This is a genomic window from Massilia sp. LjRoot122 (assembly GCF_964252725.1).
In the GTDB taxonomy this organism is placed as follows: domain Bacteria; phylum Pseudomonadota; class Gammaproteobacteria; order Burkholderiales; family Burkholderiaceae_D; genus Telluria.
This window is the reverse complement of the sequence record NZ_CAXUPB020000001.1, coordinates 5178534-5236204: the sequence shown is the minus strand read 5'-3', so window position 1 is coordinate 5236204 and position 57671 is coordinate 5178534. Positions and strand designations below refer to the sequence as shown.

At 65.5% G+C, this 57671-nt stretch carries 48 protein-coding genes (2 of these 48 cut by a window edge); 23 read left to right on the top strand and 25 right to left on the bottom strand.

Going from position 1 to position 57671, the window contains the following annotated elements; translation table 11 throughout:
• From ACSQ25_RS23095 to ACSQ25_RS23085, 3 genes are all read right to left on the bottom strand, one after another.
• Positions 1-2104 carry the 5' portion of an NADP-dependent malic enzyme gene (locus ACSQ25_RS23095; RefSeq protein WP_436107960.1) on the bottom strand. It extends 203 nt beyond the left edge of the window, so the window shows 2104 of its 2307 coding nt (coding positions 1-2104); it begins with the start codon at positions 2102-2104; its stop codon lies beyond the left edge, outside the window.
• A gap of 39 nt (positions 2105-2143) precedes the next feature.
• A complete protein-coding gene (gene dctA / locus ACSQ25_RS23090) occupies positions 2144-3496 on the bottom strand; it encodes a C4-dicarboxylate transporter DctA (protein ID WP_436107959.1) in 1353 nt (450 codons plus the stop codon).
• Between the two features lie 153 nt (positions 3497-3649).
• A complete protein-coding gene (locus tag ACSQ25_RS23085; RefSeq protein ID WP_436107958.1) occupies positions 3650-4816 on the bottom strand; it encodes a mandelate racemase/muconate lactonizing enzyme family protein in 1167 nt (388 codons plus the stop codon).
• 119 nt (positions 4817-4935) lie between these two features.
• On the opposite strand from ACSQ25_RS23085, the gene ACSQ25_RS23080 reads away from it, so the two are divergent.
• From ACSQ25_RS23080 to ACSQ25_RS23065, 4 genes are all read left to right on the top strand, one after another.
• A complete protein-coding gene (locus tag ACSQ25_RS23080) occupies positions 4936-5835 on the top strand; it encodes a LysR family transcriptional regulator (RefSeq protein WP_436107957.1) in 900 nt (299 codons plus the stop codon).
• Positions 5836-5907: 72 nt separating this feature from the next.
• Positions 5908-7548: a CehA/McbA family metallohydrolase gene (locus ACSQ25_RS23075; RefSeq protein WP_436107956.1), complete on the top strand. Its 1641-nt coding sequence runs from the start codon at positions 5908-5910 to the stop codon at positions 7546-7548.
• A 105-nt stretch (positions 7549-7653) separates the two neighbouring features.
• Positions 7654-9510 (top strand): M1 family metallopeptidase, encoded by a 1857-nt coding sequence (locus tag ACSQ25_RS23070; RefSeq protein ID WP_436107955.1) that lies wholly within the window; start codon positions 7654-7656, stop codon positions 9508-9510.
• 22 nt (positions 9511-9532) lie between these two features.
• Complete coding sequence (locus ACSQ25_RS23065; protein WP_436107954.1) at positions 9533-11134, top strand: serine hydrolase; 1602 nt, start codon at positions 9533-9535, stop codon at positions 11132-11134.
• Positions 11135-11183: 49 nt separating this feature from the next.
• On the opposite strand, the gene ACSQ25_RS23060 is transcribed toward ACSQ25_RS23065, so the two are convergent.
• The gene (locus tag ACSQ25_RS23060; RefSeq protein WP_436107953.1) at positions 11184-12755 is read right to left on the bottom strand and encodes a trypsin-like peptidase domain-containing protein; all 1572 of its coding nucleotides are present in this window, start codon (positions 12753-12755) and stop codon (positions 11184-11186) included.
• Between the two features lie 127 nt (positions 12756-12882).
• The gene (locus tag ACSQ25_RS23055; RefSeq protein ID WP_436107952.1) at positions 12883-13683 is read right to left on the bottom strand and encodes a class I SAM-dependent methyltransferase; all 801 of its coding nucleotides are present in this window, start codon (positions 13681-13683) and stop codon (positions 12883-12885) included.
• A 382-nt stretch (positions 13684-14065) separates the two neighbouring features.
• On the opposite strand from ACSQ25_RS23055, the gene ACSQ25_RS23050 reads away from it, so the two are divergent.
• The 11 genes from ACSQ25_RS23050 (at position 14066) to ACSQ25_RS23000 (ending at position 27420) form a co-directional block, all read left to right on the top strand.
• The gene (locus ACSQ25_RS23050) at positions 14066-15700 is read left to right on the top strand and encodes a TldD/PmbA family protein (RefSeq protein WP_436107951.1); all 1635 of its coding nucleotides are present in this window, start codon (positions 14066-14068) and stop codon (positions 15698-15700) included.
• A 13-nt stretch (positions 15701-15713) separates the two neighbouring features.
• Positions 15714-17048: a TldD/PmbA family protein gene (locus ACSQ25_RS23045; RefSeq protein WP_436107950.1), complete on the top strand. Its 1335-nt coding sequence runs from the start codon at positions 15714-15716 to the stop codon at positions 17046-17048.
• A 176-nt stretch (positions 17049-17224) separates the two neighbouring features.
• Positions 17225-18862: a TldD/PmbA family protein gene (locus tag ACSQ25_RS23040; RefSeq protein ID WP_436107949.1), complete on the top strand. Its 1638-nt coding sequence runs from the start codon at positions 17225-17227 to the stop codon at positions 18860-18862.
• 12 nt (positions 18863-18874) lie between these two features.
• The gene (locus ACSQ25_RS23035) at positions 18875-20212 is read left to right on the top strand and encodes a TldD/PmbA family protein (RefSeq protein WP_436107948.1); all 1338 of its coding nucleotides are present in this window, start codon (positions 18875-18877) and stop codon (positions 20210-20212) included.
• Positions 20213-20220: 8 nt separating this feature from the next.
• Positions 20221-20841, top strand: coding sequence for a DUF4159 domain-containing protein (locus ACSQ25_RS23030; protein WP_436107947.1), 621 nt, complete (start codon positions 20221-20223; stop codon positions 20839-20841).
• Between the two features lie 3 nt (positions 20842-20844).
• The gene (locus ACSQ25_RS23025) at positions 20845-21849 is read left to right on the top strand and encodes an AAA family ATPase (protein WP_436107946.1); all 1005 of its coding nucleotides are present in this window, start codon (positions 20845-20847) and stop codon (positions 21847-21849) included.
• 2 nt (positions 21850-21851) lie between these two features.
• Positions 21852-22742, top strand: coding sequence for a DUF58 domain-containing protein (locus ACSQ25_RS23020; RefSeq protein ID WP_436107945.1), 891 nt, complete (start codon positions 21852-21854; stop codon positions 22740-22742).
• Positions 22739-23710, top strand: coding sequence for a BatA domain-containing protein (locus tag ACSQ25_RS23015; protein WP_436107944.1), 972 nt, complete (start codon positions 22739-22741; stop codon positions 23708-23710). Before ACSQ25_RS23020 ends, ACSQ25_RS23015 begins: the two co-directional genes overlap by 4 nt.
• The gene (locus ACSQ25_RS23010; protein ID WP_436107943.1) at positions 23694-25679 is read left to right on the top strand and encodes a DUF4175 family protein; all 1986 of its coding nucleotides are present in this window, start codon (positions 23694-23696) and stop codon (positions 25677-25679) included. The genes ACSQ25_RS23015 and ACSQ25_RS23010 overlap by 17 nt, the downstream gene beginning before the upstream one ends.
• Positions 25676-27205, top strand: a complete 1530-nt coding sequence (locus ACSQ25_RS23005) for a hypothetical protein (protein ID WP_436107942.1) — start codon at positions 25676-25678, stop codon at positions 27203-27205. The genes ACSQ25_RS23010 and ACSQ25_RS23005 overlap by 4 nt, the downstream gene beginning before the upstream one ends.
• A gap of 41 nt (positions 27206-27246) precedes the next feature.
• Positions 27247-27420 carry a hypothetical protein gene (locus ACSQ25_RS23000; protein ID WP_436107941.1) on the top strand — a complete coding sequence of 58 codons (174 nt, stop codon included), beginning with the start codon at positions 27247-27249 and terminating at the stop codon, positions 27418-27420.
• 249 nt (positions 27421-27669) lie between these two features.
• Here the strand turns inward: ACSQ25_RS23000 and ACSQ25_RS22995 are convergent, their stop codons facing one another.
• Positions 27670-30099, bottom strand: a complete 2430-nt coding sequence (locus tag ACSQ25_RS22995) for a TonB-dependent receptor plug domain-containing protein (protein ID WP_436107940.1) — start codon at positions 30097-30099, stop codon at positions 27670-27672.
• Positions 30100-30356: 257 nt separating this feature from the next.
• Positions 30357-31808 carry a Gfo/Idh/MocA family oxidoreductase gene (locus ACSQ25_RS22990; RefSeq protein WP_436107939.1) on the bottom strand — a complete coding sequence of 484 codons (1452 nt, stop codon included), beginning with the start codon at positions 31806-31808 and terminating at the stop codon, positions 30357-30359.
• Between the two features lie 192 nt (positions 31809-32000).
• On the opposite strand from ACSQ25_RS22990, the gene ACSQ25_RS22985 reads away from it, so the two are divergent.
• Positions 32001-33239 carry an alpha/beta fold hydrolase gene (locus tag ACSQ25_RS22985; protein ID WP_436107938.1) on the top strand — a complete coding sequence of 413 codons (1239 nt, stop codon included), beginning with the start codon at positions 32001-32003 and terminating at the stop codon, positions 33237-33239.
• Between the two features lie 10 nt (positions 33240-33249).
• On the opposite strand, the gene ACSQ25_RS22980 is transcribed toward ACSQ25_RS22985, so the two are convergent.
• The 8 genes from ACSQ25_RS22980 to ACSQ25_RS22945 are packed head-to-tail and all read right to left on the bottom strand — an operon-like array spanning position 33250 to position 41983.
• Positions 33250-34026 (bottom strand): spermidine synthase, encoded by a 777-nt coding sequence (locus tag ACSQ25_RS22980; protein WP_436107937.1) that lies wholly within the window; start codon positions 34024-34026, stop codon positions 33250-33252.
• Positions 34027-34079: 53 nt separating this feature from the next.
• Positions 34080-34688: a glutathione S-transferase family protein gene (locus tag ACSQ25_RS22975; RefSeq protein ID WP_436107936.1), complete on the bottom strand. Its 609-nt coding sequence runs from the start codon at positions 34686-34688 to the stop codon at positions 34080-34082.
• 16 nt (positions 34689-34704) lie between these two features.
• Complete coding sequence (locus ACSQ25_RS22970; RefSeq protein WP_436107935.1) at positions 34705-36048, bottom strand: sensor histidine kinase; 1344 nt, start codon at positions 36046-36048, stop codon at positions 34705-34707.
• Positions 36045-37376, bottom strand: coding sequence for a sigma-54-dependent transcriptional regulator (locus tag ACSQ25_RS22965; RefSeq protein ID WP_436107934.1), 1332 nt, complete (start codon positions 37374-37376; stop codon positions 36045-36047). Before ACSQ25_RS22965 ends, ACSQ25_RS22970 begins: the two co-directional genes overlap by 4 nt.
• Before the next feature lie 30 nt (positions 37377-37406).
• Positions 37407-38639 (bottom strand): ABC transporter permease, encoded by a 1233-nt coding sequence (locus ACSQ25_RS22960; protein ID WP_436107933.1) that lies wholly within the window; start codon positions 38637-38639, stop codon positions 37407-37409.
• A gap of 15 nt (positions 38640-38654) precedes the next feature.
• Complete coding sequence (locus tag ACSQ25_RS22955; protein ID WP_436107932.1) at positions 38655-39965, bottom strand: ABC transporter permease; 1311 nt, start codon at positions 39963-39965, stop codon at positions 38655-38657.
• Between the two features lie 13 nt (positions 39966-39978).
• A complete protein-coding gene (locus tag ACSQ25_RS22950) occupies positions 39979-40689 on the bottom strand; it encodes an ABC transporter ATP-binding protein (protein WP_436107931.1) in 711 nt (236 codons plus the stop codon).
• A gap of 25 nt (positions 40690-40714) precedes the next feature.
• Positions 40715-41983, bottom strand: a complete 1269-nt coding sequence (locus ACSQ25_RS22945) for an efflux RND transporter periplasmic adaptor subunit (RefSeq protein ID WP_436107930.1) — start codon at positions 41981-41983, stop codon at positions 40715-40717.
• Positions 41984-42195: 212 nt separating this feature from the next.
• Here ACSQ25_RS22945 and ACSQ25_RS22940 point away from each other — a divergent pair, with 212 nt between their 5' ends.
• Complete coding sequence (locus ACSQ25_RS22940; RefSeq protein WP_436107929.1) at positions 42196-43830, top strand: MutS-related protein; 1635 nt, start codon at positions 42196-42198, stop codon at positions 43828-43830.
• Here the strand turns inward: ACSQ25_RS22940 and ACSQ25_RS22935 are convergent.
• From ACSQ25_RS22935 to ACSQ25_RS22900, 8 genes are read right to left on the bottom strand one after another with little or no spacing between them, the layout of a single operon-like run.
• Positions 43752-44036 carry a DUF971 domain-containing protein gene (locus ACSQ25_RS22935; RefSeq protein ID WP_436107928.1) on the bottom strand — a complete coding sequence of 95 codons (285 nt, stop codon included), beginning with the start codon at positions 44034-44036 and terminating at the stop codon, positions 43752-43754. The two genes, ACSQ25_RS22940 and ACSQ25_RS22935, sit on opposite strands and share 79 nt — an antisense overlap.
• The gene (locus ACSQ25_RS22930; RefSeq protein WP_436107927.1) at positions 44033-44995 is read right to left on the bottom strand and encodes a HEAT repeat domain-containing protein; all 963 of its coding nucleotides are present in this window, start codon (positions 44993-44995) and stop codon (positions 44033-44035) included. Before ACSQ25_RS22930 ends, ACSQ25_RS22935 begins: the two co-directional genes overlap by 4 nt.
• A gap of 9 nt (positions 44996-45004) precedes the next feature.
• Positions 45005-45874: an ABC transporter ATP-binding protein gene (locus ACSQ25_RS22925; RefSeq protein ID WP_436107926.1), complete on the bottom strand. Its 870-nt coding sequence runs from the start codon at positions 45872-45874 to the stop codon at positions 45005-45007.
• The gene (locus tag ACSQ25_RS22920; RefSeq protein WP_436107925.1) at positions 45871-46692 is read right to left on the bottom strand and encodes an ABC transporter permease; all 822 of its coding nucleotides are present in this window, start codon (positions 46690-46692) and stop codon (positions 45871-45873) included. Before ACSQ25_RS22920 ends, ACSQ25_RS22925 begins: the two co-directional genes overlap by 4 nt.
• Positions 46693-46698: 6 nt before the next feature.
• Complete coding sequence (locus ACSQ25_RS22915; protein WP_436107924.1) at positions 46699-48102, bottom strand: ABC transporter substrate-binding protein; 1404 nt, start codon at positions 48100-48102, stop codon at positions 46699-46701.
• Positions 48103-48118: 16 nt separating this feature from the next.
• A complete protein-coding gene (locus ACSQ25_RS22910; RefSeq protein ID WP_209589799.1) occupies positions 48119-48352 on the bottom strand; it encodes a 4Fe-4S dicluster domain-containing protein in 234 nt (77 codons plus the stop codon).
• Positions 48353-48360: 8 nt separating this feature from the next.
• Positions 48361-50094 carry a fumarate reductase/succinate dehydrogenase flavoprotein subunit gene (locus tag ACSQ25_RS22905; protein ID WP_436107923.1) on the bottom strand — a complete coding sequence of 578 codons (1734 nt, stop codon included), beginning with the start codon at positions 50092-50094 and terminating at the stop codon, positions 48361-48363.
• A gap of 1 nt (position 50095) precedes the next feature.
• A complete protein-coding gene (locus ACSQ25_RS22900; protein ID WP_436107922.1) occupies positions 50096-50857 on the bottom strand; it encodes a GntR family transcriptional regulator in 762 nt (253 codons plus the stop codon).
• A 475-nt stretch (positions 50858-51332) separates the two neighbouring features.
• Between ACSQ25_RS22900 and rpsL the strand changes: the two genes are divergently transcribed.
• From rpsL to rpsJ, 5 genes are all read left to right on the top strand, one after another.
• A complete protein-coding gene (rpsL, locus tag ACSQ25_RS22895; protein WP_036240557.1) occupies positions 51333-51716 on the top strand; it encodes a 30S ribosomal protein S12 in 384 nt (127 codons plus the stop codon).
• A 136-nt stretch (positions 51717-51852) separates the two neighbouring features.
• Positions 51853-52323, top strand: coding sequence for a 30S ribosomal protein S7 (gene rpsG / locus ACSQ25_RS22890; protein ID WP_091877420.1), 471 nt, complete (start codon positions 51853-51855; stop codon positions 52321-52323).
• A 117-nt stretch (positions 52324-52440) separates the two neighbouring features.
• The gene (gene fusA / locus ACSQ25_RS22885) at positions 52441-54546 is read left to right on the top strand and encodes an elongation factor G (protein WP_436107921.1); all 2106 of its coding nucleotides are present in this window, start codon (positions 52441-52443) and stop codon (positions 54544-54546) included.
• Between the two features lie 81 nt (positions 54547-54627).
• Complete coding sequence (gene tuf, locus ACSQ25_RS22880) at positions 54628-55818, top strand: elongation factor Tu (RefSeq protein ID WP_436107920.1); 1191 nt, start codon at positions 54628-54630, stop codon at positions 55816-55818.
• Between the two features lie 183 nt (positions 55819-56001).
• Entirely contained in the window at positions 56002-56313 is a 312-nt protein-coding gene (gene rpsJ / locus ACSQ25_RS22875; protein WP_197065334.1) for a 30S ribosomal protein S10, read from the top strand.
• 96 nt (positions 56314-56409) lie between these two features.
• Here rpsJ and ACSQ25_RS22870 read toward each other — a convergent pair whose 3' ends face one another.
• Positions 56410-56598 (bottom strand): hypothetical protein, encoded by a 189-nt coding sequence (locus ACSQ25_RS22870; protein ID WP_436107919.1) that lies wholly within the window; start codon positions 56596-56598, stop codon positions 56410-56412.
• Positions 56599-56743: 145 nt separating this feature from the next.
• On the opposite strand from ACSQ25_RS22870, the gene ACSQ25_RS22865 reads away from it, so the two are divergent.
• On the top strand, positions 56744-57640 hold the full coding sequence (locus ACSQ25_RS22865) for a hypothetical protein (RefSeq protein ID WP_436107918.1): 897 nt from the start codon (positions 56744-56746) through the stop codon (positions 57638-57640).
• Here ACSQ25_RS22865 and ACSQ25_RS22860 read toward each other — a convergent pair.
• Positions 57637-57671 carry the 3' portion of a TerD family protein gene (locus ACSQ25_RS22860; RefSeq protein ID WP_436107917.1) on the bottom strand. Its footprint extends 1186 nt past the window's final position, so 35 of the gene's 1221 nt are visible here — the last part of the coding sequence; its start codon lies beyond the right edge, outside the window; the stop codon is at positions 57637-57639. The two genes, ACSQ25_RS22865 and ACSQ25_RS22860, sit on opposite strands and share 4 nt — an antisense overlap.

Genomic DNA, 57671 nt, shown 5'->3' with positions numbered 1-57671 from the left:
GGATCAGCAGGTTCGCGTCGCCCTCCAGCGTCGACGAGGGCAAAAACTTCTGGCGCAGGCCGGCGTCGAGGGCCACATCGCCATGCATCTCGCCGTCCACGTCCAGCTCGGGCGCGCGCTGCTTCAAGATGGCCAGCACTTCACGCATTTTCCGGGCCGAAGGCGCATCGCTGGACCCGAAATTGGAGTGTGAAAGCAGTGCCAGCTTCGGGACAATGCCGAAGCGCCTTACTTCCGCAGCTGCCTGCAAGCTGATCTCGGCAAGCTCGGCTGCAGTCGGATCGATGTTCACGTGGGTATCCGCAATGAAGACCTGCCTGCCTGGCAGGATCAAGGCATTCATCGCCGCGTAGACGGTCGAGCCGTCCTTCTTCCCGATGACCTGATCGATGAAATGGAGATGGCGATGTGTCGTGCTGACCGTCCCGCACATCATGCCGTCGGCTTCCCCCTTGCGCACCATCATCGCCCCGATCAGCGTCGTACGCCGGCGCATTTCCAGTTTTGCCATCTGCTCGGTGACGCCACGCCGGGACATGAGATCCAGGTATTCCGTCCAGTAGTCCCGGTAGCGGGCATCGTGATCGGTATTCACCACCGTGAAGTCCTGATCGGCTTGCAGACGCAGGCCAAGCTTCGTAATGCGCTGCTCGATCACGGCCGGACGGCCAACCAGGATCGGCTGGGCAATGCCTTCGTCGACAACGATCTGGACAGCGCGCAGCACGCGTTCCTCTTCACCTTCGGCGAAGACGATCCGCTTCCTGTCGGGCGTGGCGGCGCGTGCGGCCTGGAATACCGGCCGCATCATGCTGCCGCTGTGATAGACGAACTGCTGCAGGTGCTGTGCATAGGCATCCAGGTCGTCCAGCGGGCGGGTCGCCACGCCGGAGTCCATCGCGGCCCTGGCGACCGCCGGTGCGATCTTGACGATCAGGCGGGGATCGAAGGGCGTCGGGATCAGGTAGTTGGGGCCGAACGAGAGATTGCTGGTGCCGTAGGCCGTTGCCACGACGTCGCTCTGCTCCTGCCGTGCGAGGTCCGCAATCGCATTGACCGCGGCGATTTCCATCTCGCGCGTGATCGTCGTCGCTCCCACATCGAGCGCGCCGCGGAAGATATAGGGAAAGCACAGGACATTGTTGACCTGGTTTGGATAGTCCGCGCGCCCGGTCGCCAGAATCGCGTCGGGACGCACTTCCAGGGCAAGTTGAGGCAGGATCTCGGGCGTGGGATTGGCGAGCGCCATGATCAGCGGCCGCCTTCCCATGCGCTTCACCATCTCGGGCTTTAGCACGTTCCCGGCCGAGAGCCCGAGGAAGATGTCGGCGCCCTCGATGACTTCACCCAGGCTGCGCGCGCTGGTAGCGCGGGCATAGCGCTCCTTCTTCGGATCCATCAGTTCGGTCCTGCCCTGGTAGACAACGCCGGCCAGGTCCGTCACATAGATGTTGCGCAGGTCCAGGCCCAGGTCGACCAGCAGGTCCAGGCACGCAAGCGCGGCAGCGCCGGCGCCGGATGCGACCAGCTTCACTTCGCTGATCGGCTTGCCGACGACCTTCAGTCCATTGATGATCGCCGCGGCCACCACGATGGCCGTGCCGTGCTGGTCGTCGTGGAATACCGGGATGTTCATGCGCGCCCGGCACTGGCTTTCGACCGCGAAGCAGTCCGGCGCCTTGATGTCTTCGAGGTTGATGCCCCCGAAGGTCGGCTCGAGCGCCGTGATGATGTCGACCAGTTTTTGCGGGTCCTTTTCGTTGAGCTCGATGTCAAAGACGTCGATACCCGCGAATTTCTTGAACAGTACCGCTTTCCCTTCCATCACCGGCTTGGCAGCCAGTGGGCCGATGTCGCCGAGACCCAGTACCGCCGTTCCATTGGTAACGACCCCGACCAGGTTGCCGCGCGCAGTATAGCGTGCCGCGGCAACCGGATCGGCCACGATCTCCTCGCAGGGGAATGCGACACCTGGCGAATACGCCAGGGACAAGTCCCGTTGGTTGATCATCTGCTTGGTCGGAACGGTGGCAAGCTTGCCCGGCTTGGGGAACTCGTGATAGTCGAGTGCTGCCTGACGCAGCAAAGATGCTTCGGATGTCATGATCGATCTCGTGTGTGTTGGGTATGGCAGCGCATCGCGCTATGCGTGGCGCTTGCTCAGCACGCCTACTGGAATGCTGTCGGTGCCTGACGCGGCGTCTGTCAGGCTTTCGTCCGGCAGCGCCGACCCGCGTTCGAGGACGGCCCGGGCCTGCTTCATGTCGATGGTCTTCTCCCAGCGCGCCACGACGACCGTTGCCACACCGTTGCCGACCAGGTTCGTGAAGGCACGCGCCTCGTTCAGGAAGCGGTCCACGCCCAACAGCAGGACCAGTCCTTCGACAGGAATCTTGTGCATGGACGCCAGCGTCGCAGCCAAGGCCACGAAGCCCGCTCCGGCGACACCGGCCGATCCCTTCGAGGTGAACAGCAGGACGCCGAGCAGGATCAGTTGGTCCCACAGCGTCAGGTCGATATTCATCGCCTGGGCAATGAAAATGGCTGCCATGGTCAGGTAGATCGCCGTCCCGTCCGCGTTGAACGCGTAGCCGGTCGGCAGCACCAGGCCCACCACCGGCTTCGGAATTCCCAGCTTTTCGAGCTTGACCAGCATCTGCGGCAGGACCGCTTCCGTCGACGCGGTACCGAGCGTGACGAACAGCTCATCCTTGATGTAACGCATGAACTTGAACAAGGACAGCCCGCAGGCCTGCATCACGATGCCCAGGACGAGCACGATGAAGATGGCGGAGGTCAGGTATAGGCAGAGAATCAGCTGGCCATAGGACAGCAGCGTGCCGATCCCGTATTTGCCCACGGTGAAGGCCATGCCGCCAAAAGCGCCCAGTGGTGCAACGTACATGGCGATGCGGACAACGCCGAACATACCGTGCAGGAACTGGTCCAGCATGTCGACAAAGGGCTCGACTGTCTTGCCGGCACGTGCAAGGGCAATCGCGAACAGCAAGGAGAAGAAGATGATCGGCAGCATGTCGCCGTTCGCGAACGCCCCGACGACGCTGTTCGGTACGATATTCAGGATGAAATCGAGTGCGCCGCCCTGCTGCTGCGCCTTCTGCGTATAGGTCGCCACCGTCGACCCATCGATGAGTGCAGGGTCGACGTTCATGCCTTCACCTGGCTTGAACAGGTTCACGACCACGAGACCGATGACGAGTGCAAGCGTTGATACGACTTCAAAGTAGAGCACTGCTTTCAGCCCGACGCGACCTGCCTCATGCACATTGTTCATGCGGGCGATGCCGACGACGATCGAGGCAAAGATGATTGGTGCCAGCAACATCTTGATCAGTTTGATGAAGAGGTCGCCTAGTGGCTTGAGTTTAGTGCCGAGCTCGGGCATGAAATGGCCGAGCAGGATGCCGACGACGATGGCAATCAAGACCTGGACGTAAAGCTTGGAAAGGTATTTCCCGACGAATGTGGATCGCATGGCTGTCTCCTCGTGCGAATATGTTTCCGGCCTGCTGATGGACAGGAAGGGCCGCAGCAGGCACGCCCGTTGGGGCCGCTGCTGTGACCACTACCTGTTGACTGGATTGGTGACCGCGCCTCTTGTCGCTGGGCGTTGACGGTCTTGTGGCGCTTAAGCCGACAGCTTCTGCATCTCGGCGTACAGGTCTGCCTTGCCTTCGAAGCCGATGCCGGGCAAGTCCGGCATGGTGATGTAGCCGTTGTCGACCGTGACGCCGTCCGGGAAGCCGCCGTAGGGCTGGAACAGGTCAGGGTAGGACTCGTTGCCACCCAGGCCGAGGCCGGCAGCGATGTTCAGCGACATCTGGTGGCCGCCGTGGGGAATGCAGCGCTTCGGCGACCAGCCGTGCTCGCGCAGCATGTCGAGGGTGCGCAGGTATTCGACCAGGCCGTAGGACAGCGCGCAGTCGAACTGCAGCCAGTCGCGGTCGGCGCGCATGCCGCCATAACGGATCAGGTTGCGTGCATCCTGCATCGAGAACAGGTCTTCGCCGGTCGCCATCGGGTTCTTGTAGTAATTGCGCAGGGTCGCCTGCAGCTCGAAGTCGAGCGGATCGCCCGGTTCCTCGTACCAGAACAGGTCGTACTGCGACAGCGCTTTCGCATACTGGATGGCCGTGTCGAGGTCGAAGCGGCCATTGGCGTCCACTGCCAGCTTCTGGCCATCCTGCAGCACCGACAGGATGCTGTCGATGCGGCGCAGGTCTTCGTCCAGCGACGCGCCGCCGATCTTCTTCTTCACGACCGTGTAGCCACGGTCGATGTAGCTGCGCATCTCGTCCTTCAGCTTCTCGTGGTCCTGGCCCGGGTAGTAATAGCCGCCGGCGGCGTAGACGAAGATCTTGCGGTCGGGTTTGCCATTGCCGTAGCGATCGGCCAGCAGCTGGAACAGCGGCTTGCCTTCGATCTTGGCGACGGCATCCCAGATCGCCATGTCGATGGTGCCGATCGCCACCGAGCGCTCGCCATGGCCGCCCGGCTTTTCGTTGGTGAACATGCAGTTCCAGATCTTGTGCGGATCCAGGTTGGTGCCGGCATCGTCGACCAGCGAGGCCGGGTCCGCTTCCAGGATGCGCGGGATGAAGCGTTCGCGCATCAGCTTGCCCTGGCCGTAGCGGCCGTTGGAGTTGAACCCGTAGCCGACGACGGGCTTGCCGTCACGGATCACGTCGGTGATCACGGCCACCAGGCTCAGGGTCATCTTGCTGAAGTCGATGTAGGCATTGCGGATCGGCGAGCTGATGGGGACGGTTTTTTCACGGATTTCTACAATTTTCACGGGAGTCTCCTGGGGAAAAATCGCATGGCGTGGATGCGATTGTGTGAAGGAATGCCTGGAGCTTAATCGCAAAAAATCGCCTTATAATTCACTGAAATTCAATTATCAAGTGAGTGCAAGTGAAGACTGACCCGACCTCCGACATGCATTTCTTCGCCCTGGTTGCCCGGCACGGCAGCCTGGCCGCGGCGGCGCGCGCGATCGACCTGACGCCTCCCGCTGCCACCAAGCGTCTGGCGGCCCTGGAGAGCCGCCTGGGCGTACGGCTCCTCAACCGGACCACGCGCAGCCTCAGCCTGACGAGCGAAGGCGAAACCTACCTGCAGCATGCGACGCGCATCCTGGCCGAGATACGGGAAATGGAAGACGTGGTATCGCAGGGGCGTGCGACCCCGCGCGGCCTGTTGCGCGTGAACGCGACGCTCGGCTTCGGACGCACCACGATCGCCCCGCTGGTATCCGCTTTCGCGCTGCGCTATCCGGAAGTCGAACTGCAGATGGAGGTGACCGACCGGCCCATCGATCTGGTCGACAGCGGCTTCGACCTGGCGATACGCTTCGGTGCCTTGCCCGACAAGCGCCTGAATGCGCGGCGCATCATGTCGAACCGGCGCTTCCTGTGCGCCTCGCCGGCCTATCTGGAACGGCACGGGACGCCTGCGAAGCTGGAGGATCTCGCCAGGCACCGTTGCATCATCCACCGGCAAAACGACGATGCCTACGGTATCTGGCGTTTCCAGCATCACGACCATACCGAAGTCGTGAAGGTGCACGGCATGTTGTCGAGCAATGACGGCGACATCGTGCTTGGCTGGGCGCTGGACGGCCACGGCATCCTGATCAGGTCGGAATGGGACCTGGCCAGGTACCTCGACAGTGGTCGTTTGAAAATCGTGCTGCCCGAGTTCGTGCTGCCGGATGCGGACCTGTTCGTGTATTACCCCAGCCAGCGGAATCAGACCATCCGCGCCCGGGCCTTCATCGACTTCCTCGCGGAACAATTGAATCCTCTCAAATGATGTAGATAAATTTGCAACTTCGAGGGCAGGGAAGCGCAAGGTCGAGTTCGATGCAATTGTCAAAATTGCATTATGAAAACGATCATCCTGCCCCCCACCTTCGGTGCGCTGCTGCTGGCCCTGTCCTGCAACGGCGCTGTCGCGGCCCCGGCCGAGCACAAGGAATTCGAAGCCACCCTGCACGCGCCCTTTCAGGCCGCGGCGGATGCGCGCCGGACCTTCAGCCTGAACTTCAGCTACCCCGGCCTGGAACAGCCCGGGACCGTCTACTGGAAGCTGGAACTGGTGAACCCGCAAGGGCGCGTCGTCCAGCGCTGGCGCGGCAGCCTTCCCATCGCCGGCCAGGACGTCCCCCTGCAGGTCGCATGGGACGGCCGCATCAAGGGCGCGCCCGCAGCGAGCGGCTTGTACCGGGTGCGCATGCGCGCCATCCTGCGCGGCGTCCACCATGACGAGCACCATGGCGCTGTCGAGCAGGACTGGCAGATCGCGGTCGGCGCCCGTCCGGCCCAGCGCATGCCGCGCTTCGCGCCGCTGCCGGGTATCCGCGACGCCGCCGCCGGCACGGCGATGGCGCCGGCAACCGGCGCGCTGCCCTACACGGTCTACCTGGCCAACCTGCACAGCCAGAGCAACCACAGCGACGGCGGCGCGGCCCTCGACGACTGCAAGGGCGCCCAGGACCCGCTCAAGGCCAGGTACGGACCGGAAGCGGCCTTCGCCTATGCCCGCGGGCGCGGCCTCGACATCCTGGCCGTCTCGGAGCACAACCACATGTACGACGGCTCGGACGGCACCGACGCCAGCGCCGACCCGGTCAGGGCGAAGGACCTGTACAAGGCCGGCCTGGCCAGCGCGGCCGCCTTCAACGCCACCAAGCCCGGCTTCCTGGCGCTGTACGGCATGGAGTGGGGCGTCATCAACAACGGCGGCCACGTCAACATCTTCAACAGCGACGAGTTGCTGGGCTGGGAGACCAACGCCCTGGGCGAACTGCTGGCCGATACGGCGACCGCGCGCAACGACTACGCCGCGCTCTACACCTTGATGCGCCGGCGCGGCTGGGTGGGGCAGTTCAACCATCCCTCGCACAGCGGCCAGTTCAAGGTGAACGGCGTGCCGCTCGGGTATACCGAGGACGGCGACGAGGCGATGGCGCTGTGCGAGGTGATGAACAGCACCGCCTTCTCGACCAACGACACCGAGACCGAAACCCGCCGCAGCAACTTCGAGCAGGCCTGCAACCGGCTGCTGGAAGCCGGCTACCATCTGGCCTTCAGCACCAACCAGGACAACCATTGCGCCAACTGGGGCGCGTCCTACACCAATCGCACCGGCGTGCTGCTGCCCACGGGGGCGGCCCTCACGCGCGACAGCTTCGTCGAGGCGCTCAAGGCGCGGCGCGTGTTCGCCACCATGGACAAGGGCTCGCAGCTGATCTTCACCGCGAACGGCAAATTGATGGGGGCGCGCTTCAGCAACCGCGGTCCGCTGACGCTCAGCGCGAATTTCGCCTCGGCTGCGGGCAAGAAGGTGGCGGCGGTGGCGATCATGGAGGGCGTGCCGGGGCGGAACGGCAGCGTCACCGAGGTCTCGAACCTTGCCACGACCAGCTTCACGCCGGCGCCGGGCAAACATTTTTATTATGCGCGGGTGACGCAGGATGACGGCAACGTCTTGTGGTCGGCACCGGTGTGGGTGACGCAGGAGTAGGGTAGCCGGCGCGGGTGCTTTCCGGCCAGGATTGAAGATGCTATCCTGCCTGCGCCTCCGGCCCTACCCGGGCTGTCCGGCTTCATCCCTTCCACGCGAGAGATCATGAAGACAAGCACCCTGCTGCGCGCCTCGGCCTGCGCCTTTATCTGCCAATGGAGCGCGTATGCGTTCGCACTCGACCCCCTCAGCTACGCCAAATACGACCAGGTCAAGACCACGGCCCTGCACCTGGACCTGAAGGCCGACTTCACGCGCAAGACCCTGGCCGGCTACGCCGACCTGACGCTGAACTGGATCGACAAGAAAGCCACCACGCTCGATCTCGATACCCGCGAACTGAGCATCTCGAAGATCGAGGCACAGGATGCGGCAGGCGCCTGGCGCCCGGTCAAGTACACCCTCGACAAGCTGGATGCCGAGAAGGGCCGGGCGCTGCACGTCGCCCTCCCGGGCCAGCCGGCCAAGGTGCGCATCCATTACCAGACCGCGCCGACCGCGCCCGCGCTGCAGTGGCTGACGCCGAAGCAGACCATGTCGGGCAAGTATCCGTTCATGTTCAGCCAGTCGCAGCCGATCAATGCGCGCTCCTTCGTGCCGATCCAGGACACGCCGGCGGTGCGCTTCACCTACACCGCGCGCATCCAGGCGCCGCAAGGCATGCGCGTCGTGATGAGCGCCGATAACGACCCGAAAGCCCTGGGGAAGGGCGGCTGGAAGTTCACCATGCCGCAGCCGGTGCCGTCCTACCTGATCGCGATCGGCATCGGCGAGCTGGAAGCGCGCACCCTGGGCGGGCGCACCGGCGTCTACGCAGAACCGATGCGCATCAAGGCCGCCGAGTACGAACTGGCCGATACCGAGAAGATGGTGGCCGCGGCCGAAGCGCTGTTCGGGCCCTATCGCTGGGGGCGTTACGACATGCTGGTGCTGCCGCCGTCCTTCCCGATCGGCGGCATGGAAAACCCGCGCCTGACCTTCCTGACCCCGACCATGATCGCCGGCGACCGCAGCCTGGTCGACCTGGTCTCGCACGAGCTGGCGCACAGCTGGTCGGGCAACCTGGTGACCAACGCCTCCTGGAAGCACTGGTGGCTCAACGAGGGCTTCACCACCTACGTCACCACCCGCATCCTCGAGAAGATGTACGGCGAGGAAGTGGCGACCATGAATCTGCAGCTGGAACAGGAAGAAGCGCTCGACTCGCTCAAGGACATCCCGAAAGCCAAGCAGGCCCTGCTCACGCGCGACCCGGACACGAGTTCGCAGCACTACACCGACGAAGGCCTGGCCTATCCGAAGGGGGCCTGGTTCCTCCGCACGCTGGAACAGCGTGCCGGACGCGCGACCTTCGATCCCTTCCTGCGCGGCTGGTTCGACCAGCACGCCTTCCAGAGCGTGACCACCGAGCAGTTCGTGCAATACCTGCGCGCGAACCTGCTGTCGAAGAATCCGAAGATCATGAGCGACGCGGAACTCGACGAATGGCTGTACGGCCCGGGCATCCCGGCCAGCGCCAGGAAGGCCGTCTCGACCCGCCTGGCGAAGCTGAACGACACCACCGCGCGCTGGCTCAAGGGCGACATCAAGACCGCGCAGCTCGATACGAAGAACTGGAACGCCGCCGAATGGATGAAGTTCCTGAACGATATCGACAGCAAGGCGAATGCGGCCAAGCTGGAAGAACTGGACAAGGCCTTCGGCCTGGCCAAGACCGGCAACAATGAGGTCGCCTTTCGCTTCTACCGCGCATCGGTGCATGCCGGTTACCGCGGCATCCGCCCGAACCTGGAAGCCTTCCTGATGAGCGTGGGCCGCCAGAAGTTCGTGGTGCCGCTGTATGGCGCGCTGCGCGCCAATGCCGAGGACCGGGCCTGGGCCGAGCGCGTGTACAAGGCCGCGCGCGAGCGCTACCACCCGGAGACGCAGGGCAGCGTCGACAAGCAGATGAACAAACAATAAAGGAATGAACAGCGTGTTTTCCATGAATCGACTTGCAGCCGCGGTCCTGATCGCGTTTTCCACCACCGGTGCGGTGTTCGCACAAGAAGCGGCGCCCGCCACCGCCGTCCAGGCCTCGGCCTACAACCTGAAGGCCGACGTCGAGCGCGTCATGAAGGAATTCGATGTGCCGGGCATCGCCATCGCCGTGGTCAAGGACGGCAAGGTCCTGGCCGCCGAGGGCTTCGGCGTGCGCAAGCGCGGCGAGCCGGCCAAGGTGGACGGCAAGACCATCTTCGAGATCGCCTCGAACTCCAAGGCCTTCACCGCCGCGGCGCTGGCCATGCTGGTCGACCAGGGCAAGCTGGCCTGGGACGACCCGGTGATCAAGCACCTGCCGGACTTCCGCATGTACGACGCCTACGTCACCTCCGAGATGACCGTGCGCGACCTGCTGGTCCACCGCAGCGGCCTGGGGCTGGGCGCGGGTGACCTGATGTGGTGGCCGACCACCAGCTTCACCACCGACGAGATCATCCACAACCTCCGCTACATCAAGCCGGCGACCAGCTTCCGCAGCGCCTACGCCTACGACAACCTGCTGTACATCGTGGCCGGCAAGATCATCGCCAGCAAGTCGGGCAAGACCTGGGGCGAGACCATGCACGAGTGGATCCTCAAGCCGGTCGGCATGGCCAACACCACCACCAGCCTGGCCGAGAACGCGAAGTTCGCCAACGTCTCGGCGCCGCACAGCAAGATCAACGGCAAGGCCGTACCGGTGAAGCCAATGCCGGTGGCGAATGCCGACGGCGCGGTGGGCATCAATACCAGCGCGGAAGACATCGCGCGCTGGATGCAGGTGCTGCTCGACGGCGGCAAGGTGGGCAAGGACGCCGCCGGCAAGGAAGTGCGCCTGTGGTCGGACAAGCAGTCGCGCGAGATGTGGACCCCGCAGACGCCGATGAAGATCAGCGAGCCGCGTCCGCCGCTGGCGGCGACCAAGCCGAACTTCTACGCCTACGGCCTCGGCTTCCAGCTGCGCGACTACCAGGGCAAGATGGTGGCGATGCACGGCGGCGCCCTGCAGGGCTTCTACACCCGCGTGCTGCTGGTGCCGGAATCGAAGCTGGGCATCGCGATCTTCACCAATGCCGAGAGCGGCCCCTCGCTGAACGCGCTGCAGTACCGCCTGCTCGACCAGCACCTGGGCGCGGCGCCGACCGACTGGATCGGCCGCATCGCCGACATCGACCGCGAGAACCAGGCCAAGGAAGCGGCCCGGGTGAAGGGCGAAGCGGCGGCGCGCGCGGCGTCGTCGAAGCCCTCGCTGCCGCTGGCTTCGTACGAGGGTGAGTATGAGGACGCGTGGTACGGCAAGGCGTCGATCCGCCGCAACGGGAACCGGCTGGTGCTGTCCTTCGCGAAGACGCCGGACCTGACCGGGGAGATGGAGCACTTCCAGCACGACACCTTCATCGTGCGCTGGAAGGAGCGTAACTTCAATGCGGATGCCTACGTCACCTTCTCGCTGGACCACGACGGCAGCATCGAGCGGGTGCGCATGAAGCCGGTGTCGACGGAGACGGACTTCAGCTATGACTTCCAGGATCTGCTGTTTGTGCCGGTGAAGAAGGCGAAGTAAATAAAAAAACCGCAGCCGAGGCTGCGGTTTTTCATTCTGCAGCGCGGGATTACTTCCCGCCCCACACCTTCATCATGTCCTCCGACCCCTGCGTGCGAATCCCGTTATCCGACAGGATCCCCTCGGTCGCATCCATGACCGCCTTGCGCGGCAGGATCATGGTCTCGCCATAGCGCTGGTCGAACTTGAACACCACGTGCTCGTCCTTCAGGTCGCGCAGCGTCGAGACCAGGTGGGCCAGGCTGCGGATCTTGACGCCGTTGACCGTATCGACCACCGAACCGAAGCGGTTGCTGTAGCCGCTCACCAGCTTGTGCGGGAAGAACGGACCGCTGATCACCACCAGCTCCTCGCGTGCCGGGTCCGGCGAGTCGCCGCGCTGCGTGATCAGGGGGCTGTCGTTGAAGGCATAGGCGTTGGCCGCCGCCGCATTCATCACCAGGAAGGCCAGGAATTCACTGGTCGCGCGGGTGAAGGCCACCGGGCCGTACACGAAATAGGACGGATAGGCGCCGTTCAGGTCCGGGATCAGCAGCGGACGCGGGCCGCTGGACGGTACCTCGACCTTCATCGACTTGCCGCCGCGGACGATGGTCATCGGCAGCTTGCCGTTCCTGGCCACCTGCTGGATGCGGTACTGGAAACGCACGCGCAGGTTCGATCCCAGCTGCACCATGCCCTGGTTGTCGATCGGGTACTCGCCGATATGGGTGATGATGTCGCCTTCCTTCAGCGGCCAGCTCGCATCAAGCTTGTACGGGCGGTGCACCAGCGCGCCTTCCACCGACTTGTCGAGCTTCAGGTATTGGCGCAGCGCCGGGTTCTCGAGCGTCTGGACGCTGTCGTGCAGCAGCGGCTTGCCGTCGTAGCGGCCGTCCGCCACGTCCTTCAGGAACAACTCGATCTCTTCGTTCGGGATCACGTAGCCGATGTTCTGGGCGTTGGCTGCCATCGAGAAGGCCAGGCCGATCATCTTGTCGCCGGCGATCACCGGGCCGCCGCTGTTGCCCGGGTTGATCGGCGCGTCGATCTGGATGCGCAGGCCGGAGCTGAACGAACCGTAGCCGACGAACTCCACGCGCGAGACGATGCCGCGGGTGGTCGAGAGCGAATTGCCGCCGACCGGATAGCCGTAGGCGAACACCGCCTCGCGCACGTCCGGCAGCACGGCCGCGCGCTGTACCGGCGGACGCTTGTCGAAGAAGGACGGGTCTTCCAATTCGAGCACCGCGAGGTCCAGGCCGCGCGCCAGCGCGATCACCTTGGCCGACACCTTGTCGCCCGACTGGCTGGCCTGCACCTCGACCTGGCTGGCATAGCCGACCACGTGGGCATTGGTCAGGATGCGCTTGCCCTCGATGATGACGCCCGAGCCGGTGACGTTGGCCGGCGACTGCTTGGCCCAGGGCTTGTACGGGTCGGGACGGCGCACGGTGGCGAAGATCTTGACCACCGAGTTCTCGATGGCCGGCAAGGCCGGCGCCTTGGTGGCCGACGGGGTCGCGACCGCCTGCGAGGGGGGCGTCTCGGGCGTGGGGGCTGGAGGAAGGGTGGTGTCCTGTGCGTGGACGAGGCCTGCCAGGGCGAATGCCACGGCGGCTGCGAGGCGTGCGGTTTTCATGGATTCCTTCGGTGGCTCAAACGTGCGAATAATGTTGCGAATGGTACGAATCGCAAGAATATACACGCTCGCCGCCTAAGGAAATACACGAATCGTCACCGGGAGGCGCCGCCCCCCGGTGTGAAGCTTATTGTTTCACGAACTTGAGCGTCATGCGGTCGCTCTCGCCGATCGCCATGTACTTCTCGCGGTCCTTGTCCTTGTTGGCCAGCACCGGCGGCAGGGTCCACACGCCTTTTTCGTGGTTGGCGGTGTCCTTCGGATTGGCATTCACCTCGGATTTACCCGCCAGCTTGAAGCCCGCGCTTTCGACCTGCTTGATCACCCAGGCTTCGTGCACGTAGCCGCTCGAGGCCTTGGCATCCTGGGTCATCGAGGCAGGCAGGCGGTGGTCGACGATGCCCAGCACGCCGCCCGGCTTCAGGACCTTGTGGATCTCCTTGAAGGTGGTCTTCAGCGCGTCTTCACCGCCGCCGACCCAGTTGTGCAGGTTGCGGAAGGTGAGCACCATGTCGACGCTGTTCGGCGCCGCGATCTGGTAGCGCGCAGGCGGTTCGAAGATGCTCGGGACCACCTTGTCGTAGATCGCCGCGTTTGAATCGAGCTTCTTCTTGAAGGCCATGCCGTAGCGCTTCTCCGGAGCGATCTCTTCGCCAGCGCCGATCAGCTTGCCGTTCTGGCGCAGGTAGGGAGCCAGGATCTCGGTGTACCAGCCGCCCGAGGGCGCCAGCTCCACCACCGTCATGTTCGGCTTGATGCCGAAGAAGCTCAGGGTTTCGTAGGGGTGGCGCGCCGCGTCGCGCGCCTTGTTGGCGGCGCTGCGGTGTTCACCCGCGATGGCGGCTTTCAGGGCGTCGTCCGCCAGGACGGTACCGGCGGCGCCGGCGAGGCCGGTGGCCAGCATCGCGGTCAGGATCAGTCGTTTCATCGGTGTGAAGTCTCCATCGTGTTGTGCGCGGCCGGGCGGGACGCCGCCGCCGCGCTGATGATCGGCCACACTTGGCGGACAGTCAAGCACTGCCTGTATATGCATACGTTTCGTTCTTAAATGTGTCCGCAGCGGACACCCGGACACTCCCGCGGACACTCGCGCCGGACAGCGGACACCCACCAAATCATGCACTTAAAAGACGCTTTGTCATGGCACAACAATTGCCTATTCAAAAGCTCAAGTTGCTGCTAAGGTTGACAAGTTTGCCGAGGCTGCATCGGTCCGGTGAAGACCCTTCATTTGCGCCGTAAATACGAATAGCGGACCGCACCACAAGGCGGGACCGCTGCCCAGAAGTAGCTTGATTTCAGGAGACTCTATGGAACGCCGTACCTTTCTCAATTTCAGCAGCCTGGCGCTTGCTACCACGCTCGTCCCCTTCAGCCGTGCGATCGCCGCGGAAGAACTGCTCAGCTCGATGCCCACGGCCGCCAAGAAAGCGCTGGCCGACGTCGCGCTGAACGCCGCCACCAAGGCCGGCGCCAGCTACGCCGACGTGCGCATCGGCCGCTACCTGAACCAGTTCATCACGACCCGCGACCTGAATGTCGAGAACGTGGCGAATACCGAGTCGGCCGGCATCGGCGTGCGCGTGATCGCGAACGGCGCCTACGGCTTCGCCGCCACCTCGGACATGTCGAACGACGGCATCGCCAACGCGGCGCGCCAGGCGGTGGCGATCGCCAAGGCCAATGCCAAGCTGCAGTCCGAACCGGTGCGTCTTGCACCGGTGAAGGGCGTGGGAGAGGTATCCTGGGCCACGCCGATCAAGAAGGATTGGCGCACGGTGCCGATCAAGGAGAAGGCGGATCTGCTGATCGCCGCCAACAAGGCCGGCATGGACGGCGGCGCGACCTTCATGAATTCGATGCTGTTCCAGGTGAACCAGCAGAAGTACTTCGCGTCCACCGACGGCTCCTATATCGAGCAGGACGTGCACCGCCTGTGGGCCCCGTTCCAGGCTACCGCCGTGGACAAGACCACCGGCAAGTTCCGCTCGCGGTCCGGCTTGGGTGCGCCGGTCGGCATGGGTTACGAATACCTGGATGCGCGCCCCGAGCACAAGATCAAGGCCGCGGGCGGCGTCGCCACCCTGTACACCGGTTCGTATGACCTGATCGAGGATGCGCGCGCCGCCGGCCGCGACGCCAAGACCAAGCTGACCGCCAAGTCGGTCACCCCGGGCAAGTACGACCTGATGCTGTCGCCGGAGCACCTGTGGCTGACCATCCACGAGAACGTCGGGCACCCGACGGAACTGGACCGCGTGCTCGGCTACGAAGCCAACTACGCCGGCACCAGCTTCGCCACCCTCGACAAGTGGGAAACCAAGAAATTCAAGTACGGTAACCCGATGGTCAACCTGTACGCCGACAAGATCACCCCGGGCTCGCTCGGCTGCGTGGGCTACGACGACGAAGGCGTCAAGACCAAGAAGTGGGACATCATCAAGGACGGCGTCCTGGTCAACTACCAGGCCACCCGCGACCAGGCCCACATCATCGGCGAAAAGGAATCGCACGGCTGCTCCTACGCCGATTCCTGGAACTCGGTGCAGTTCCAGCGCATGCCGAACGTCTCGCTCGCCGCGGGCAAGAAGAAGCTGACCCCGGACGAGATGGTCAAGGACATCAAGAAGGGTATCTACATCGTCGGCGACGGCTCCTTCTCGATCGACCAGCAGCGCTACAACTTCCAGTTCGGCGGCCAGCTGTTCTACGAGATCAAGGACGGCAAGATCGGCCCGATGCTCGAAGACGTCGCCTACCAGGCCAACACCCAGGAATTCTGGAATGCCTGCTCGGCCATCTGCGACGAGCGCGACTGGCGCATGGGCGGTTCCTTCTTCGACGGTAAAGGTCAGCCGCCGCAGATCAGTATCGTTTCGCACGGTTCGTCGACCACGCGCTTCAACGGCATCAACGTGATCAACACCGCCCGCAAGATCGGCTAAGGCAGAGGACCCCATGAGCATCCTGACCCAGGAACAGACCAAGCGCATCACCGACCGCGTGCTGTCGCTCTCGAAAGCCGACGAGTGCATCGTCAACGTCGAAGGCAGCCGCATCGGCAACATCCGCTTCGCCCGCAATGCCGTGTCGACCGCCGGCCTGGCCGACGACACCCAGATCCAGGTGCAGGTCGCCTTCGGCAAGCGCCAGGGCACCGCCACCATCAACGAGTTCGACGACAAGTCGCTGGAAAAGGCCGTGCGCCGCGCCGAAGACCTGGCGCGCCTGGCGCCGGAGAATCCGGAGTTCATGCCGACGATCGGCAAGACCGCCTACCAGTCGTCCGAGACCTATGTCCAGCGCACCGCCGCCATCGACCCGGAGTTCCGCGCCCAGGCCGCCGCCTATGCGATGGAAGCCTGCCGCAAGAAGGGCCTGGTCGCCGCCGGCTTCTTCACCGACCGCGAGAGCTTTGAAACCATCGCCAACTCGAACGGCGTGTTCGGCCACCAGGTCGCCACTTCGCTCGACTTCACCTGCACCGTGCGCACCGAAGACGGCCGCGGTTCGGGCTGGGTCAAGCGCTCGGCGCGCGACGTGGCCAAGTTCGACCCGCGCGAAGCGGCCGACGTGGCCATCGAGAAGGCACTGCGCTCGGTGGACGCCAAGGCGCTCGAGCCGGGCCGCTACACCGTGGTGATGGAGCCGAGCGCCACCAGCGACCTGCTGACCTTCATGATCGGCGGCTTCAACGCCCGCATGGCCGACGAAGGACGCAGCTTCCTGTCGAAGAAGGGCGGCGCCAACCGCCTGGGCGACAAGCTGTTCGACCAGCAGGTCAACATCTGGTCCGACCCGTGGGACAAGGACGTGCCGGTGCTGCCGTGGGACGGCAACATGCTGCCGCGCGAACGCACCCACCTGGTGAAGGACGGCCGCATCAATGCGCTGAACTACTCGCGCTACTGGGCCCAGAAGAAGAACCAGCGCGCCACCGGCGGCGCCGGCAACATCATCATGGCCGGCACCGACAAGAGCACCGCAGAGCTGATCGCCAACACCAAGAAGGGCGTGCTGGTGACCCGCACCTGGTACATCCGCATGGTGGACCCGCAGTCGGTGCTGGTCACCGGCCTGACCCGCGACGGCACCTTCTACATCGAGAACGGCAAGGTCAAGTACCCGATCAAGAACTTCCGCTTCAACGAGAGCCCGGTGACGATGCTGAACAACATCGAGGAAATCGGCAAGCCGCTGGTGATCGGCGGCGACGAGGCGAACTACTCCATGCTGATCCCGTCGATGAAGATCCGCGATTTCAACTTTACCTCGCTCTCGGACGCGGTGTAAGCACGTCAAACGAAACCCGTACCTGTTGATCCGTCATTCCGGCGAAGGCCGGAATCCAATTCCGCTGAGTAGTGTCGGCGTCAAACTTGGATCCCGGCCTGCGCCGGGAGTCAGTTCCGCCAGTGGCGGGAATGACGGTCTTGGAGTTGCGGGTGAAAGCACACGGAAAAACATACATGGAACGTCGTAAATTCCTCCAGATCGGCGCCGGCACCGCCGGCGCCATGCTCATCCCGGTCTTCGGCAATGCCATCGCCGCCGATGAGCTGATGAGCGCCATGCCTGCCAGCGCCAAGAAGCTTCTTGCCGACACCGCACTGAACGCCGCCACCAAGGCCGGCGCGTCCTATTGCGACGTGCGCATTGGCCGCTACCTGAACCAGTTCATCATCACGCGCGACCTGAACGTCGAGAACATCAGCAACACAGAGTCGAGCGGCGTCGGCGTGCGCGTGATCGCCAACGGCGCCTACGGCTTCGCCTCGACCAATAACATGACCCCGGACGGTATCGCCAATGCGGCGCGCCAGGCGGTGGCCATTGCCAAGGCCAACGCCCGGCTGCAGGCCGAGCCGGTGCGCCTCGCCCCGGTGAAGGGCGTGGGCGAGGTGGCCTGGGCCACCCCGGTCAAGAAGGACTGGCGCAGCATCCCGGTCAAGGACAAGGCCGACATGCTGATCGCCGCCAACAAGGCGGGCATGGACGCGGGCGCGAGCTTCATGACCGCCTCGCTGTTCCAGATCAACCAGCAGAAGTACTTCGCTTCCACCGACGGCTCCTACATCGACCAGGACATCCACCGCTTGTGGGCCCCGATCAATGCGACCGCCGTCGACAAGGCCAGCGGCAAGTTCCGCTCGCGCGCGGGCCTCAGCTCACCGGTGAGCATGGGCTACGAGTATTTCGACGCGAAAGCCAGCGACAAGGTGCAGGCCGCCGGCGGCGTGACCACGCTGTACACCAATTCCTACGACATCATCGAGGACGCCCGCCTGGCCGGCAAGCAGGCACGCGAGAAGCTGAGCGCCAAATCGGTCGAGCCGGGCAAGTACGACCTGGTGCTGAGCCCTGAGCACCTGTTCCTGACCATCCACGAAAACGTCGGCCACCCGACGGAACTGGACCGCGTGCTCGGCTACGAGGCCAACTACGCCGGCACCAGCTTCGTGGGCCTGGACAAGTGGGAATCGAAGAAATTCAAGTACGGTTCCGAGCGCGTGAACTTCGTCGCGGACCGCACCACCCCGGGTTCGCTCGGCCTGATCGGCTACGACGACGAAGGCGTGCGCGCCAAGAAGTGGGACATCATCCGCAACGGCATCCTGGTCAACTACCAGGCCACGCGCGACCAGGCCCACATCATCGGCGAGAAGGAATCGCACGGCTGCTCCTACGCCGACAGCTGGAGCACCATCCAGTTCCAGCGCATGCCGAACATCTCGCTGGAGGCGGGCAAGCAACGCCTGACCCCGGACGAGATGGTCAAGGACGTCAAGAAGGGCATCTACATCCTCGGCCGCGGTTCCTACTCGATCGACCAGCAGCGCTACAACTCCCAGTTCGGCGGCACGCTGTTCTACGAGATCAAGAACGGCAAGATCACCGGCCAGCTGGAAGACGTGGCCTACCAGACCAATACCCAGGAATTCTGGAACGCCTGCTCGGCCATCTGCGACGAGCGCGACTGGCGCATGGGCGGCTCGTTCTTCGACGGCAAAGGCCAGCCGAGCCAGGTCAGCGCAGTCTCGCATGGCTCGAGCACCGCGCGCTTCAATGGCATCAACGTCATCAACACCGCACGCAAGATCGGTTGAGGAGAAGACAATATGAAACAGCTGAACCAGGAACAAGCAAAACGCATCGCCGACCGCGTGATCGGTTTCTCGAAAGCCGACGAGTGCAACGTGTCGATCGAGGGCAACACCACCGGTAACATCCGCTTCGCGCGCAACAGCGTGTCGACCGCCGGCCTGACCGAAGACACTGAACTGGCCGTGCGCGTCGCCTTCGGCAAGCGCGTGGGCACCGCCGTCATCAACGAGTTCGACGACAAGTCGCTGGAAAAGGCCGTGCGCCGCGCCGAGGAACTGGCGCGCCTGGCGCCGGAGAATCCGGAATTCGTCCCAAGCGTCGGCAAGCAGGAATACCTGAACACCAAGACCTTCATGTCGTCGACCGCGGCCATCGATCCGGACTACCGCGCCGAAGTGGCGGCCGCCTCGATCAGCCGGGCGCGCGCCAAGAAGCTGGTCACCGCGGGATTCTTCACCGACAGCAACCGCTTCGCCTGCATCGCCAACTCGAAGGGCGTGTTCGGCTTCCAGGAATTCACCGACCTGTCCTTCACCTGCACCGCGCGCACCGAAGACGGCCGCGGTTCGGGCTGGGTGACCCGCTCGGCAGTCGATGCGCGCCGCTTCAACGCGGCCGAAGCGGCCGAGATTGCGATCGACAAGGCCCTGCGTTCGGTCGATGCGAAAGCGCTGGAGCCGGGCCGCTACACCGTGATCCTGGAACCGGCGGCGACTTCGGAAATCCTCGGCAACATGTTCAGCTCCTTCGGCGCACGCGCCGCGGACGAAGGCCGCAGCTTCCTGGCCAAGAAGGGCGGCGGCAACCGCCTGGGCGAGAAGCTGTTCGACCAGCAGGTCAACATCTGGGCCGACCCGTGGAATCCGGACGTGCCGGTGGCGCCGTGGGACAACCAGACCATGATCGCCCGCAAGCGCACCGACATCATCAAGGACGGCCGTGTCGCCTCGCTCGGCTATTCGCCCTACTGGGCGCAGAAGACCGGCAACCAGGCCACGGCGGGCCACGGCAACATGATCATGGCCGGCGGCACCAAGTCGCTGGAAGAGCTGATCGCCGGCACCAAGAAGGGCATCGTGGTCACCCGCACCTGGTACATCCGCATGGTCGACCCGCAGTCGCTGCTGATCACGGGCCTGACCCGCGACGGCACCTTCTACGTCGAGAACGGCAAGATCAAGCATCCGGTGAAGAACTTCCGCTTCAATGAAAGCCCGGTCACCATCCTCAACAACATCGATGAACTGGGCAAGCCCGAGATCATCGGTGGCGACGAGGTGCCGTTTCAGATGGTGCTGCCGCCGATGAAGGTCCGCGACTTCAACTTCACCTCGCTGTCCGACGCGGTGTAAATGGCGTAATGGCGAACTTCGATTTCTACTTCACGCGCCTGAGCTACGAGTCGGGCGACTGGGACGTGGATATCCGTATGCCCAGCAACGTGCTGAACTCGCTGGTCGAGTACACCACGCTGCGGGTGGATCCGGCGGAGCGCATCGTCGCTCTGTCGGATCCGAAGATGCTGCAGGCGCCGTTCTGCTACTTCGCGGGCCACAAGCTGGTGCAGTTCACCCCGGCGGAACGGCGCAACCTGGAGAAGTACGTGCGTGGCGGCGGCTTCGTCTTCGTGGACGACTGCAACCACGACATCGACGGCCTGTTCGCGAAATCCTTCGAGGCCGAGATGGTCAAGATTTTCGGCGCCTCCGCACTGAAGAAAATCCCGAATACGCACCCGCTGTATTCCTGCTTCTTCAAGTTCGACGGGCCGCCGACCACCGGCGGGGAACTCAATGGCTGGGGCGACGACCTGGTGCACGAGTACCTGAAGGCGATCGAGTTCGGCGGGCGCATCCGCCTGCTGTACTCGAACAAGGACTACGGATGCGAGTGGGACTACGACTTCCGCAACAAGCGGTTCCTCGCGGTCGACAACACCCGCTTCGCAGTCAATATCATTCAATATGCGTTGGGAGCGTAAGTGGTGGCGGAACGTGATGCGGTAGCGTGGAGTGAACAGGAAATCGCCGACTTGACGGCGAAGGTGGGCGAGCTGAAGGCAAGCATGGCGCGCGTGATCATCGGCCAGGAAGAAGTGGTCGACCTGCTGGTCACCTGCCTGCTGGCCGGCGGCCACGCCCTGGTCGAAGGCGTACCGGGACTGGGCAAGACCCTGCTGGTGAAATCGCTGGCACAGGCCACCGACATGCAGTTCCGCCGCGTGCAGTTCACCCCGGACCTGATGCCCTCGGATATCGTCGGCACCGAGATCCTGGAAGAAGACACCACGACGCGCCAGCGCGTGTTCCGCTTCCAGCAAGGTCCTGTGTTCACCCAGGTGCTGCTGGCGGACGAGATCAACCGCGCGCCGCCCAAGACCCAGTCGGCGCTGCTGGAAGCGATGCAGGAGCGCGCCGTCACCTTCGCCGGCCACACCCACAAGCTGCCGCGTCCCTTCTTCGTGCTGGCGACGCAGAACCCGATCGAGCAGGCCGGCACCTATCCGCTGCCGGAAGCCCAGCTCGACCGCTTCCTGCTGCGCATCGACGTGGTCTACCCGACCGAGGACGAAGAAGTGCTGATGGTCTCGCGCACCACCCACGCGGGCCTGGACGACGCCGAGCCGGCGATGACGGTCGAGACCCTGCTGCGCATGCAGCAGCTGGTACGCGACATCGAGATCGGCGAACACCTGCTGCGCTACGCGACGCGCCTGGTGCGTAACACCCGTCCGGCCTTGACCACCGTGGCCGCGGTGAAGCAGCACGTCGGTTGGGGCGCGGGCCCGCGCGCCGGCCAGGCCCTGGTGCTGGCCTCGAAGGCGCGCGCCCTGATGCAGGGCCGCCTGGCGGTCACGCGCGACGACATCCAGGCCATGCTGCTGCCGGTACTGGCGCACCGCGTGCTGCGCAACTTCGAGGCGGAGGCCGATGGCATCGCCATCGCCGACATCCTGCAATCCCTGCGTAACGAGATCCGGGTCGATTAATCTTGTCGCTGGCGAAGACCGCGCTGATCGCGCACACGCAGAAGCTCGACCTCGTGATCCGCCACGTGCTGGCGGGCCTCGGCCATGGCATCCACGCCGGGCGCGAGCGCGGGGCGGGCGTCGAATTCTCGGAATACCGGGCCTATGCGCCCGGGGATGAGTGGCGGCGCGTCGACTGGAAGCTGCTGGCGCGCGCCGACCGTTACTTCGTGCGCGAAGCGGAGCGCGACAGCCACGTGGCGGTCTGGCTGGTGCTGGACGCCAGCGCCTCGATGCTCGAGCCCAGCCGCGAAGTCGAGGGCGTCGACAAGCTGGCCTATGCCCGCACCGTGCTCGGCTGCGTGGCGGCCATCGCCCAGCGCCAGGGCGACGCTTTCGGGCTCGTCGTACTCAATGGCGGCAAGGTGCAGTTCACGCCGGCCCTGCGTGGTCCGCGCCAGCTGCAGCGCGTGCTGCTGCAGCTCAGTCGCGTGCAGGCGGACGGCGAACTGCCGGATGCCGATACCCTGCGCGCCAGCCTGCACTTTGCCCAATCTCCCAGCGTCATCTTCGCGGCCAGCGACCTGCTCGACTGGCCTTCGCCGCTGTCGCAGGCCTTGACGCGCCTGCGCGGCATGCGCCACGACGTGCGCGTGCTGTGCCTGCAGACGCAGGCGGAAGTCGACGCCAGTTTCTCGTCGGCGCTGGCTTATCGCGACCCGGAGCAGGGGACCGGTGTTTACCGCTTCGGTTCCGACCTGAAGGAAGGCTATCGCCAGAACCGTGAGGCGCACTTCGCCACCGTCAAGGCGGCCTGCCGCAAGAGCGACATCCCGCTGGTGGCCGCGCGCATCGAACAGCCACCGGGCGAGGTCCTGCGCCTATGGCTGCGCCGACCGGGGAGCCGCCCATGAATCAACTCTGGTGGTTCACGCTGCCCATCCTGCTGCTGCCGATCTGGTGGCACCGGCGCAAGCGCGAGCAGCACAAGGCCGAGCTGCTGGCCACGGCCCGCTTCCTGCCGCGCGCCGAGCCGCGCCAGACGCGTGCCTGGCGCTGGAACGATGTCATTCTCTTATTGGTGCGCTGCCTGATGCTGGCCACCGCCATCGCCTGGCTGGCCGATCCGGTCATGCCCTGGCGCGGCGATACCGTGGTCGTCGCCATCGGCACCGACCCCAAATGGGTCGAACAACAGGCGGCACAGGCCGGGCTGGCCAAGGCCGACCGCCTGAGCATGCCGGCTGCGCAGACGATCACCTGGCTGCGCGCCCACCAGCGCGAATGGCGCCCGGAGGCGCGCCTGCTGGTGGTGGGCGACCTGCCGATGCCGGCACTGCTGCCGGAATTCGGGCGCAGGATCGAACTGCGCACGCTGGCGCGCCGGCCGGAAAAGACGGAGCGCCACGTCCATATCGTGAGCGAGCGCCCGGAACAGTGGCGCCGCGTCTTCGCTGCGGAAGGGGTGACGATCGACGCCACTCCAAGTGCGAAGACCGCCCTCATCGTCTGGGATCGCAAGGATACGCCGCCGCCATCGCTGCGCGCGCCGCTGTGGCTGGTGACCGACACCGCCGCCTTCCCTGAACTGGGCAAGGCGCCACAGGTGGACGGCCTGCGCTACGCCGACAGCCCGCGCGGCCGCCTGTGGCATTCGGACGCCTGGCCGCCACAAACCGCCGATGCCGCGCGCGCCCTGCTGGACAACTGGCAGCGCCTGCATGCGGGTCCTCCTGCCTATACGGCTCCCTCGCGCGTGTTCGAGGCATCGAGCGCTGCCCGTGCGCCGGAGCCGAGCGGCGCGCTGCGCGACATGCTGATGGCCGCCTTGGTGGCCTTGTTCGTACTCGAAAGGATCCTGACGCATGCAAGACGGCGCTGAGATTACCCGCCGCGTCTGGCGCGCCGCCCAGCTGCGCCGGCTGCCGCTCTGGATCGCCGGGGCCCTGCCATGGCTGGTCATCCGCTCGGCCCCCGGCCTGATCGCCTGGACCATGTGGTGCGCCTGGGACTGGGCCGTCCTGCGGCGCCGCGTCGGTATCGAATGGACGTCCTGGCTGGACGGCGCCGTGCCCGAGATGGAAGACAGCAGCGCGCTGATCGAGCATGCGCCGACGCCCGTGGCCCAGCTGCAGCGCCGCCGCATCCTCGACCGCCTCGATGCCGCCGTCTCCGGGCAGCAGTTGCGGAGCATCGCGCGCGGCCGCGTGAAAACCGGCGCGCCCTGGCTGCTGGGGAGCGTGGTCGCGGCTGCTGCCGTGTGGTTCGCGACCAGCGCCACACCGCAGGGCAGCGCAAGCGCCCCGGGCAAGGCGCCGGTGGCGGTCGCTGCCCCGGTCGCGAGCCAGCTGGTGGTGCGCACCGCACCGCCGGCCTACACCAAGGCTGCTTCGGTCGAGTCGGCGCCGAAGGACTTGCAGGTGCCCGAACAGACCGTCATGAGCTGGTGCCTGAAAGACCCGTCGGCCGCGGAGGAAAGCATTGAACTCAGCACCGGCGAGCTGCTCAAGCCGGGCAAGGAGTGTGCGCGCTGGACCGCCACCGAATCGGTGTTCTGGCGCTGGCGCGGCAACCGCTACACGGTCAAGGTCATCCCCGACCAGCCGCCGGAGATCACGGTCACCGCGCCGACCCAGATGGTGCAGGAGCTTTCCGAAACGGCGACCAGCGCCGCCATGGGCGTGAAGGTGCGCGACGACTATGTCGTGACGCGCGCCACCCTGCACATGACCCTGGCGCGCGGCAGCGGCGAGAACATCCGCTTCACCGACCGCGAAATGCCTCTGCCAAGCTCCCCGGACCCGAAGCAGCGCAACTGGTCGAAGAACTGGTCGCTGGCCGAGCTGGGCATGGAGCCGGGCGACGAGCTGTACTTCTTCGTACGCGCGAGCGACAACGCGGCGCGCCCGCATACGGTGCAGTCGCCGACCTATACCTTGCGCCTGCCGGCCCCGCCGGGAGAAGCGGAAGAAGAGAGCGCCGCGATGCCGATGCTGGTCAAGCCGCAGAGCCTGCGCAGCCAGCGCCAGATCATCATCGATACCGAGCAGCTGGTGGCCGACATGCGCACGACGAAGATGAGCACGGAGGCGGTGCTCGAGCGCAGCCAGAAGATCGCCAACGACCAGGGCGCTCTGCGCCGCCGCTACGGCCAGTTCCTGGGCGAAGAGTCGTCGCTGTTCTCTGACGGCGAGGACGATCACGACGATCACGGCGGCGCTGAAGGTGGCGGCAACCAGGACATCCTGCACCAGTACGGCCATGCCCACGACGAAGCCGAGAACGCCACCCTGTTCGACGAAGAGACGAAAAAGGTGCTGCGCCGCGCGCTGATGGCGATGTGGGATGCCGAGAAGGCGCTGCGCGCGATCACGCCGAAGGTCGCGCTGCCGCCCGAGCACAAGGCGCTCGAGGCGATCAAGGAATTGCAGCAGGCCGAACGCATCTACCTGCACAAGACCGCCTTCGTGCCGCCGCCGATCAAGGAAGAGAAGCGCATGAGCGGCGACATGGACGGCACCGCCAGCTACCGTCGCGAGCAGGGCGGGGCCGAGAAGCGCGTGCCGGAAGACGTAAGCCTGCTGGTGCAGGCGCTGTCGGGCGACGGTCCGCTGCCGGCGCTGTGGACCCGCAGCGCGCACGACTGGGTACGCAACCGCCTGCAGGACGACGACCAGCGCCTGTCGGCGCAGAAGGCGATCCAGGACGTGGCTGATGGTTGCCTGGCGTGCCGCCCGGTGCTGCGCGCCTGGCTGCGCCAGGCGGCAGGTCAGGGACAGGTGCTGTTGCAGGCAAGGCCCACGGTGGAAACGCCTTTCGTGCGCGCGTGGCGTGAGGGAGTGAAGCCATGATGAGCACGAACCTGATGCTGGCCTTGATTGGCGCCGCCGGCATTGCCAGCGCCGGCATCTACGCCTGGCGCCGCACATTCATCGACGCGCTGCTGGTGCTGGTTGCCGCCGCAGCGCTCGGCCTGTTCGCGGCCGGTATCCGCCTGCCTGGCGACACCGGACGGACCCTGACGCTCGACGCGGCCGCGCCGGCGCCGACGCTGGAAGGGGTACGTGCCTTCGCGGTCAAGGGCGACGGCCTGCGCGCAGCGCAATGGAACGACCTGCCCGCGCTGCCGCTGCAATGGCAGCGCCCCGAGGGCGGCAGCCTGCGCTTGCACTACCCGCGCCAGCTCGCGCTCGGCCGCACGTTCACGCTGCGCGTGCAGCGCGACGACAAGACAGACGCACGCCTGCAGCTGCTGGGGGAGAACGGCCAGGTCATCGCGGATGCGCGCGGCACGGGCGACCTGGTGGTGAACTGGATGCCGCCGCTGGCCGAGCGGGTCGTGCTCAAGGCCCGCCTGCTGGATGGCGCCGGCAAGACGCTGGCCGAAGGACCGGTGCCGCTGACCGTCATCGAGCCGAACATCCTGCAGGTGCAAGGACGCTTCGGCGCGCCCTCGTTCGACCTGCGCACGCTCAACGAACTGCTGGCCGGCAGCGGTGCGCTGCTCGACTGGCAGGTGGTGCTGGGCCGCGCCATCACGCGCACCGAACTGCCGCTGGACGAAATGAAGGCGCCCAACCTGCTGGTCATCGACGCCGCCTGGTTCGAGCGCGCGAGCGGGGCCGAACGTGCCGCGCTGCTGGGGCGGGTGGCCGGTGGCCTGCCGCTGCTGGTACTGGGTGCGAACGCCAACGACCCCGGTGTCTGGTCACGCACGCTGGGGCTGTCCTTGAAAGCGCAGCCCGCGGACAAGAAGATCGATACGCCGCTGGAGCTCCCGGTGGCGCCGCTCAATCCCGCATCGCGCGAGGCCGGCGAATGGACGGGCACGGACAACCTGGTCTGGACCCGCAGCTGGCAGAAGGGCCGCATCGCCTGGCTGGGCGCCAGCGAATGGCACCGCCACGCGATCGCCGAACCGCAGGCGCTGGCGCTGTGGTGGCAGGGTGTGCTGGACCGCGTGGGCGTCGAGCTTCCCAAGGACGTCGAATGGCTGGAGCCGGAAGAGCTGCCCTTGCCGGGCCAGCGCATGGAACTATGCGCACGCGGCGTGAACGGCGAGGTAAGGTTCCCGGACCTGAAGCTGGTGCGTAGCTGGTCGGCGCGCACCGATGCGGCTTGCGTGGCCGTGTGGCCGGAGAAATCGGGCTGGCTGCAGGTCAAGGATGCGAAGGCGGGCGCGCATGCGGTCTATGTCTACGCGCCGGCCGATTGGCCGCAATGGCAGGCGGCGCAGCGCCGAGATGCCACCGCGCGCTATGCGGCCCGTACGCCGGCAAAGGCGCTGGAGGGTGCGGCACAGGCCTTCCCGGCTTGGCCCTTCGCGCCCACGTTCACCCTGGCGATGCTGCTGCTCTGGTGGCGCGAGCGGCGCTAGGTGAAAAAGATCGTCATTTGCCGGACTACAAAGGAGATTCAATGTCAGCTGCTAACGACCAGAAGAAGCGCAAATATATAGGCATGGGCCTGTGCTTCGGCGTAGCGATTGGATGCGCAATTGGCGTCGCGATCGGCAATCTTGCTTTGGGTATTGGACCCGGGATTGGAATTGGCGTTGGTATCGGCGCCTTGATGGCAAAGCGGCACAGCTGAATCGTTTTACACCGTACACCGGGGTCACGTACACCGGGGTCAGGTCTGACTTTCAGACACGAACTCAACAGTAGTATGGAAGAGCTCGTGTTCGAATGTCAGACCTGACCCTGGCCCTGTGTTCGAATGTCAGACCTGACCCTGGCCCTGTGTTCGAATGTCAGACCTGACCCTGGCCCGGACCCTTGACCCTGGCCCGGACCCTGGCCCTGTTGGGTGGCGGTAGAGCCGTCCACCCAACGGACTTCCTTAAAACGCGTAATCCACCTTCGCGTACATCGACCGCCCATTGATCCCGAACGGGCAGGTTTCCCAGCAATGGGTAAAGCCCAGCTGCGGGAACGGCGCCGCCTTGACCGGATCCCACTTGGTCGGATAGGTGTCGAACACGTTGTTGATACCCGCGCTCAGGCTCAGCTTCTTGTTGAAGTTGTAGCGGCCGGTCAGGTCGAGGATCCACTTCGCCGACCAGGTCTGGATGAAGCCCGGGGTGAAGCCCTGGCCTTCCACTTCGCCGAAGTAATTCGCGCGTGCCGTCGCATTCCACTGTCCGATGGTGTAGTCGGCCGCCACCACGTGGTGCTGGCGCGGCTGGCCTTTTTCGATCAGCGTCACCTGGGTGTCGTCGAACAGCTGGGCGCCGGTCAGCACCGAGGACTGCGAATGGCGATCCTTCACCTTGGTGCGGTTGAAGCCGAGCTGGCCGGACAGCACCAGGGTCGAGCCCTGGCCGCGCGTGGTGTGCTGGGCCACCAGGTCGAAGCCGGTCGTCGTGGTGTCGATCGCGTTGGTGAAGAACTGGGCCTGGCCCACGCGCAGCGGATCGAGGATGGCCTTGATCGGGCAGGCGGCCGCGGTCGCACAGGCGCCCGATTCCGGCGCGATGTTCGACGAGAACACGATGCGGTCGTCGATGTTGGTGCGGTACAGGTCGGCCGTCACCGAGAAGTTCTGCGTCGGACGCAGGATCGCGCCGATGCTGGCGCTCTTCGAGGTTTCTTCCTGCAGCGGTGCAATGCCGAAGGCACGGGTCACGGCGCTGTTCTCGCGCGCGGTCAGGGTTTCGGTCAGCACGCCGGCGGCGTTCAGGTTGGTCGACACCGAGCTGTAGAACTTCTGCTGCACGCCCGGCGCACGGAAGCCGGTCGAGGCGCTGGCGCGCAGGCCGAGCGTGCGCGACGGGTCGTAGCGGAAGCTCAGCTTGCCGATGGTGGTGTTGCCGAAGTCCGAGTAGCGTTCGTGACGCAGGGCGGCGCCGAGCGAGAGCGTGTCGCCGATCTTGCGTTCGAGGTCGACGTAGTAGGCGGTGTTGTGGCGGCCGTCGTCCACTTCGGTGCCCGGGGTATAGCCCGGGAAGCCCTGGATGCCGGAAGCCGCGATGCCGCCGGTCTGGTCGCGGATGATCTTGCGCGGATCGTTGGTGCGGCCGTACTGGTAGGACACCGGGTCGCCCGCCACGATCTGGTAGTTATCCTGGCGCCATTCGAAGCCGGTGCCGATGTAGAGCGGGGCGCCGGCGAAGTCCACCGAACCCTTGAAGTCGAGGTTGAGGGTAGTCTGGTCGAACTTCAGCTTGCCGGTGTCGGCCTCTAACGGCGAGCTGCCGGTCTCGTAGTAGTAGCTGACGTTGATCGAATTGCGCTCGTGGAAACCGAGTTCGCTGCGGCCGTGGTTGACGCTCAGGTCCACGCTCCAGTCGCCGGCCAGGTCGTGCTTGTAGCCGAGGCCGAGCGAGGCATCCTTGACGGTGGTGATGATGTTCGGCAGGAAGCCGTTCGGGTACACCGCCGGCACGTTGCGCGCATCGCCCGCCGAGCGGAAGAAGCCCGAGGAATCGCCGGTGCGCTTCGATGCGCCGCCGAAGGTGTACAGTTCGCCGCCGCCCATCGGCAGCGAGGCGTTCAGCCACAGGTAGCCGTCCTTGGCCAGGCTGTCGCCGATGCGCTGGGTCACGCGCGGCGGGTTGACGCGCAGCGAGTCCGGGCCGGCGCGGTTGGTCTCGTTGCGGCGCCGGCCTTCGACCGACAGGTTCATGTAGCCGCCATCCGTACCGAGGGCGAAGCCCTTGTGCGCGCTGGCGGTATAGGTGTCGCCGTCGCCTTCGCTGGTGGTGCCGGCGCTGGCGCTGAACAGGGTATCGGTGGCGCCTTTCTTCAGCACGATGTTGATCACGCCGGCGATCGCATCCGAGCCGTACTGCGCGGCCGCGCCGTCACGCAGCACTTCGATCGACTGGATGGCGGACAGGGGAATCGCATTGATGTCGGTGCCGGCCGAGCCGCGACCGATGGTCTGCTGCACGTTGACCAGGGCCTGCTGGTGGCGGCGCTTGCCGTTCACCAGCACCAGCAGCTGGTCGGGGCCGAGGCCGCGCAGCGTGGCGGGGCGGATGATGTCGGTGCCGTCGCTGATGAAGGTCGTCGTGAAGTTGAACGACGGGTCGAGATCCTGCAGCACCTTGCCGAGTTCGAGCGAGCCGGCCGACTGCAGGTCTTTCGCGCTGATCAGGCCTACCGGCACCGCGGTGTCGAGTGCGGTCTTGGCCTGGGTACGCGAACCCAGCACCACCACGGTGGCCGGCTCCTTCTGGCTGTCCGCTGCTTCCTGCGCGAACGCCGATGCCATGGCCGATACCAGTGCGGTTGCCAGCAATACCCGTTTCTGCGGTTGATTCACCATCTTGTCCCCTTGTTGAGTTTGATTTACGCCATCACAAAAACTACGTCTCTTATAAAGACGGCTACTTGATTTTGAGCAAATATTTACGTAAGTACAAGTGTGAACTGTGCAAGACACAACACTTTTAGGTGATTCGCTCTATTTACGGGGAAGGGATTGCCTACAAGATGAGCAAGTGATCCAGCATGAATGGAAAAACCCCATTCCGCTTGCGCTGGAATGGGGTTCGATGTTTCCCGAGATCCGGGTGTACCGCGTCAGGGAATCTTGATCCGGATCGGCATTGACACCGGTGCGCGGCGGTCCGGCATCGGTGCGCGGTCCGGCGGGGTGAGGCCGGTCACCAGGTCGGCGACGCGCACTGTCTGCCCGGTCTCGAAGCATTTGTTGGCCGCAATCCCGACCAGGGCCGACCAGGCCCCGGCACGCTCGTCCGATGCGCGCTTGTACTTGTCGGCCGGGCCGTCGCCGAAGATTTCGGTGAGCATGACGTCGTCGCCGCCGCCATGGCTGCCCTTGCCGATGATCGGCTCGATGTCGCGCGGCTGGCCGCGCATCGGGATGACGCGGATCGACACGCTCTCGCTGCCGCTCTGGACCTTGGCCGCGCCGGCTGCGCCGCCGGATTCGACGATGCGGTGTTCGATGCGTCCCTTGGTGCCGTTGAAGGCGATGTGGTAACCCTCCCAGGCGTCATACGCCGACAGCGCGTAGTTCAGGTGCGCCCCATTGTCGTAGCGGACCATCACGTTCATCGTGTCTTCGATGTCGATGCTCGGGCGCCAGACGCACTGGTCGCGGTAGTAGCCATCGTACTTCTCGTTGTCGAGGTAGAGGGCTTTCAGGCCCGGGTCCGAGGCCAGGTCGAAATAGAAGTTGCACTTCTGTTTTTCGGGGCAGGTGAGGCAGCGCTCGTGCGGACCGGACAGGCCCGAGCGGCGCGCGGTTTCCGGCGTGTAGAACTGGCGCGAGCCGAAGGCGTGCACGGTCTCCGGCTGGGCGCCGAGCCACCAGTTGACCAGGTCGAAGTGGTGGGTCGACTTGTGCACCATCAGGCCGCCCGAATTCGCCTTGTTGCCGTGCCAGCGGCGGAAGTAATCGGCGCCGTGCACGGTGTTGAGCAGCCAGGTGAAGTCGACCGAAATGACGTCGCCGATCTCGCCCGACATCAAGAGCTCCTTGATCTGGGTGCGCGGCGGAGAGTAGCGGTAGTTGAAGGTAACGCGCACCTGGCGGCCGCTGCGCTTGACGGCATCGAGGATGCGCTGCGCTTTTTCGGCGGTGGTCGTCATCGGCTTTTCGGTGATCACGTCGCAGCCGGCGTCGAGCGCGCGCACGATGTAGTCGTCGTGGCTGGCGTCGGTGGTAGTGACGATCACGAACTGCGGCTTCGTTTCACGGATCATGCGGTCGAAATCGGCCGCGGCGTAGCCGCGCGGCTGGCTGGCGCCGGTCTCGGTGATGAGCTTCACGGCACGCGCGAGGCGCCCGGCATTCCTGTCGCAGACGGCCACCACTTCGGAGGTGTCGCGGAACTTGCCGGTCATGGCATTGGTGAACATGCGCGCACGTGAACCCACGCCCACCACCGCATAGCGCTTGCGCGCGGTCGCAGCAAAGACGCCGCCGGTGGCAAGCATCAGGCCTGCAGCCCCGGCGGTCTTCAGCACGGTGCGGCGGTCGATGCCGCCAGAATCCTTTTCCATCATTTCTGTCTCCAAGTCTTGTTTTTACAGCTGTGCATATGGTGGCCGCAAGAAGGAGAATTGGCAAGACCAATTTGTTGATTGGTTGGACTGGAGTGCGTTCAGTGGACTATCCGGAGTGGGTAATCCTGCAAAGGCTGAGTTTTATCGGCTTGTCGTGTTTACAATAGCCAGCACCATTTCCAGGAGAGTCTGTTGAATCGTTTACTTCCTTACCGCGGCCGCCTTGCCGCCGCCATGCTGGCGCTTGCGCTGTCTGGCACGCTCCAGGCCGCCACGCCGGCATCCGCACCGGACACCATCAAAGTCGGCGACTACAGCGTGCAGATGGCGACCCTCGGTTCCGGTAATTACACGGTGATCCTGGAAGCAGGCTTCGGGCGCGACCTGGGCGTGTGGCGCAAGGTCGCGCCGGCGCTGGCCACATCGGCCAAGGTGGTGGCCTACTCGCGCGCCGGACACGGCAAGTCGGATCCGCGCCCGGAGGCGCCGACCATCGCGGCGCGCACGGGCGAGCTGGAACAGCTGATCGCCACGGCAGGACTGAAACCTCCCTTTGTGCTGGTCGGGCATTCCTACGGCGGTTTCCTGATCCGCAGCTTTGCCGCGCGCCATCCGGAACAGGTGGCCGGCATGGTCTTCGTCGATCCAAGCGACGAACAATTCAACGTGGAGCTGCGCAAGCTCGACGCCGCCGCCGTGGACAAGGACAGCAAACTGACGGAGCAGTTCATGCCGCCGAAATTCCACGCCGAGCTGCGCAGCGTGCAGGCAGTGCTCGACAGCGGCAAGCTGCCCTTCACCGGCGCCTTGCCCGACGTGCCGGTGGCGGTATTGACCTCGGTGCAGAAGCGCGAACAGCCGCAGCTCTTCCTCGAGACGCCGGCCGCGGTGCAGGTGTGGCGCACGCTGCACGAGCGCTTCTTCCGCGGCTTCAGCAACGGCAGCCACATCGTGACCGCCGAAAGCGGCCATAACATCCACCAGGAGCAGCCGCAGCTCGTTGTCGCCGCAGTCGAGGGCGTGATCGCCGCAGCGGAGAGCGCGCGCATCAAGCGCGTGCGCGACGCGGCGCGGGCCGAGCTGCTGCGCCGCCTGGAGCAGGGCGGTAGCGATGCGCAGATGGCGCAGGTGCTGGAGGCGAGCGGCTTCGGCGAGGCGGACATCAACCAGCTCGGCTATGAACTGCTCGGGCCACGCAAGCAGCCCCTGCTCGCCGAACGGCTCATGAAGGCAAGCGCCGGCAGGTACAGCACGTCCGACAACGTGCAGGACAGCTACGGCGAAGTGCTGCTGGCGGCCGGCAAGCCGCTCGAGGCCAAGCTGCAGTTCATGCGGGCGATCACGCTGGCCGAGGCGCAGGGCAAAAATGAGAAGGTGCTGGCGGGTTACCGCGCCAACCTGGCCAAGGCCGAAGGGGCGCTGGCGCGCTGAGAACTGACTCTCAGGCGTGGTCCTGCATCCACTCCTTCAACCCATCGACCCACTTCTTCGCCGGCAGGTTGAGATGGCGCCGGATCTCGCCGGCGCGCTCGTACAGCACCGAAAAATCGAGCTGGGGCGCATGCTTGAAGGCCAGCACCACGATGTTTGCATCGTGCACCTCGGGCAGCCAGACCACCGCGTCGAAGACCTGCTGCATGGTGAGCAGGTTCTTGTCGTAGCTGTTGACGTCGCCGAACACGTTGGCGGTCATGATGCCGTCTTCCGTCAGGCAGTCGTAGCAGCCCTGGTAGAAGTCCGGCGAATCGAGCACCGGGCCGCGCGCGTCGTGGTCGTACAGGTCCACCTGCAGCACGTCGACCTGGCCATGGTTGTCGGCATCGAGCACGAAGTCGAGCGCATTCATTTCGCGCACGTCCAGGCGCGCGTCGTTCTCGGGCAGGCCGAACAGGGCGCGGCAGATGGCGATCACGTTTGGATTGAGCTCGGCCGCGGTCACGCGGGCGCCGGGGAAGCGGCGGTAGCAGAACTTGGTGAGCGCCGCGCTGCCGAGGCCCAGCTGGACGATGCGGCGCGGCGCCTCCTTGAACAGCGTCCACATCATCATCATCTGGACGTATTCGAGTTCGATCGCATCCGGCTTGGACAGCCGCATCGCGCCCTGCACCCAGGAGGTGCCGAGGTGGAGAAAGCGCACGCCCTCGAACTCGTCGATGGTGGCGGGCGGGTGGCCCGGTTGGGCGAAGCGGGGATCGATGTGGGCGTACGAAGGTGGCATGGCAGAGGAACGGCTGTGAAGCCCGATCTTACCAGACCACCCGCCGGCGCAGCTCAGGCGATGCCGTTGCGCCCGAACTCGCGGAAGCCCGGCCGCTCGGTCAGGCGGTCGTAATAGGCCGCCACGTGGCGGAAATCCGGCTTGTCCATCGGCGTCATCATCCAGCGGTTCACCGACAGGCCCAGCACGACGTCGGCCAGCGTGAAGGCGCTGCCCGCGGCGTAGGCGCCGGTGGCGCGCAGCTGGGCGTCCAGGATGCCGATGTGGCGGTTCCAGGACGCGATGCTGGCCTCGACTTGGGCCGGGTCCTGGAACGCGGGGCTGTTGCGCACCAGCGCCATGAAAGCGTAGCGCCAAGCCGTGTTCAGGTCGGTGGCCTGCCAGTCCATCCACTGCTCGACGCGGGCGCGCTCACGCGCGCCGGCGGGGAGAAGGGCTCCCTCTCCCTGCTCGCCGTAGTTGGTGCACAGGTAGCGGCAGATCGTGTTCGATTCCCACAGCACGAAGCCATCGTCGACCAGCACCGGCACCAGGCCGTTCGGGTTGAGGCCCGCATGTTCCGCGCTCCAGTCCTCGCGCGCGAAGGGCAGTCCGAGTTCGAGACTGGTCCACAGCACTTTGCGGACATTGATCGAGCTGTCCTTTCCGATGATCTTCAGCATAAGCGTCCTTTCATGGTCATGGGGTAGGCATTGCCGGCAAAATCAGGGTGACGGCCAGGCCGCCGCCCTCGCGGTTCGACAGCGAAATGCGGCCGCCGTGGGCTTCGGCGATCTCGCGCGCCAGCGCCAGTCCGAGGCCGGTGCCGCTGCGCTTGGTCGAGTAGAAGGGCACCAGCGCGTTGGCCAGCACGGTGTCGCTCATGCCGGCGCCGCGGTCCAGCACGTCGATGCGCAGGACATCCTGTACGCGGCGTACCTGCAGCTCGACGGCTTCCGGCCGCGATCCGGATTCGTGGGCATTCTTGAGCAGGTTAAGCAGGGCCTGTTCCATCTGGGCGGCATCGATCCAGGCCGGCTCCTGCGGCAATTCACCCACCACGCGGAAAGGCACCTGGTCGGCCAGCCGGTCGATGAAGACGCCCCAGGGGCGGGCTTCGAGGCGCGGGGTAGGCAGCTTGGCGAAGCGCGCGTAGCCGAGGATGAAGGTCTCGAGGTGGCGGGTGCGCTCGCCGATGGTCTGCAGGATCTGCGGCAGGCGCTCGGTCTGGCCGCGCCGCACCAGCTCCGCGCCCGAGTGCGCGAGCGAGGTGAGGGGCGCCAGCGAATTGTTCAGCTCATGGCTGATCACGCGGATCACCTTCTTCCAGGTCTGCACCTCCTGGCGCCGCAGCTCGGTGGTGAGATGACGCAGCAGCAGCAGTTCGTGGCGGCGGCCGTTGAGCGTGAAGGCGCTGCGTGCCAGGTGGTAGACCTCTTCTTCTTCCGACTCGCCGGCGGTGAACAGGCCGTCGCCGCCGCGCGCCAGCACCTCTTTCAAGGCCGGAGTGGCGCTGTCCAGGATGTCGCCCAGCCCGTGCCCTTCGAGCTTGCGGCCCTCGGACAGCAGCTGGCGCGCCGCCAGGTTGGCGTAGACGATGGTGCCCGTATTCGCGGCGAAGTCGGTTACCAGCAGCATGGCGACGGGCGTGTTCTGCACCATGGTGTCGAGCAGCAGTTCGCGCTGCACCAGGCCGAGGCGCTGTTCGCGCAGCACCTGGCCGAGCTCGTTGTGGGCGGCGATCAGGTCGGCCAGCTCGTCGTTCTGCGGCCAGTGCAGGCTGAAGGAAAAGTCGCCGTCGCGGTAGCTCGTCACCGTGCCCTCGAGGGCGCGGAACAGCGACAGGATCGGCTGGATCTGGGAGCGGATGGTGATGATGGCGATCGGGACGATCGCCACCAGGCAGGCGAAGAAGACCAGCACCGGGTGACCGGGGAAGAGATGGTCCAGCCCGAGCGCGATCAGCATGCCGAGGGCCAGCAGCGTGCCGACCAGCGCCGACCAGCGCGTCACCAGCGAGAGCCGGAGGCCCGGCCGCTTCATGCCGGCCTGGCGATGCCGAGCCGCTCCATGCGCCGGTACAGGGCCTGGCGCGACAGGCCCAGCTCGGCGGAGGCCTGGGCCACCACGCCGCCGGCGCGCGCCAGCGCCTGCACGATGGCCTCGCGGTCGGGTTCCGCATCCGCCACCTGCGCCACCGCCACCGGCAGCCCGAGATCGGGCGCCTTGATCACGTCGCCCTGGGCCAGCAGGCTGGCGCGCGCCATCACGTTCTTCAGTTCGCGCACGTTGCCGGGCCAGGTATGGGCCTGCAGCGCCGCTTCGGCCGAGGGGTGCAGGGTCTTCCCGCGCAGGAAGCTGAGGGCCAGCGGCAGGATGTCGCCCGGACGCGCGGCGAGCGGCGGCAGGCGCAGCTCGATCACGTTGAGGCGGTAGAACAGGTCTTCGCGGAAGCTCCCGGCGCGGATCATGGCGCCGAGGTCCGCATTGGTGGCGCTGATCACGCGCACCTTGACCTGGCGCTCGCGGTTGGAGCCGAGGCGCTCGAAGCGCCCGGTTTCCAGCACGCGCAGCAGTTTCATCTGCCCGGCCAGCGGCAGGTTGCCGATCTCATCGAGGAACAGGGTGCCGCCGTCGGCCGCCTCGAACTTGCCTTCGCGCGCTTTCGACGCGCCGGTATAGGCGCCGGCGTCGGCCCCGAACAGCTCGGCCTCGATCAGCTCCGAGGGCAGGGCGCCGCAGTTCAGCACCACGAAGGGGCCGTCGGCCACCTGCGAGTTGGCCTGGATGATCTCGGCGATGCGTTCCTTGCCGGTGCCGTTCGGGCCGGTGATGAGCACCGGCACGTCGGCGCGCGCCACCTGGCAGGCCAGGGTCAGCACGCGTTCGGTGGCCGGGTCCTGCCACACCAGGCCGCGCAGGTCGAAGTTCTGTTCCAGCTCGCGCTTGGCCTTGCGCTCGCGCTGCAGGCGCTGGTTCAGGGCGCGGTTGGCCTGGCCCAGCTCGATCAGGTTGGTCACCGTGGTGAGCAGGCGCTCGTCGTTCCAGGGCTTGGACAGGTAGTCGGCGGCGCCGGCCTTGATCAGTTCCACCGCGGCGTCGAGGTGGGTCCAGGCGGTCAGCAGGATCACCGGCAGGTCCGGGTGGCGCCGGCGGATCTCGCGGAACAGCGCCACGCCTTCCTCGCCGGAGGTGGTGTCGGCCGTGAAGTTCATGTCCTGGATGACCAGGTCCACCGGCTCGCGCCCGAGGATGGCCAGTCCTTCCTCCGGCGAGCCCGCGCGCAGCGACGCGATGTCGTGGAGGGAGAACAGGACGTCGAGCGCGATGGCGACCGCGGCGTTGTCGTCGATGATCAGTACGGTTGGCATGACGGCAAGTTTAGCATTGCTTGCTTACCCTCAGGCACTGCGGGTCGCGGTGGCCGGCGAGATGCTGGCCGCGCGCCAAGCCGGGCCATAGGCCGCCAGGATGCCGAGCGCCCAGAACACGATCGCGCCGCCCACCAGGTAGTGCGCCGGCAGGCGCGCCATCTCGAGCTTCGTCACCAGCAGGTGGTTCAGGCCCAGGCCGAGCATCACGCCGCCGAACACGCCGGCGCTGGTAATCATGAAGTTCTCCATGATGAAGTAGCGCAGGATGTCGATCTTGCGCGCACCCAGGGCGCGGCGCACGCCGATCTGCTTGCGGCGCTGGGTCACCCACAGGCTGGCCATGCCGACGATGCCCGAGCAGGTGATCAGGAGCAGCAGCACGCTCACGGTGATCAGCATCCACGACAGCGCGACGTCGGCGCGGTAACGGTCCTTGCGGTCTTCCTCGGTGGTCTTGGTCTGCAGGATCATCGGCGTGGCGGAGGACTTGCGCAGCGCCGCCTCGGCTTCCTTGATGACGCGGTCGCGCTGGCCCGGTTCGGTGCGGATCGCATACAGGGCGCCCGGGTTGCCGTACAGGCGCGCCGGGACGTGCACCGAGAACCCGCCGCGCTCGCCCACTTCGGTGTGCGCGGTCTGCAGGCGCTCGACCACGCCGACCACCTGGACGCCCTGCGCCTCGTCGCCGGTGCCGAAGTACATCGTCTTGCCGACCGCCGACTGGCCCGGCCACAGCTTGTCGGCCAGCGGCTTGGTGATCATGATGGTCTTGGGCAGCTCGCGGTTTTCGTTCTCGTTGATCTCGACGAAATCCTGCGGCAGGAAGTCGCGGCCGTCGACCACCTTCAGGCCGAAGGTCTTGACCAGCGAGTCGCCGGAGATGTACATGCCGGCCAGCGCGCTCTCGCGTTCCTGGCGCCGGTCGATGGCGACGCTGCTGGTGCTGCCGTCGCGCGACATCGGCATCTGCGACACGTTCGCCACCGACAGCACGCCCGGGACCGCGCGCAGCACCTCGGCTTCGCGCTTCATGGTGGCGAGCTGCTGCTCGGGACCGTCCTTGTTCAGGTTGCGGACGGTGAAGTAGAAGGTCGCGGCCTCGTCGCTCAGGCCCGAGGGGCGGGCGGCGGTTTCGCGCCGCTCGTTCACGATGTGCAGGGCGTTGGCAAGGATCGCCAGGCTGAGGGCGACCTGCAGGGCGACCAGGATCGGGCCGGTCTTATTGCGCATCAGCGCGGACAGGATGGGACGGATTTCCATGATGGTCTCTCTCGCTTATTGGGATTTCAGCTGGATCGCCGGCGTCACCTGGCAGGCGCGCCAGGTCGGCAGCAGGCCCGCGACCAGGGCGGCCAGCACCGACATCACGAAGGTCAGGATCAGCATCTGCCAGTCCATGCGCGCGATCGTCGCCATGCCCTTGCTCTGCATGCCGATCAGGGCCAGCGCACCGAAGGCCAGCACCAGCCCCAGCACGCCGCCCGCCAGGCCGACCACGCCGGTCTCGATCAGGAACTGCTTGAACACGTCGCGGCGCGAGGCGCCCAGTGCACGGCGGACGCCGATTTCGGAGGCGCGCACCGAGAACTTCGCCAGCAGCAGGCCGATGGTGTTCACCAGGCACAGGATCAGGAAGCCGAAGGCCAGCCAGGCCGACAGCTTGCTGTCGTTGCCGACCACCTTCAGTTCTTCCATCCACTCCATCACGTTGTACAACTCGTTCGGCGCATTGCGCTTCAGGCGGCCCAGCTTGCGCTGCTCGCTCGCATAGTTGTTCAGGAAGCTCTGCAGGTCGGCGCGGTCCGATGCCGAACGGGCTTCGAACCAGAACTGGATCCAGGTGCACTCGGAAGTCAGCAGGTTGGCGAAGCCGGGCTCGCGGTTGGCGCTGCAGTTCATGCTGCCGCTGTGGCCCTGCTCGTGGCGGATCGCGCTCGAGAAGGGAATGAAGAACTCCTCGCCCTTGCCGAAACGGCTGCCGCCGATCAGCTTGTAGAAGCGCGGCAGCGGCGCCCAGGTATCGGTCACGCCGACCACGGTGAAGGGGAAGCCCTTCATCATGAGCTGCTTGCCGACCGGGTTGACGCTGCCGAACAGCTTCTCCGCGATCTCGCGGCTCAGCACGACGACGTCGGCGCCGCGCGTGTCATCGGCCTCGGTCCAGGGCTGGCCGTGCAGGAAGGGGACGTCGAACATGGTGAAGAAGTCGCGGGTCGGCGCCAGGCCGCGCGAATTGAAGGCCGGGATGTCGCTGCGCGGCGGCTCGACCGGCAGCTCGATGCCGTACATCGCGGTGCGGCGCTCGCCCTGGCCGCTCTTGAGCAGGTTGGCGGCGTCCGGATAGCTCATCTGCATGTCGTTCGGGCCATCGCTCGGGACCCAGCCCTCGACCGGGCCGTTGTCGAGCTGCGGCACGAACAGGCGGTCGCTCTTGTGGGGAATCGGGTCGCCCGACATCATGTGCAGGATGGTCAGGGTCGAGACGCTGGCGGCCACGCCGATGGCCAGGGTCAGCACCATCAGGGCGGTCAGCGCGGGGTTGCGGCGCAGGCTGCGCAGGCCCAACTTGAAGTAATAGGCAAACATGGCGTCGCGCTCCTTATGCCGACACGGCGGTCTTGTCGACCAGGGTCGGGCCCTTGCGCACCAGGTCCGAGACCTGGCCGTCGATGATGTGGACGTTGCGGGTGGTGCGCACCGCCAGTTCCGGGTCGTGGGTCACCATCAGGATGGTGGTGCCGGCCGCGTTGATCTCTTCCAGCAGCTCCATCACGCCGCGCGCCATCTGCGTATCCAGGTTCCCGGTCGGTTCGTCGGCCAGCAGCAGCTTGGGCGAACCGGCCAGCGCGCGCGCGATCGCCACGCGCTGCTGCTGGCCGCCGGACAGCTCGGCCGGATAGTGCTTCATGCGCGAGGCCAGGCCGACCTTGGCCAGCGCGTCCTCGATGCGCTCCTTGCGCTCGGTCTTGTTGAAGCCGCGGTAGCGCAGCGGCACGTCGACGTTGTCGAACAGGTTCAGGTCGGGAATCAGGTTGAAGCCCTGGAAGATGAAGCCGAGCTTCTCGTTGCGCAGGCGCGAGCGGGACGAGTCGTCAAGGCCCTTGACGTTGACGCCGTCGAGGATGTACTCGCCCGAGGTGAATTCCTCCAGCAGGCCGGCGATGTTCAGGAAGCTGGTCTTGCCGGAGCCGGAGGGGCCGGTCACGGTCACGAACTCGCCCTGCTTGACTTCGATCTCGAAACCGCGCAGCGCGTGGGTCTCGATCATGTGGGTGCGGTACACCTTGCTCAGGTTGGTCATGCGCAGCATGGGATTCTCCTCGTTGGTATTGGTCTTAGCGGTTGATCGAAACGCGTTGGGCGTTGTTGAACGTGTCGGTGCCGGAAATGACGACCTTGTCGCCGGGCTTCAGGCCGGACAGGATCTCGACGGCGGAAATGCTGGTGGCGCCCAGCTGCACCGGGGTGCGCACGGCGATGCCGTCCTCCACGCGGTAGGCGAAGCGGCCGCCATCGTTCTCGACGAAGGGGCCACGCGGCAGCATCACCACGTTCGGGCGTTCCTCGATCAGCAGGCGGGCCGTCACGCGCTGGCTCTGGCGCAGGCCGGTGGGCTGCGCGCCGTCGAAGCGCACGCGCGCCAGCACCTGGTTCTTCACGACCTCGGGCGACAGCGCCGACAGCTTGCCGGTGGCCTTGCCGCCCGGGAGGGTGATCTCGGCGCTCATGCCCAGGCCGATGTCGGTCATATAGGATTCCGGCACCTCGAGTTCGACTTCGAGCTTGGACAGGTCGACCAGGGTCATCAGGGGCGCATTGGCGGCGACCACCATGCGGTTCTGCACGTTGAGGGTGCCGATGAAGCCGTCCACCGGCGCACGCACCGTCAGCTCGTCGACGCGGCGCTGGGCATTGGCCATCGACAGGCGCTGGCGTTCCAGCTCGTTGATCTTGGTCTTCAGGGCCAGTTGCACGTCGTCGCTTTCGAGGGCGGCAGCCTGCGTGGCGTGGCGTGCGCGGATCTGGGCCGAGTTCAGCGCGTCCTTGGCCTTCTGGTAGTCGATCTTGGCGATGACGCCGACCTGGGCCACGCTTTCGTAGCGCTCCAGGGTGCGCTGGGCCGACAGGCGGTCGATCTCGGCGGTGTCGGCCTCCCTTTGCGCCAGCAGCTTCTGCTTGCGCGCCAGGATCTGCTGGCGCGCCACTTCGGCTTTCAGCTGCTCGTAGCTCGACACTTCGCGCTTGAGCTCATCGGTCAGGTCGGGCGACTCGAGCACCGCCAGCACGTCGCCTTTTTTCACGGTATCGCCGGCGGCGACCTTCAGGTTGACGGTGGCGGGCGAGGTCGAGTACAGGGTCGGACTGACGGCGGCGACCACGCGGCCATTGACCGAGGCGTCACGCACCAGGGTGCCGCGGCTGACTTCGGCGATGCGCAGGCGGTCGACGTTGACGGAGTGCTCACTGCTGGTCCAGGCACCCAGCACGGCGGCGCTGACGGCGAGGATGGCGACGGCGCCGCCCACCCACAAGGCGCGGCGCTTGAGCTTGTGGACCGGGGCCGGGCTGAGGACGGCGTCTTGTTCTGATGTATCGCGGATCATGGCATCTTCTGGTGACAACGTTGGATGGCGTTGTCAATGCACGATCCGTGCCAATCAGGCAAGTGCTTGATTTGGCAGGAAAGCTGCTGCAGTGTCCGGTGTCCGCGGTGTCCGTCAATACGCGCTGCGGACAGTTGGCCGGACACCCGGGTGGCGCCGCTGCGTGACAATGCTTGAACATTGGAATGTAAACACGCTGTTAAGATCGACGGATGCCTGCCTTACTCGCTTCGCTTCGCCGCTCTGTCTCCGACTTCTTCCATCCAGCCGACCGGGAACCGCCGTCCCCCTTTTTCACGCCCGAGGAAATCGGCCGCCTGCACCGCACGGACCGAGACGCGCGCAGCGCGCTCGACGACCAGACCTGGCACGACCTGCTGCTGGAATCCTGGGAAGAACGGCTGGCGCAGGACACCAGCATCTTCGGTCGCCAGATGCTGCATCGCCGCCTGCGTGCCGGCTTGCAGGATGCCGACTGTGCGGCATTGACGCAGCGCCTGCGCGCCCTGCTGGCCGACCCGGGCCGCGTGGATGCGCTGACCACGGCCCTGCGCCTGCTGCGCTACGCCGGGACCGAGCTTGCGGGCCTGCTGTTCAGCGAAGAACTGCCCCAGCCGCCGGCCTGGAGCCGCTTCCTCTGGGTGCTGCCGCTCATGCTCCTGCTGTCGCTCGGCCTGCTGGCGACCCAGCCGCTGGGCTGGATGGCGACGCTCGCCGCGCTGGCCCCGCTGATGGCGCTGCAGGTCAGCTACCACCGCCGCCTCGAGTCGTGGAACAACACACTGGGCAGCCTGAACGCGCTGCTGGCCGGCAGCCACGCGTTGGCGGAACTGGGCGGCCCGCTGCTGGAGCCCTTCGTCGAAGCGCGTTCGGAAGCGGCGCGCCTGCACAAACGGATCGGACACTCGCTGGCGCTGCGCATGATCCCGGCCGCTATGGCCTACGCCAACTGGTTCGGCGCCTATAACATCAGTCATTACTGGAAAACCACCCGCGCCGTACACCGGGCGCGGGACTTCCTGCGCGCCTGCTACCTGCGCAGCGCCGGGCTGGAAGCCGACGTGGCGTTGGCCCGCCACCTGCGCCGGCAGGAACATTGGTGCTGGGCCGAGCGCAGTGGACCGCGCACGCTGGAACTGGAGGGCGGCGTGCATCCGCTGATGGACGCCCCGAGCCCGCTGTCGCTGGCCCTGGACGGGCAGGGCGCCTTCATCTCTGGGCAGAACGCGTCCGGCAAGAGCACCTTCCTGCGCATGGTGGGCCTGAACCTGGTCGCGGCGCGCGCCTTCGGCTTCTGCTACGCGCGGCAGGCGCGCTTGCCGGCAGCGCCGGTCCGCGCCAGCATGCAGAACGAGGATTCGCTGCTGGGCGGCGAGAGCTTATATATGTCTGAGCTGCGCCGGGCACGCGAACTCCTGGCGTCCAGCGGGGAGCCAGCGGGGATCTGCCTGATCGACGAGGTCTTCCGCGGCACCAACCATCTGGAATCGGTGTCGGCCGCCAGCGCGGTGCTGGAAACCCTGTGCGAACGCGACCTGGTGCTGGTGTCGTCGCATAACCTGGTGCTGGCGCGTATTCTGGCCGGCGAGCTCGAACCCTTCCGCATCGATACGGCGGGCGGCTGCCCGGTCTTGCAGCCGGGCGTATTGCGCGAGCCGAACGGCATCGCGCTGCTGGCGACCCAGGGCTTCGGCGCCCGGATCGAGGAGCGGGCGGCCGAGGTGGCGCGCTGGCTGAGCAGCCACCTGGCCACACCTGGCGCAGCGCTTCAGTCCGACCGCGCGAGCATCGAGAACGGAAAAATGCCGCGCCCGTGGCCGTCGTCGAAGGCCAGGTTGAGCGCGTAGGCGCCGACCGCTTCGATGGCCGCGATCCGCAGGCCGGCGGCCGCCCCGACGGCCAGTCCGGCGCGGCGCCGCGCCCGGCATTCGGCGCAGGGACAGGCCGCACGCAACTCCCCGTGGGTCCAGCGCAGCACGCTGCCGTCGGGCCAGCGCAGCGCCAGCACGCCCTCCAATGCGTGGTTCTCGATCGCTTCGGGCAAGGCCCTCATGCGGCCTGCCCGATCTGCTGGATCGCCAGGCGCGCCGACTTGCGCACTTCCGGATCGGGATCGCCGGCGGCGGCATGCAGGGCCCCGAGCGCGTCCGGCGAGCCGATCTCGCCCAGCGCCAGTGCCGCTTCCTTGCGCAGGTTGCTGATGCTGTGTTCGAGGGCGGCGAGCAGACCGGGCAGGGCCTCGCGGCTGCGCAGGCGCCCGAGGCTGCGTGCGGCACGCAAGCGCACCTGCCAGTAGGGGTCGTCGAGCGCGGCGACCAGGGCGGCGGGCGTCTGTGCCAGGCGCAGCTTGCCGAGCGTGCTGGCTGCTTCCTCGCGGACCTGCCAGGCAGCGTCGTTCAACCCCGCCAGCAGCGCAGGCAGGACGGCGCCCGTGTCGGCATAGCCGAGCGCGCCCGCGGCGGCGCGGCGCACTTCCGGCGCCGGGTCCTGGCTCGCCAGGCGCATCAGGGCCGGCAGGGCGTCCGGGCGCTTGAGGTAGCCGAGCACCGCGACCGCTTCGCGCCGTACCAGGGCATCGGCATCGTCGAGCGCCGCCAGGGCCGGCGCAAAGCTCTCGGCCACGCGCAGCTCGCGCACCCCGCGCAGGGCGGCGGCGCGCACGAAGCTGTCGCCGCTGGCGATGTAGCCGACCAGGTGGGCGGCCGATGCCGGCTGCTTGAGTTCGGACAGGCCCTGGGCCGCGGCTGCGCGCACCGCGTCGTCGGCATCCAGCAGCAGGCGCGCCAGGGCCTGCACCGTGGCGGGCGCCTCGAAGGCTTCCAGTGCACGGGCGGCTTCCAGGCGCACCTGGTTCGACGTGTCGCCAAGCGCCTCGACCAGCAGCGGCACATGGGCGTCCCCGTCCAGGTCCGCCAGGTCGAGCACGGCGATCCGGCGTACGGTGGCGTCCGGGTCCCGCAGGCGCGGCACGATGGCGGCGATGTCGGGGTCGTCATGAAGATCGATAGTCACGAATAATCCTTATGCGTGGGAGTGGGCAGCGGCCTGCGGCCCGAGGGCGCTGAGCCGCGCCAGCGGATTGACGCTGGCCTGGGGATGCAGCAGCGACAGGCAGTGGCGCTTGAGCCGGGTGAAGTGCGCGGAAGTCATGAGGTCGGGATGGCGCGGGCGCGCGAAGTCGAGCCGGATCTCGTCGATGATGCGGCCCGGACGCGGGCTCATCACCAGGATGCGGTCGGCCAGGAACAGGGCTTCGTCGATGTCGTGGGTGATGAACACGACCGTGGTGCGCACCCGCGCCCAGACCTCGAGCAGCAGTTCCTGCATCTTGAGCCGGGTCTGGGCGTCGAGTGCGCCGAAGGGCTCGTCCATTAGCATCACGCGCGGCTGGTTGATCAGGACGCGCGCGATCTCGACACGCTGCTGCATGCCGCCCGACAGCTGGATGGGATAACGGTCGCCGAAGCCTTCCAGTCCCACCAGCTGCAGCAGCTCGCGGGCGCGCCGGTGCCGCTCGCGCCGCCCCACGCCCTGCATCTTGAGGCCGAAGGCGACATTGTCGAGGACGCGCTTCCACGGGAACAGCGTGTGGTGCTGGAACACCAGGCCGCGGTCCGGATGGGGTCCCTCAACCGCCTTGCCGTCGACGCGGATGGCGCCGCGGCTGGGCGTCCAGTGGCCGGCCAGCGCACCGAGCAGGGTGGACTTGCCGCAGCCGGAGGGGCCGAGCACGCACACGAATTCGCCGGGCGCGATCGTCAGCGAGATGTCCTGTACCGCGTCGAAGGCCTGGCGTCCTTCGCCCAGGCGGATCGCGAGATCGTCGATCTCGATCCCGCCGGCGGCGGCGGGCGCGAGGCGGCTGTGTTCCAGGGTCGAGCTCTGGTTCATCGCTTTGTCCTTTGCATGAGGTACCACGGGAGGAACAGGTTGCCGATTTTTCTCACCAGTACGCTGCTGCCCATGCCGATCACCCCGATGAACAGCATGCCGACCACGATTTCCGGATAGTTCTGGATCGTGTACGAGGCCCAGGTGTAGTAGCCGATCCCGAACTGGCCCGAGATCATCTCGGCCGTCACCAGGCAGAACCAGGCCGTGCCCATGCCGATCGACAGGCCAGTGACGATGCTGGGCGCGGCGGCCGGCAGGATCACCTCGGTGAAGATGGTCCAGCGGCCCGCGCCCAGGCTGCGCGCGGACGCGACCAGGCGCGGATCGACCCCTTCCACGCCGTGGATGGTGTTGAGCAGGATCGGGAACAGCGCGCCGATGAAGGTGATGTAGACCATCGACATCTCGGAGGATGGGAACATCAGGATCGCCAGCGGGATCCAGGCCACCGCGGGAATCGGGCGCAGCACTTCCAGCGGCGGCAGCAACAGGTCTTCCAGCAGGCGCGAGCGGCCGATGACGAGGCCCAGCGCGATGCCGGCGGCGGCTGCCGCCGCGAAGCCGGCGAACACGCGCCAGACGCTGGCCTTGAGGTGCTGCTCCAGCCTGGGCGATTCCAGCAGGGCGCGGGCGGCCTCCAGCACCTCGCCCGGCGCGGGCACGTTCTGGAAGGTGAGCAGGCCCAGGTCGGCGTGCCGCGTCGACGCCCACTGCCAGGCCGCGACGCAGGCCAGCACCGACAGCACGCGCAGCAGCAGGCGTCCCAGCCGGCGCAGCGCGGCGGGATCGAAGGGGGAGGAAGTGAGCGCGTCCATACGGGATCAGGCCGCGACCTGGCCGGCCTTGAGCGCGTCGAAGTCGAGCACCTTGCCCTGGTGCTGGCGGGCATAGGCCTCGGCATCGGCCTTCAGCAGGAAGGCGCTGATCTCCTTGCCCTTGACGACGAACCAGGCATCGCCCGCCAGCAGCTTCAGGCCGCTCAGCTGGTCGTGGGCGTAGACGGACCGCAGCTTCTTGCCGGAGGCCTCGAGCTTGCGCAGTTCGGCGAAGGCGGTATCGGCGCTGGCGTAATGGCGCACCAGCGCTTCGCCCTGCACCCAGATCTGGGTCAGGCGCTTCACGTCCGCGATCGGCTTGCCGGTGGCCGCATCCTTCGCCTTGAGCGGCAGCTTGGCGTAGTTCTTCAGCTGGCGCTCGTAATCGAGACCGGCCTGCTTGTAGGCGGCGCGGATGTAGCTGTCGTCGATGAAGCTGGCGGCGTCGATGTCGCTGTCGGTGCGCTTGAGCAGGCGCAGGGTCTCGATCGAGGTCTTGACCGCCTGGCGGTACTCCGGCTTCCAGCTGAAGTCGCGCGTCTGCAGCCCCAGCGGGCCGTGGAACAGGTAGTTGACCTCGGCCTCGATGCCGGTCACCTTGGCGATCAATTCACTGTACTTCTCCGGTTCGGCCGCGATCAGGCGGTCGGCTTCCAGCGCGGCGCGCAGGTAGGCGGTCACGACTTCGGGGTATTTCTTCGCGTAGGCGGCATCGACCAGGCTGCCGTGCAGGGTCGGCGCCTTGGCCTGGGAGCCGTCGAAGATCTTGCGGGCGAAGCCGCGGTGCGGGAACAGCTCGGCGAAGGGCACGAAGTCGGCGTGGGCTTCGACCTTGTTGCTTTGCAGGGCGGATCCGGCCACTTCCGGGGCCTGGGTGGTGATGTTGACGTCGCGTTCCGGGTCCCAGCCCTGGGCCTTGACGGCGCGCAGCAGCATGCCGTGGGCGGTGGAGGCGAACGGCACCGAGATGGTCTTGCCCTTCAGTTCCGCCAGCGACTGCACGCCGGAGGCCTTCGGCACCACGATGCCGTTGCCCGAACCAAGGGTGCTGCCCGACAGGACGCTGATGAAGAGGCTCTGCTTGCCGGCCTTGGCATGGGCCGCGCCGTTGAAGGAGCCGGGGAAGTCGGCCATCGCGCCGATGTCCAGCTTGCCGGCCACCATCTCGTTGGTCAATGGGGCGCCGGAGGTGAAGTTCTTCCACTGGATGTCGTATTTCACGTCCTTGTACTTGCCGGCGCGCGGCAGGTATTTTTCCAGCAGGCCGAGCTCGCGGATCAGCAAGCCGCCGGTGGCGCAGTTGATGGTCGTGTCCTGGGTGCCGATGGCAACCCGGATGGTTTCCGCGGACTGGGCGCTGCCCAGCGCCAGCAGCAGCGACAGGCCGATCAGTGTGTGGTGCAGCTTCATCTGTTGTTCTCCTTGGTTAGCGCAAGAGGTAGGGGATATCGACGTGCACGGCGCCGGTCGGGCAGTCTTTTTCGCAGGGCATGCAGTACCAGCATTCGTCGAACTTCATGTAGGCCTTGCCCTTGCTGAAGTCGATCGCGAGCACGTCGAGCGGGCAGACGTCGACGCAGACGGTGCAGCCCTTGTGGGCGATGCATTTGTCCTCGTCCACGGTGACGGGGACGCTGGTGATGTTGATGGTGGTCGGCATGGTGGTCCTCAGGCGGCGTTCAAATGGGCTTCCGGCTGCACCCGCAGGCGCCGGTAGACGTCCTTCTCGGCGGCGTCGAGCGGCACGATGTAGGGCGCGACCGGGCGCTTGAAGCAGGCCATGCGGCCGTTCTGCTTCTGCAGCTGGACGTGGACGAACCACTCGGCATCGTTGCGCTCCGGGTAGTCGACCCGGTTGTGGTACAGGCCCCAGCGGCTCTCGGTGCGGTACAGGGAGGCGCGCGCCGCCATCTCGGCGCAGTCGCGGATCGCGTGCACTTCCATGGCCCGCATCAGCTCGTGCGGGTTGCGTGCCTGCAGGCGCTCCAGGTCCTGGCCGATGGCCTCGAAGCGCTGCAGGCCGATCTCCATCTTGCGCGTGACCTTGGGCGGCTGCAGGTAGTCGTTGACCATGCGCCGCAGCTTGTATTCCACCTGGGCGGGCGGCAGGCCGTCCTCGCGTTGCAAGGGCGCCCACACGCGGGCGCGCTCGCGCTCGACCTGGGCATCGTCGAGTGCGGGCAGGGCGTTCTCCGCGCAGTAGCGCGCCGCGCTTTCGCCCGCCAGGCGGCCGTAGACGAAGGCGCCCAGCATGTAGTTGTGCGGCACGCAGGCCAGGTCGCCGGCGGCGTGCAGGCCGGCGACGGTGGTGCGGGCCTGGGCGTCGACCCAGACGCCGGAAGCCGAGTGGCCGCTGCACAGGCCGATCTCCGAGATGTGCATCTCGACCATCTGGCTGCGGTAATCGAGCCCGCGGCCGGCGTGGAAGCGCCCGCGGCTGGGGCGCTCGTTGGTGTGCAGGATGGTCTCGATGGTCTGGATGGTTTCCTCGGCCAGGTGATTCATCTTCAGGAACACCGGGCCGTTGCCGCCCTGGAGCTCGTTGTAGAACTCCTGCATCATCTGCCCGCTCCAGTAGTCGCACTCGATGAAGCGCTCGCCCTTGCCGTTGGTCGTGTGGCCGCCGAAAGGACCGGTGACGTAGGCGCAGGCGGGGCCGTTGTAGTCCTTGATCAGGGGATTGATCTGGAAGCATTCGATGCCCGACAGCTCGGCGCCCGCGTGGTAGGCCATGCTGTAGCCGTCACCGGCATTGGTCGGGTTTTCGTAGGTGCCGAACAGGTAGCCCGAGGCGGGCAGTCCCAAACGGCCGGCGGCACCCGTGGCCAGCACCACGGACTTGGCGCGGATCACGTGGAAGTCGCCGCTGCGGCAGTCGAAGGCCATCGCCCCGGCCACCGCGCCGTCTTCCGCCGTGAGCAGGCGGGTGGCGACCAGGCGGTTGGTGATCTCGACCCGCGCGCGCTTCAGGCGCCGGTACAGCACCTTCTTGATGTCGTGCCCTTCCGGCATCGGCAGCACGTAGGTGCCCATGTGGTGCACCTTGCGCATCGCGTAGTCGCCGGTTTCGTCCTTCTCGAACTTCACGCCCCAGCTGTCCAGCTCTTCGATCATCGCGTAGCTGTTGCGGGCATAGGTCATCACGGTGCTCTGGTCGACGATGCCGTCGTTGGCGATGGTGATCTCCTTGACGTACTGCTCGGGTGTGGCGAAGCCCGGCACGACGGCGTTGTTCAGGCCATCCATGCCCATCGAGATGGCGCCGCTGCGCTTGACGTTGGCTTTTTCCAGCAGCAGGACGCGCAAGCCAGGGTCGGCTTCCTTGGCCTTGGCGGCCGCCATCGGGCCGGCGGTGCCGCCGCCGATGACGAGCACGTCGACAGTTTGCACATGGGTTTGCATATCAGCTTCCTTGAGAGGGTGAGGGGTGGCGCGCCAGGCGCAGTGCGTACTGGAAGGCTTCGCCGCGCACGTACAGGTATTCGAAGTCGAGCGGGGTGCCGTCCGGCGCGCAGGTCAGGCGTTCGATGCGCAGCAGGGCGGTTCCGGGTTCCACCGTCAGCGCCGCGGCCAGCGCCGGATCGGCATTGACGGCGCCGATCTGGATGTCGGCATGGCCCAGCGCGATGCCGTAGTCGCCTTCGAGGATCAGGAAGATGTCGCGCTCGGCCAGGTTCTCGCCGCGCAGGCGCCGGCCCAGGGCCGCAGGCAGGTAGCTGACTTCGTACGAGACCGGCTGCCGGTCGAGGAAGCGCACGCGGCGCAGCTCGGCGACCGGTTCGCCGGCGCCGGTCCCGAGCCGGGCCGCTACCGCCGGGGATGCCGGCAATTCCAGGTGCGACAGCACCCGGTTGACGATGCGGTGGCCCTTGCGCGACATCGCCTCGCCGAAGCCTTCCAGCCGGCCCAGGTCCTGGCTCGGACGCGGCCCGGCCACGAAACTGCCCTTGCCGGCGACCTTGACGATCAGGCCTTCCTTCTGCAGGTCGCCGAGCGCCTGGCGCACCGTGATGCGGCTGACGCCGAAGATGGCGCCCATCTCGCTCTCGGCCGGCAGGCGCGCGTCGCGGCCGTAGGTGCCGTCGAGGATGCGTTCGCGCAGGCGCTGGCGCACCTGGGAATACAGCGGCAGCGGGGAGGGTTCAAGGGCGCGGAAAGAAGGCATGTGCAAGTCTCGCTGGCCTGTCATGACAGGTAATGATCTTGCAAGAATGGTATGGTCGAGGCCGGGCGAAGGGAACGAATCTCTTCGCGCTAGACCATGCGGAAAACGCCTGAGGCGGCATGCGAATATCGATATGCGACGGATGAGCTGCGCCGCTACCTATATATAGAGCCGCCTAGAAATGATTTGCGTGATTTTGTAGCAGCCTTGCCACATTCATAGGGTAAACCACGGTTTACCCGGCCCGCCGGGCCGGCCGACCGGCAAAGCGGTTGACCCACTTGCACATCGGGTCTATACTCGCGAGTTCTCGAATTTATTCTGCACATCGTATACGCATTCGCAGCCGCTCCTTCGGTGAGTGGCTTTCGTCGCCTCCGTTGTCCAGTTCGATCCGGGACTAGGTTTCAGTCCCCGGGCCAAGGAAAGACAGGCCCGGGTCATCAACGTAGTAATTTTGTTGGATTTTTGAACGATGCCAACCATCAATCAACTGATTCGCAAGCCGCGTGAAGCCGCGGTTGTGAAGAGCAAGTCCCCGGCACTGGAAAACTGCCCGCAGAAGCGCGGCGTTTGCACCCGTGTCTACACCACGACCCCGAAGAAGCCGAACTCGGCACTGCGTAAGGTCGCTAAAGTTCGCCTGACCAACGGTTTCGAAGTCATTTCGTACATCGGCGGTGAAGGCCACAACCTGCAAGAGCACAGCGTCGTCCTGATCCGCGGCGGCCGTGTGAAAGACTTGCCGGGTGTGCGTTACCACATGGTCCGCGGCGCACTGGATACCCAGGGCGTGAAAGACCGTAAGCAGGCGCGTTCGAAGTACGGCGCCAAGCGTGCCAAGGCTGCGAAGAAGTAATTCTCCACGCCCTGTCACATACAGGTCACATTAAAAAGTTAAGTTGAGCCGGCCGGAAGGCCGAGTAAGTGAAAGATCATGAGGGTCTTTCGCGAGTGCGGATCCCGCACTCAACTGAAGATAGGAAGGAATTGAAATGCCACGTCGTCGTGAAGTACCCAAGCGCGAAATCCTGCCGGATCCAAAATTCGGCAACACCGATGTCGCCAAGTTCGTCAACGTTCTGATGCTGTCCGGTAAGAAATCGGTCGCTGAAAACATCATCTACGGTGCGTTCGAATACATCCAGACCAAGTCGGGCAAAGACCCGCTGGAAGTGTTCGTGGCCGCGATCAACAACGCCAAGCCGCTGGTGGAAGTCAAGTCCCGCCGTGTCGGCGGCGCCAACTACCAGGTGCCAGTGGAAGTTCGTCCGGTTCGTCGTATGGCGCTGTCCATGCGTTGGTTGCGCGAAGCCGCAAACAAGCGCAGCGAAAAATCCATGCCACAACGCCTCGGTGGTGAACTGATGGAAGCCGCAGAAATGCGCGGCGGCGCGATGAAGCGTCGTGACGAAGTTCACCGCATGGCAGAAGCGAACAAGGCGTTCTCGCACTTCCGCTTCTAAGCACATGGCCAGACCCTCCAGGGGGCGCGGCCAAAGCAGTATCTGTTGTTCAGGCCGGGCACATTTTGACACCAAGATGCCGCCCGGTTTTGTCCATTCAAAGATTTAGGAAAAATTATGGCACGCAAGACCCCCATTGAGCGCTACCGCAATATCGGTATTTCCGCTCACATCGATGCTGGTAAGACGACCACCACCGAACGCGTTCTGTTCTACACGGGCGTGAACCACAAGATCGGCGAAGTGCACGATGGCGCTGCGACGATGGACTGGATGGAGCAGGAGCAGGAACGCGGCATTACCATTACCTCGGCAGCGACGACCTGCTTCTGGAAGGGTATGGCCAACAACTTCGAGCCGCACCACATCAACATCATCGACACCCCGGGCCACGTCGACTTCACCATTGAAGTCGAGCGCTCGATGCGCGTGCTGGATGGCGCCTGCATGGTCTACTGCGCAGTCGGCGGCGTGCAGCCACAGTCGGAAACCGTGTGGCGTCAGGCTAACAAGTACAAAGTCCCGCGTCTGGCCTTCGTCAACAAGATGGACCGTACCGGTGCGAACTTCTTCAAGGTCTACGAGCAGATGCGCGCTCGCCTGAAGGCAAACCCGATTCCGCTGCAGATCCCGATCGGCGCGGAAGAGAACTTCCTGGGCGTGGTCGACCTGGTCAAGATGAAAGCAATCATCTGGGACGACGCTTCGCAGGGCATGAAGTTCGACTACCGCGACATCCCGGCGGAACTGGTTGATCAAGCCAACGAATGGCGTGAAAAGCTGGTCGAGACCGCTGCTGAAGCGTCGGAAGAGCTGATGAACAAGTACCTGGAAGAAGGCGATCTGTCGGAAGAAGAGATCAAGCAAGCCCTGCGCCAGCGTACCATCGCGTCGGAAATCGTCCCGATGATGTGCGGCACCGCGTTCAAGAACAAGGGCGTGCAAGCGATGCTCGACGCCGTGATCGAATACCTGCCGTCGCCAGTCGACATTCCGCCAGTCGCCGGTACCGACGAAGATGACCAGCCGACCACCCGTAAGGCCGACGACAACGAGAAATTCGCTGCGCTGGCATTCAAGATCATGACCGACCCGTTCGTCGGCCAGCTGATCTTCTTCCGCGTCTACTCGGGCATGGTCAATTCGGGCGATACCGTCTACAACCCGGTCAAGGGCAAGAAGGAACGTCTGGGCCGCATCCTGCAGATGCACGCGAACCAGCGTGAAGAAATCAAGGAAGTCCGCGCCGGCGACATCGCCGCTGCAGTCGGCCTGAAAGAAGCGACCACCGGCGAAACCCTGTGCGATCCTTCGGCTGTCATCACCCTGGAAAAGATGGTGTTCCCGGAGCCGGTCATTCAGCAGGCAGTCGAGCCGAAGACCAAGGCTGACCAGGAAAAGATGGGCCTGGCACTGAACCGTCTGGCTCAGGAAGACCCGTCGTTCCGCGTGCGTACCGACGAAGAATCGGGCCAGACCATCATCGGTGGTATGGGCGAGCTGCACCTGGAAATTATCGTTGACCGCATGAAGCGCGAATTCGGCGTGGAAGCAACCGTCGGCAAGCCGCAGGTTGCCTACCGCGAGACCATCCGCAAGGCAGTCACCGACGTCGAAGGCAAGTTCGTCAAGCAGTCGGGCGGTCGCGGCCAGTACGGCCACGCTGTCCTGTCGATCGAGCCGCAAGAGCCGGGCAAGGGCTTCGAATTCGTCGACGCCATCAAGGGCGGTGTCATTCCTCGCGAATACATCCCGGCAGTCGAGAAGGGTGTGCGCGAGACCCTGACCAGCGGCGTGCTGGCTGGCTATCCGGTCGTTGACGTGAAAGTCACCGTGACCTTCGGTTCGTACCACGACGTCGACTCGAACGAGAACGCGTTCCGTATGGCAGGTTCGATGGCATTCAAGGACGGCTGCCGTAAGGCATCGCCGGTCATCCTCGAGCCGATGATGGCCGTGGAAGTGGAAACGCCGGAAGACTACGCCGGTTCCGTGATGGGCGACCTGTCGTCCCGCCGCGGTATGGTGCAGGGCATGGACGAAATCCCGGGCGGCGGCGGCAAGATCATCAAGGCCGAAGTCCCGCTGTCGGAAATGTTCGGTTACTCGACCTCGCTGCGTTCGGCGACCCAGGGCCGTGCGACCTACACGATGGAATTCAAGCACTATTCGGAAGCTCCGAAGCACGTGATCGACGCCATCGTCACCGCGAAGTCCAAGTAATTCAGTAATACAGGGGCAGGAGGCGAGGCCTGCCCCTTCAAGAAAAACAGACAATCAGTTCATTTAAAGGAAGATCTAAAAATGGCAAAAGGTAAATTCGAACGGACCAAGCCGCACGTCAACGTCGGCACCATCGGTCACGTTGACCACGGCAAAACCACCCTGACGGCTGCAATCGCAACTGTCCTGTCGAAGAAGTTCGGCGGCGAAGCCAAGGCCTACGACCAGATCGACGCGGCTCCGGAAGAAAAAGCACGCGGCATCACCATCAACACCGCGCACGTCGAGTACGAAACCGAAAACCGTCACTACGCACACGTTGACTGCCCAGGCCACGCCGACTACATCAAGAACATGATTACCGGTGCTGCGCAGATGGACGGCGCGATCCTGGTGTGCTCGGCCGCTGACGGCCCAATGCCACAGACCCGCGAGCACATCCTGCTGGCGCGTCAGGTTGGCGTTCCGTACATCATCGTGTTCCTGAACAAGTGCGACCTGGTCGACGACGCAGAACTGCTGGAACTGGTCGAAATGGAAGTCCGCGAGCTCCTCTCGAAGTACGAGTTCCCAGGCGACGACCTGCCAATCATCAAGGGTTCGGCACGTATGGCGCTGGAAGGCCAGCCGGGCGAAATGGGCGAAGACTGCATCATCCGTCTGGCTGAAGCCCTGGACACTTACATCCCGACCCCGGAACGTGCCGTTGACGGCGCCTTCCTGATGCCGGTTGAAGACGTGTTCTCGATCTCGGGCCGCGGTACCGTGGTGACCGGTCGTGTCGAGCGCGGCATCATCAAGGTCGGCGAAGAAATCGAAATCGTCGGTATCATCGACACCGTGAAGACCACCTGCACCGGCGTGGAAATGTTCCGCAAGCTGCTGGACCAGGGTCAAGCTGGCGACAACGTCGGCCTGCTGCTGCGCGGCACCAAGCGTGAAGACGTCCAGCGTGGCCAGGTTCTGGCCAAGCCGGGCTCGATCAAGCCGCACAACCACTTCACCGGTGAGATCTACGTCCTGTCGAAAGACGAAGGCGGCCGTCACACCCCGTTCTTCAACAACTACCGTCCTCAGTTCTACTTCCGTACGACTGACGTGACCGGTTCGATCGAGCTGCCGGCAGACAAAGAAATGGTCATGCCAGGCGACAACGTGTCGATCACCGTCAAGCTGATCGCTCCGATCGCGATGGAAGAAGGTCTGCGCTTCGCAATCCGCGAAGGCGGCCGTACCGTCGGCGCCGGCGTGGTTGCCAAGATCCTGGCCTAATTTCGGTTAGCCTGATCTAAGGGCGGGTTCGTCCCGCCCTGACAACAGATGGGGGCAGACTTTTTGGTCTGCCCCCATCTTTATGAGAGGGAAGGATGTTATACTCCCGCCTCTTGAGCAGTACCGTAGGACCTTTCACACATTGCCGGCCACGTGCCGGAACGTTCTTTTAAAGGAAATAGCATGTCGAACCAAAAAATCCGCATCCGCCTGAAAGCCTTCGACTACAAGCTGATCGACCAGTCGGCCCTGGAAATCGTGGATACCGCCAAGCGCACCGGCGCAGTCGTCAAGGGCCCGGTCCCGCTGCCGACCCGCATCCAGCGTTTCGACATCCTGCGTTCGCCGCACGTCAACAAGACCTCGCGCGACCAGTTCGAAATCCGTACGCACCAGCGTCTGATGGACATCGTGGATCCGACCGACAAGACCGTTGACGCACTGATGAAGCTCGACCTGCCGGCTGGCGTCGACGTCGAAATCAAGCTGCAGTAATACCTGTATTAAGCTGATGAGCCGCAGGCGGAGCGATCCGCCGCGGCAGCAAAGGCCGGGGATCCGCAAGGATTCCCGGCCTTTGTCATTGTGGCTTCAGTTCAGGAGTGCATACACCACCGGCCCAAGCAGGGTGCCCATGACCAACCCCCCGCCCAGCAGCAGCACCAGCAGCACGGAACGGGCGATCCAGCCGATCAGGGTCGGGTGCCCGGTGAAATGCGCGCGCAGGCTGGCAGGCGTCAGGCGCGTGGCATCGTCTGGAAGATGATCGAAATTCGACATAGGGGCTCCGTGCAAAAGCCCATTGTCGAGCGCGCTTTCGCCGGCCGGCTTGTGCTGCCGCAAGGCCTGCGCTTTATGCCTCACACATTGTCCCGGGCTCGTCGCCATGTTGTAATCGAAGTGATCACAACCATGAGACGAACGCATGCCCGCTCTCGACCGCCTCCATTCCGCCGCCGACGACCTGCGCCGCACCTCCTGGCTGCAGCTGGCCGGCTACGCCTATCTTGTCTTCTTCGTGCTGATGCTGGCGCGGCTGGCGGCGCCGGCGGACATTGGGCCGGCGCTGCGCCGGCTCGCGTGGCTGCTGCCGCTGTTCCTGCTGGCGGCGAAAGACCTGGCGCACCTGCCGGACGCGCTGCAGCGCCTGCGCGACGCGACCGGCTGGCGCAGCCGCGTCACGGCATTGCTGCCGCCGGAACTGCTCGGCATGTTCCGGCTCGAGCGCCTGATGTGGACCGGTTTCGGGCAATGGCTGCGCCGCCGTGCGCCGGCGCCCGTGCCGCAGGGCCTCACGCTCAGCTACCTGCAGCGCGGCGCCTACGGCACCGCGGTTGGCATCGTCATGGTCGCGCTCTTCCTCGAGCTACCGGCGAATGTCGTGGTCATCAACATGATGGTGAAGGATGCGGACGCGCGCCTGGCGATCCACGTGGCGGGCGCCATCCTGGCCCTGTATTCCTTCGTCTGGGTGCTGGCCGACCGCTGGTACCTCAAGGGCGGCGCCCACGTGCTGGTGGACGGGGTGCTGCACCTGAGCGTCGGCGTGCGCACCGAGGGCAGCATCCCGCTGGCAGCCATCGAGCGCGTCGATGCGCTGGCGGAAGCGCCTGAGCGCTGGCGCCGCCGCCACGGCATCCACCGCGCCGATACCTTGCTCGTGACGCCCGTCGACAAACCGAACTGCGTGCTGCGCATGAAGCCGGACGCCGGCCTCACGCTGCTGCACTGGCAGGTGCGCCGCAGCGTGCCGCGCTACCTGCTGCTCTACCTCGATCGTCCGGAGCTGCTGGCCTCGCGCATCACCCGCAGCGCAGACTAGGCTTTCGACCCGGTCTTCCAGCGCAGCCCGA

Coding starts and splice junctions, on each gene's coding strand:
- dctA (WP_436107959.1), bottom strand. CDS start 3,496: ATGCGATCCACATTCGTCGGGAAATACCTTTCCAAGCTTTACGTCCAG.
- ACSQ25_RS23075 (WP_436107956.1), top strand. CDS start 5,908: ATGAAAACGATCATCCTGCCCCCCACCTTCGGTGCGCTGCTGCTGGCC.
- ACSQ25_RS23070 (WP_436107955.1), top strand. CDS start 7,654: ATGAAGACAAGCACCCTGCTGCGCGCCTCGGCCTGCGCCTTTATCTGC.
- ACSQ25_RS23065 (WP_436107954.1), top strand. CDS start 9,533: ATGAATCGACTTGCAGCCGCGGTCCTGATCGCGTTTTCCACCACCGGT.
- ACSQ25_RS23060 (WP_436107953.1), bottom strand. CDS start 12,755: ATGAAAACCGCACGCCTCGCAGCCGCCGTGGCATTCGCCCTGGCAGGC.
- ACSQ25_RS23055 (WP_436107952.1), bottom strand. CDS start 13,683: ATGAAACGACTGATCCTGACCGCGATGCTGGCCACCGGCCTCGCCGGC.
- ACSQ25_RS23050 (WP_436107951.1), top strand. CDS start 14,066: ATGGAACGCCGTACCTTTCTCAATTTCAGCAGCCTGGCGCTTGCTACC.
- ACSQ25_RS23045 (WP_436107950.1), top strand. CDS start 15,714: ATGAGCATCCTGACCCAGGAACAGACCAAGCGCATCACCGACCGCGTG.
- ACSQ25_RS23040 (WP_436107949.1), top strand. CDS start 17,225: ATGGAACGTCGTAAATTCCTCCAGATCGGCGCCGGCACCGCCGGCGCC.
- ACSQ25_RS23035 (WP_436107948.1), top strand. CDS start 18,875: ATGAAACAGCTGAACCAGGAACAAGCAAAACGCATCGCCGACCGCGTG.
- ACSQ25_RS23030 (WP_436107947.1), top strand. CDS start 20,221: ATGGCGAACTTCGATTTCTACTTCACGCGCCTGAGCTACGAGTCGGGC.
- ACSQ25_RS23015 (WP_436107944.1), top strand. CDS start 22,739: ATGAATCAACTCTGGTGGTTCACGCTGCCCATCCTGCTGCTGCCGATC.
- ACSQ25_RS23010 (WP_436107943.1), top strand. CDS start 23,694: ATGCAAGACGGCGCTGAGATTACCCGCCGCGTCTGGCGCGCCGCCCAG.
- ACSQ25_RS23005 (WP_436107942.1), top strand. CDS start 25,676: ATGATGAGCACGAACCTGATGCTGGCCTTGATTGGCGCCGCCGGCATT.
- ACSQ25_RS23000 (WP_436107941.1), top strand. CDS start 27,247: ATGTCAGCTGCTAACGACCAGAAGAAGCGCAAATATATAGGCATGGGC.
- ACSQ25_RS22995 (WP_436107940.1), bottom strand. CDS start 30,099: ATGGTGAATCAACCGCAGAAACGGGTATTGCTGGCAACCGCACTGGTA.
- ACSQ25_RS22990 (WP_436107939.1), bottom strand. CDS start 31,808: ATGATGGAAAAGGATTCTGGCGGCATCGACCGCCGCACCGTGCTGAAG.
- ACSQ25_RS22980 (WP_436107937.1), bottom strand. CDS start 34,026: ATGCCACCTTCGTACGCCCACATCGATCCCCGCTTCGCCCAACCGGGC.
- ACSQ25_RS22975 (WP_436107936.1), bottom strand. CDS start 34,688: ATGCTGAAGATCATCGGAAAGGACAGCTCGATCAATGTCCGCAAAGTG.
- ACSQ25_RS22970 (WP_436107935.1), bottom strand. CDS start 36,048: ATGAAGCGGCCGGGCCTCCGGCTCTCGCTGGTGACGCGCTGGTCGGCG.
- ACSQ25_RS22965 (WP_436107934.1), bottom strand. CDS start 37,376: ATGCCAACCGTACTGATCATCGACGACAACGCCGCGGTCGCCATCGCG.
- ACSQ25_RS22960 (WP_436107933.1), bottom strand. CDS start 38,639: ATGGAAATCCGTCCCATCCTGTCCGCGCTGATGCGCAATAAGACCGGC.
- ACSQ25_RS22955 (WP_436107932.1), bottom strand. CDS start 39,965: ATGTTTGCCTATTACTTCAAGTTGGGCCTGCGCAGCCTGCGCCGCAAC.
- ACSQ25_RS22950 (WP_436107931.1), bottom strand. CDS start 40,689: ATGCTGCGCATGACCAACCTGAGCAAGGTGTACCGCACCCACATGATC.
- ACSQ25_RS22945 (WP_436107930.1), bottom strand. CDS start 41,983: ATGATCCGCGATACATCAGAACAAGACGCCGTCCTCAGCCCGGCCCCG.
- ACSQ25_RS22940 (WP_436107929.1), top strand. CDS start 42,196: ATGCCTGCCTTACTCGCTTCGCTTCGCCGCTCTGTCTCCGACTTCTTC.
- ACSQ25_RS22935 (WP_436107928.1), bottom strand. CDS start 44,036: ATGAGGGCCTTGCCCGAAGCGATCGAGAACCACGCATTGGAGGGCGTG.
- ACSQ25_RS22925 (WP_436107926.1), bottom strand. CDS start 45,874: ATGAACCAGAGCTCGACCCTGGAACACAGCCGCCTCGCGCCCGCCGCC.
- ACSQ25_RS22920 (WP_436107925.1), bottom strand. CDS start 46,692: ATGGACGCGCTCACTTCCTCCCCCTTCGATCCCGCCGCGCTGCGCCGG.
- ACSQ25_RS22915 (WP_436107924.1), bottom strand. CDS start 48,102: ATGAAGCTGCACCACACACTGATCGGCCTGTCGCTGCTGCTGGCGCTG.
- ACSQ25_RS22910 (WP_209589799.1), bottom strand. CDS start 48,352: ATGCCGACCACCATCAACATCACCAGCGTCCCCGTCACCGTGGACGAG.
- ACSQ25_RS22905 (WP_436107923.1), bottom strand. CDS start 50,094: ATGCAAACCCATGTGCAAACTGTCGACGTGCTCGTCATCGGCGGCGGC.
- ACSQ25_RS22900 (WP_436107922.1), bottom strand. CDS start 50,857: ATGCCTTCTTTCCGCGCCCTTGAACCCTCCCCGCTGCCGCTGTATTCC.
- rpsL (WP_036240557.1), top strand. CDS start 51,333: ATGCCAACCATCAATCAACTGATTCGCAAGCCGCGTGAAGCCGCGGTT.
- rpsG (WP_091877420.1), top strand. CDS start 51,853: ATGCCACGTCGTCGTGAAGTACCCAAGCGCGAAATCCTGCCGGATCCA.
- fusA (WP_436107921.1), top strand. CDS start 52,441: ATGGCACGCAAGACCCCCATTGAGCGCTACCGCAATATCGGTATTTCC.
- tuf (WP_436107920.1), top strand. CDS start 54,628: ATGGCAAAAGGTAAATTCGAACGGACCAAGCCGCACGTCAACGTCGGC.
- rpsJ (WP_197065334.1), top strand. CDS start 56,002: ATGTCGAACCAAAAAATCCGCATCCGCCTGAAAGCCTTCGACTACAAG.
- ACSQ25_RS22870 (WP_436107919.1), bottom strand. CDS start 56,598: ATGTCGAATTTCGATCATCTTCCAGACGATGCCACGCGCCTGACGCCT.
- ACSQ25_RS22865 (WP_436107918.1), top strand. CDS start 56,744: ATGCCCGCTCTCGACCGCCTCCATTCCGCCGCCGACGACCTGCGCCGC.